The sequence below is a fragment of the Nonomuraea sp. NPDC049624 genome (assembly GCF_040675255.1).
Classification (GTDB): domain Bacteria; phylum Actinomycetota; class Actinomycetes; order Streptosporangiales; family Streptosporangiaceae; genus Nonomuraea.
Map to the genome: position 1 here is coordinate 1 of NZ_JBFAOR010000027.1, position 50406 is coordinate 50406.

Below are 50406 nucleotides of genomic sequence, written 5' to 3' on the forward strand. Positions count from 1 at the left end.
CCCGCCGTCGCGCTCGCGCGGAAGCTGGAGTCCGACGGCGTGCCCGTGCTGGGCGTGATCGCCGCCGCCAGCTTCCCGGCCGCACGGCTGCCCGGAATGGTCAGGCGGCTGTTCGGCGGCGACCGTCTGGTGTCCGACCGGCTGTTCCGCGACGCGCTGCGCGCCTCGGGCGGCCTGCTCGACGACATGGACGAGGCCGCCAAACGCACGGCCGTACGCGCCATGCGGCACGACGCCGACCAGGCGCAGGAGTGGTTCGGCCACGAGCTGGCCGGCGAGGGCACGCCGCTGCGCGCCCCGATCCTCAGCCTGGTCGGGGAACGCGACCGGGCCACCGAGCTGCACGAGGAGCGCTACACCGAGTGGGCGGCGTTCGCGCCGCGGGTGGAGCGGGCCGTGCTGCCCAGGGCCGGCCACTACTTCCTGCGCCACCAGGCCGAGCCGCTGGCCGCCGTCGTGCTGGCGCATCTGACCCGCTGGGCGGCCGGGACGCTGCCCGATCCGGTGCGCCCGCCCGAGCGCACCAGACTGGGGCCCTTCTACACCGTCGCCGGCGGGCAGATCGTCTCGGCGCTGGGCACGGCGCTGAGCTCGTTCGCGCTCGGCGTGTGGGCCTACCAGCGCAGCGGCGAGATCCTCGATCTCGCGCTGATCACGATGCTGGCGCAGATCCCCGCCGTGCTGCTCACCCCCTTGGGCGGCGCGCTGGCCGACCGGGTGGACCGGCGCAAGATCATGCTGGCCTGCGACGCCCTGTCCGGGATCGCCATGGTGGCGCTGGTGCTGCTGCTGACCACCGACCGGCTGGAGTTCTGGAACGTCTGCCTCATCGTGGGCGTGACCTCGGTCGTGTCGGCGTTCCAGCAGCCCGCCTGGCTGGCGGCGATCGCGCAGCTGGTGCCCAAGCCGTACCTGCCGCAGGCCAACGCGCTGGCCAACGTGGGCTTCGGCGCGGGCAACGTGGTCGCGCCGCTCGCGGGCGGCGCGCTGATCGGCCTGTTCGGGTTGTCGGCGGTGGTGGCCGTGGACGTGGCCACGTTCGCGGTCGGCGTGCTGACACTGCTGCTGGTGCGCTTCCCCGACCGGCTGTTCCACCGGCGCGAGGAGACGTTCACGGCGGCGCTCACCGGCGGGTGGCGGTTCCTGCGCCGGCGGCGTCCGCTGATGGTGATGGCGCTCTACTTCGCGGTGGTCAACTTCTGCACCGCGCTGATGTGGGTGCTGGTCACCCCGGTCGTGCTGGCCATCGGCGACTCGGCCGACCTCGGCGCGGTGACCGCCGTCGGCGGCGTCGGCGCGGCCGTGGGCACCGGCGTGGTGCTGGTGTGGGGCGGCACCCGGCGGCGGGCGACCGGCATGATCGGCTTCGTCGTCGGCTCCGGGCTCGGCGTGGTGCTCATGGGCGTGTGGCCGGTCGTGTGGCTGGTCGCGGCCGGGTTGTTCGTCCGGCTGGCGTGCATGAGCATCGGCAACGCGCACTGGCTGTCGATCATCCAGGTCAAGGTGGGGCCCGAGCTGCAGGGGCGGGTGCTCGCGGTGAACATCATGATCGCCACGGCCATGCAGCCGATCGGCTTCCTCTCCGCCGGCCCGCTGGCGGACTGGGCCGGACGGTTCTCCGACGGGCCCGGCGGCGGCGCCGGGGTGGTGCTGCTGGCCAGCGGCGTGTTCCTGGTGCTCTGGGGGCTGCTGGGGCTGCGGCACCGGCCGCTGCACCACCTGGAGGACCTCGTCCCGGACGCCGCCCCGCCCTCCGAGGCCGCGGCCGACCTGGACGCCATCCAGGAGAGGGTGCTGAGCGCATGAACGGCGGTGCTGAGCCCATAGAAACGGAGGGGGCGGCGGGGGTGCGGCTGGTCACCGCGGCCGACGTCCGGGCGGCCGGTGACCGCATCGCGCCGTACGTCCGGCGCACGCCGCTGCTGCGGCTGTCCGGCGAACGGCTCTGGGTCAAACCGGAGAACCGGCAGCCCACCCGCTCGTTCAAGGTACGCGGCGCGGTCAACGCCGTGGGCCGGCTGGCCGGGCGCGGCGTCCGGCACGTGGTGGCGCAGTCGTCGGGCAACCACGCCCAGGCCATCGCCTACGCCGCCGCCGAGCACGGGGTGCGGGCGACCGTCGTCCTGCCGGACACGGCGCCCGAGCTGAAGGTGGGCGCCGCGCGCCGGCTCGGCGCCGAGGTGGTGATCGTCCCGCCCGCGCTGCGGGAGGAGGCCTGCCTGGCGCTGGCCGACCGGTTCGGCGCGACGGTGATCGGCTCCGACGCGTTCGACGTCATCGCCGGGCACGGCAGCGCCGGGACCGAGATCTGCCTGGACCTGCCGGACGCCGGGACCGTCCTGGTGCCCGTCTGCAACGGCGGCCTGCTGGCCGGGATCGCGGTGGCCGTCAAGGCCGCCGACCCGGCGATCCGGGTGATCGGCGTCGAGCCCGAACTGGCCGCCGACGGGACGGCCAGCTTCCGGTCGGGCACGCGCACGGCGTGGCCGGTGGAGCTGACCTACCGCACGCGGGCCGACGGACTGCGCGCGCCGGTGCTGGGTCCCCTGGCCTGGGAGCACATCCACCGGTACGTGGACGACATGGTGACCGTGACCGAGGACGCCATCGACGACGCCGCCGGCCTGCTCCAGCGGGAGCTGGGCGAACGCGCCGAACCCAGCGGCGCGGTGGCCACCGCCGCCTACCTCGCCCACCAGGCGCACCTGCCGCCGGGACCGGTCGTCGCCGTCCTCTCCGGCGGCAACGTCGCGATCAACACGGAAACCAGACAGGAGCCCCTGGCACGAAGCACGTGATCGCCTTTCGTCGCGCGCGCCCGACTGGCGGGAATGATCCCGCTGGTCGGGAACGTGCGCGAACCGGGCCTAACCGAGACGCTCCCGACCCTTGTCGGTCAACGACGCCAGGTGCACCCCCACGCCGAAGGTGGTGAAGCCCGACCTGGCCGCCTTCGTGAACTCCGCGACCACCACGTCCGACGGAAAGTCCTTGACCAGGACGTCGTAGGCCGCGAATCCGTGATCCCGGACGGCGGCGAGAACCATGTCCGTGGTCAGCTCGGGGTGTTCCACGATCTCCTCCAGCAGGTCGCCCTGCCTTCACAGTCGCACCGTTGCCGCCACCTGTCATCCGCAACGACTCCTTCGGTCCCCGCTCCCGGCTCCCCGCAGCCGGGCGGGCGCTGGGGTCCGGAGCCGGCAGATACTACGATCAGCGGCACATGCCGCACGGCCGATCGTGAAGGTGTCCTGGTGATGGCGCGACGTACCTGGTTCAAGGGCCAAGACCCGGCCCACGTCGTGCTCGGCGTCGCCCTCTTCGTCACGATCATGTTCCTCGGGGACGCGGTCACCGAGTACGTCATGGACGGCCTTCTGACAGCGGCGTACATGGCCGCGCGCGCCGTTGCGCTCATCACCGTATGGCTCGTGGCCTCGCTGCTCGCCACCTGGCTCCATCGGTCGCGCCGATGAGCTTCAGCGCTGGATTGACGGACGTGTACAAGGAGTTCGACTGGCTGGCCACGTACGGCCCGTTCCATGACGTCTCGTACGTGTCCTTCGCCCGATCCCTCACCCCTCGCGAAGCGCTGACCCGCCTCGGCGCAGGGCCCGGCGACATCGAGCAGGTGACCTTCGACGGTCTTCAGGAACGAACGATGGAGTGCATCGACGCCGACCACCTGCGCGGTGGCTACGTGGGCGCACTGGAGACGGCGGGCTGGACGGTGCTCGTCCAACTCTGGACGCCACCAGCCCGCTGCAACCGCCTGCTGCCGGCTCTCTCCCACGGGACCGAGGTCGTGTCGATCGAGCGGAACCTCCACGCCGACGACCACTTCACCTACGCGACCGACGGCGAGCAGATCACTCGCTTCAACCACCTCTCCCCTCATGCGCGCATGGGCAGCGATCCCGACCGATTGCTCGTCGAGATGCGGGAGGTAGGGCTGGATCCCGACCACGACCGGCAGGGCCCGGGCATCCACGCCTCGTTCCAACGGTCGTTCGCGCTGGCGAAGCAGCTCACTGGTTTCGCCTTCTCCCGGAGCATGCTGGACTCGCGATTCCTGGCCATCGTGATCAGGAACGAATGATCAGCACCCCGTCGGTACGGGTCCCGATGTGTTCGCCCGGCGATCGCCGCTATGAACGCGACCGGCGCAGGCGGGCGTGCAAGGTGTCGATGCGCCGGTACAGCACTTGGTGGTCGGGCGGTTGAGTGCTCTTCCACAGCCGCACCTTCCTGTCGGCGCCCGCGGTGACGAGCAGATGGCCGTGCGGATGGAAGGCGATGGCCCGGACGGGACCGGTGTGGCCGTCGAGAGGCCGCCCCACCTGCTGCCCGGAATCGAGCTGCCACAACCGGACCAACCCGTCATCGCCGGCGCTGGCCACCAGGTCCGCCCCCGGGTGGAAGGCCACCGACCGGACCGGGCCGATGTGGCCGACGAAGGGGGGCGCCGTGGCGCGTCCCGACGCGGGATCCCACAACCGCACCGTTTCGTCGTCGCCGCCGCTGGCCAGGAGGTGCCCGTCCGGATGGAAGGCCACCGACCAGACGGCGCCGGAGTGACCTTCCGCCTCCGCCCCCTCCACCGGCCGGTACAGCTCATGCAGGGGATCGAGGACCGGCTCCGGGGGGTGTTCCGTCCGGACCGTGGACCCGGTCTCGGCGTCCGGCGGGCGACCGCGCTGCGAACGCAGGTCGTGGGCGGCGATCCACAGGGCCTTGAACTCCGTGACGTCGCCCTTCGACGCCTCCACCACGAGCTCCAGGTTGCCCCACCGAGGCAGGCTGACGCAGCGGATCACCCCGTGCGCGGTGGAGTGGCTCATCGCGCCCGTCTGCCTGGCCAGAGCCCGGCTGCTGGGCTCGCCCGCGTGGAGATGCAGGTCCCGCAGGCGTTCCCGCAGAACGGCCAGGGGATCCTCCGGCAGGGGGGCTTGCGGAGACATGGTGATGTCAGGATTCCAGAATCCCGGGGAACGCACACCCACCCGTGACGGATCGGTGCACGCCCTCGGCACCGGCCGAGGTGAACGCCGATCTCCGGAATCGAAGGGAAGCTCCATGATGCTGCCCCACCTGGCCGCACTGGTCGTGACGAGCGCCGCGCTGGTGACACTCCCCGCCATGATCTACATGTTCTCGACCGACTCGGGCCGCCGCTCCCGAGCACTACGCCTGCTGCGCCTGCTGCTGCGCCGTTGATGCCAGTGGCGCGAGAAGGCAGCCGACCCGGACCATGCCTCGGGCTCCCGCCCGTGACGGCGCCCCCGGATGGCCAGGGCTACCTGCCGCACAGGGCGGTGCCGAAGGCTTCGAAGATGTGTGCGTCGTTCTTCGGGGTGCCGGTCACGTAGAGGGTGACCGCGCGGCCCGAGCGGTCGCGGCCGCTGAGGACGCGGGTGCCGGGCAGGCCGCCGTCGTGCATCCAGGCCGGGCCGCAGGCGAACGGGTAGGAGTAGACGCCCAGGCCGTAGTCGGCCTTCGGCGGGTCGTCGGCCGGGACGGTCCGGGCGAGCATCGTCCTGATCGTGGAGGCGGGCAGGGACTGCCAGAAGCGGTTCAGGTCGTCGGGGGTGGAGATCAGGCCGCCCGAGGCGCCGAAGAGGTAGCCGGGCTCCAGGGTCGTGTCGACCACCTTGCCGTGGCCCTTCGGGTCGAACGGGTTCACGCCGTAGGTGTGGGCGTGCCTGCCGCGGATGTCCAGCTCGTTCTGACGCGGCCAGTAGGTGTGCCGCAGGTTCTTCAGGACGCCCTGGCGGGTGACCGTCCGGAAGTCCTTGCCTGTGACCTTCTGGATGAGCATGCCGGCCACCAGGTAGTTCGTGTTGGAGTAGGCCCACTTCTCGCCGGGTTCGCCGGTGGGCTCGGCGTCCAGGGCCAGACGCAGAAAGCCGGCGTCGCCGCCGATGTGGGCCGGGTCGATCAGCGGCAGGTACTCGGGCAGGCCGCTGGTGTGCGTCAGCAGTTGCCGCACGGTGATCGGCCTGCCGTCGAGCAGGCCGGGCGCGTACTGCTCCGCCTGGGCGTCCAGATCGATCTCACCCTGGTCCGCCAGGCGCACCACGGTGGCCGCGACGACCGACTTGGTCACACTGGCGATGCGGAAGTGCGCGTCCGCGCCGACCATGGGCCGGTCGGCGCCGCGTTCGGCGACGCCGGACGTCCACGTCCTGACCCGGCCGCCGGGCTCACGCACCGACACCAGCGCACCCGCCAAGCCGTCCTGCCGGGTCAACCGGTCAAGCTGCTGCTGCAGGGCGGGCGACGGCGGCTTGGCGGCGGCCGGCGCCGGCGACGCGGCGCCCAGCAGGACGACGGCGGCCGCAGCGACGGCAAGATACTCACGCATGTTCTCGGCAACTCCCTTGGACGAGGTGACGTGCCCATCCTTCGGCCGCCGGGCGCCGGAATCGATCATGCCGACCGGTGTCCCGATGGTGGGGACTGCCCTACCACGCCCGGAACTTCCCCGGCCGGGGGCGCGGTCAGGGCCGGGCCGCACGTGCACGATCGTCATGAGCCCGGCCTGCCGTGCCCCCGCAAGCTCGGGCGATCGACGCCACCATCAGCGAAGTTTCAGATAGTTTGCCCCCTGTTGTTTTGTTCGATCAAGGAGGAAGACAGATGCCTGACAGGCTGACCCGACGCGATTTCGGCCGGACGATGGGCCTGGCCGGGCTCGGATTGGCCGGCGCCGGGCTCCTCGCCGGTCAGCCGGGCCGGGCGGACGCCGCCGCCGGGACGTGGAAGACGACCGGAACCCTGGGAGCCGGGCTGGGCAGCTTCGACAGCACGATGAAGGCTTTCATGCAGGCCCGTAACCTGTCCTGCGGATCGCTCGCCGTCACCCGCAAGGGCAAGCTCGTCCTGGCCCGCGGCTACACGTGGACGACCAGCACCACCCTGAAGACCCAGCCGACCTCGCTGTTCCGGATCGCCAGCCTGAGCAAGCCCATCACCGGCGCGGCCGTACTCAAGCTGGTGCAGGACGGCAAGCTCAAGCTCACCGACCGGCTGCCCGACCTGCTCCCCCTGACGCCGCCGTCCGGCAGGACGGTGGATCCGCGGCTGAAGGACGTGACCGTCCTCAGGTTGCTGCAGCACCTGGGCGGCTGGGACTCCTCCGTCACGGCCGATCCGATGTTCAGCGACCTGGCGGTCTCCAGGGCGCTCGGCGCGGCGCTGCCCGTCCGTCAGGCCGACATCATGCGGTACGCCAGCGGCCTCCCCCTGGACCATGACCCAGGCAGCACCTACGCCTACGCCAATTACGACTACCTGCTGCTCGGCCGGATCATCGAGAAGGTCAGCGGCATGCCGTACGGCACGTACGTGCAGCAGAAGATCCTCGGGCCGCGCGGCATCACCCGGATGAGGCTCGGGCGCACGCTCAAGGCCAACGCCGTCACCGGCGAGGTGCCGTACGTCTCGAAGTACACCGGGAAGACGGTGTTCGACGCCTCCGGAACCTCCGTCCCGGCTCCGTACGGTTCGTTCAACCTGGAGAACATGGACGCGCACGGCGGCTGGCTGGCGACGGCGGTCGACCTGGTGCGCTTCGCCGGGATCTTCGACGCCGCCGGCTCGGTGCTCACCTCGACGTCGATCTCCCGGGCCTTCGCGCAGCCCGAGACCGGCGTCAACGGCGACGGCTGGTGGTACGGCTGCGGCTGGTCGGTCCGCAACGTCACCGGCGGCCGCAACACCTGGCACACCGGCAGCCTCCCCGGCACCTACACCCTGCTGGTGCGCCGGTATGACGGGCTGACCTGGGCCGCCCTGTTCAACCAGCGCGACGACGCCTCCGGCCTGAGCTACGCCGACATCGACCCGGCCCTCCACAAGGCCGCCAACGCGGTGACCACCTGGCCCACCGTGGACCTCTACGGCACCTACCTCTGACAAAACCCACCGCCGACCGGCTTCCGGCACGTGAGGCCGGTCAGGCGGGAAGCTCTCGCATGCCTGGACGGCGACTCTCCCGGTGTCCCACCGAGCCCGTCACTCCCGTGTCGAACAATCTACGGGCATGGATTCCGCAAGACGCCCTGTCACCACGGACGTCCCGACCAGGCCGACCTACGCTGCCCGCATGGCTTTTGTTATCCCAGAGATCAAGGTCGGCCTGGCCGAGCTCGGTGGCGGGCCTGACGCCTGGTGCTCGAAGTGCGGCAAGCGGGCGACCCTGTACGCCGTTGACCCGGCGAGCGGAAGGCCCACGTACGTCTGCACGGCCGATGCCGGTTCCGAGGTGGAGGCAATGCTCCTGCGCTCCCCCGACTAGCGGATCACCACCGCGATGCCGCCCCTTCAAGCCTTCGCGCTCGCGCCCGTACCCATGAGTGTCCGCCCCCGGGGAACGGGCGCCCCACGCCGTCCGAGCGTCACGCTCGCCGGGTGACGGCGTTCGTCGCGGACGAGACTTCAGCCCCCCGTCCGACCGGACGAGTTCTTGAGCCCCACAGTCCGGACGTCTACGCTCGCGCCATGCCCATGATCACCGTGTTCGCCGGATTCATCACTCTGCTGGTCGCGGTCGTGTACGGGGCCAGGCGCCGGCTGGCGGTGGTGACCGTGCGGGGGGAGAGCATGGTGCCGGCGTTGCGGCCCGGCGACCGGTTGCTGGTGCAGCGCGGGAAGGCGCTCCGGCGCGGGCAGATCGTGGTGCTCGAACCGATCGGGCCGGGGATGCGCTGGCGGGACGGGCCGCTGCCGCCGGTCGCGGCCGCCGACTGGGTGGTCAAGCGGGTCGCGGCGCTGCCGGGTGAGCCGGTGCCGCCGCAGTGCCCCGGTTCGCCCGCCACGGTGCCGCCCGGAAAGCTCGTGGTGCTGGGCGACGGGGAGGTCAGCGCGGACTCGCGGTTGTGGGGGCTCGTCCCGGCCGATCGGGTTCTGGGGGTCGTCCTCCGCACCCTTGTTAGCAGGTCCTAACAGCCGCATACTCCAGTATGTCCGGACATTTCCTGACAACGGGGCTGGGATATGCGTCTGGTCTTTTCTGCCGCAGGACTGGCCGCGACGACGTTCACCATCTCCCCACTGCATCACACCCTGTTCGCCGCCCTGTGCCTGCATCATCCCGGCTTCGCCGTGCCCGGATCGCCGTGGCGGGATCTGGCGCGCAGGACGCCTGCCAGAGCCATGCCGTTCGTACGTCGTGTCCACCACGCGCCGCACAGCGTGTCCGGCTTCCTCTGGGCCGATCTGCCGCTGCCGCCCGGAGCGGGCACGCTCAACGACGAGCTCGACGTCCAGCCCGGTCTCGGCGACGTCGCCGACGCGCTGCGCGCCTTCTACGTCAGCTGCGTGGCCCCCGAGTGGGACGCGATCCGCCTCCGCCTGAGCGCGCACGTGAACCGCTGCTCCGAGCTGATCTGCGTGCGGGGCTTCGGCCGTACGCTGCCCAGGCTCACCCCCAGGCTGAGCTGGTACGGCTGCGCCCTGCAGATCGACACCTCGGACCTGTGCCCGTCGCCGGTGGAGCTCGGTGACCGGGGCGTGACGCTCTCGCCGCTGATGTGCGCCAGCCGCCGCTTCCTCGCGTTGTCGCCGCCGCGCGGCGACAAACGGGCCGCCATCGCCTATCCGGTCAGCGACGAGGGCGCCCTCCGCCCCGCGACGCCGGACGCCCTGGCCCAGGTCGTCGGGCAGGCCCGTGCCAGGGTGCTGCGCTCGATCGGCGGCGGCTCGGCGACCGGCGAGCTGGCCAGGTCGCTGGCGGTGAGCGCCTCCACGGTGTCCGAGCACGTGACGGCGTTGCGGCTGGCGGGACTGGTGAACACCTACCGCGAGGGCCGGGCGGTGCGGCACGTGCTCACCTCGCTGGGGCACGAACTGCTCGAATACAGTGCCTGATTTGTCGCATTTCGGTGGCAGTCCGAAAGGATTGCCCCTCCCCTGACCCGATGGTGATGATCAGGCGAACACAGCCCCTCTCACCCAGGAGGTCGGATGACTCGCACACTCAAGGCGTTGGGCGACCGGATGCTCGGCGCCCTGCTGCCCGCCAGCACCGCGGACGCCAGGGGGTGCCCCTACGAGTGCTGGTGCTACCACTGGCTCGACCACACCGCGTGGACCTGCGTGCGGCCGGACTGCACGACCTACGTGTCCTGCTACGAGTGCTGCTGACCCTCCACACCCCGCCCACGACCCCACCGCAGCGGGCCGTGGGCGGCCCCACCCGTGAGTGCGAGGACCCGCCCGTGAAGGAGCGCCGTGCCGTACCCGAAGCCATGCCGTACATAGAGCCATGCCGTACGTAGAGCTGGGCTGCAGGGCCGTGCTCTGCCTCGTCTTCCTGGCCGCGCTGGCGGGCAAGGCCACCGGCTGGCGCGCCTTCGTGTCGTCCGTCCCCGGTCTGGTTCCCGGCGTGCCCGCCGCGCCGGTCGCGGTGGCCGCACTGGCCGGCGAGAGCACCGCCGTGGCGCTGCTCGTCCTGGGCGAGCGCGCCGGGTTCGTGCTGGCCGCCGTGCTGCTCGCGGCCTTCGCCGCCGCGATCCTGCGGGCCCTGCGCCGCGGCTCCGCCGCCGCCTGCCGGTGCTTCGGCGTCACCGCCGCTCCGCTGAGCCGCGCCCAGATCGTCCGCAACCTGGTGCTGATCGTGGTCGCGGTCACCGGCTGGGCGACGCCGGGCGGGCCCGTCGAACTCGCCGGGGTGGCGCTGGCGCTGGCCGCCGCCGCGGTGCTCGCCGCCGTGCTGGTGCTCTTCGACGACCTCGCCGACCTTCTCCTGGAGAGGAACCTCTGATGCCGTACGTCATCGCAGCCCTGGTCATCGTGGGCGTCATGAGCGCGCTCAACCTGGTGCTGACGTTCGCGGTGATCCGCAGGGTGCGCCACGCCGAGCAGCACGCCGCTCCCTCGGGGCCGCCGTTGCTGCCGGTGGGCTCGACCGTCCCCGACGTGCGCGGGATCGGACGGCCCTCGGTGATCGGCTTCTTCGACACCGAGTGCCAGGCCTGTCCCGGGCAGCTGCCGCCGTTCCTCCAGCTCGTCGCCGACGCGGGCTACTCCCCCGCGCAGGTGCTCGCCGTCGTGTCCGGCCCCGGCGGGGAGAGCTACGCGGACGCGCTGCGCGGCAGCGCCACCGTGATCGCCGAGCCCGCCAACGGGCCGGTCTGCCTGGCCTTCCCCAACTCCGCCTTCCCCGCCTTCTACCTGCTCGACGACTCCGGCCGGGTCAGGTCGCGCGCGGTCACCGTGGCCGGGCTCGGCGCTCCCGTCACCGCATGACCCCCGACGTCCCGCCCGGCGTGGTGCGGCTGGCCGGGCGGGCCGTGACGGTGTGGGGGCTGGCCTGGCGGGCCGCCCCGCTCGCCGCCGTCTGCTCGGTGCTCGCCGTCCTCGCCGGCGGCACGACGCCGGTGGCCGCCGCCTGGTGCACCAAGCTGATCCTGGACGGCCTGGCGGGCGGCCGTGCCGTCCTGATGCCGACGATCATGCTCGGCGCGGTGGGGCTGGTCGCCGCGCTGCTGCCGCACCTGACCGAACACACCGACGGACGGCTGCGCCGCGGCATGGCCCTGCTGACCCGCGAACGCCTGTTCACCTCGGTCAACACCTTCGTCGGCCTCGGCCCGTTCGAGAACCCCCGCTTCCGCGACCGGCTCAGGCTGGCCGAGCAGGCCGGGACCGGCGCGGCCAACCAGATCCTGGCCCCCAGCCTGTCGCTGGTGCGCGGGCTGGTCACGCTGGCCGGGTTCGTCGCCGCGCTCATGGCGCTGAGCCCGGTCATGACGGCGATCGTCCTGCTGTCCGCGCTGCCGTCGCTGGGCGTGCAGCTGTCGCTGAGCAGGCGCAAGGTGGGTCTCGAGTGGCGGATCAGCCCGGCGATGCGCCGCCAGATCTTCTACGCCGACCTGCTCACCTCGGTCGAGCCGGCCAAGGAGGTGCGGCTGTTCGGGCTGGGCGCGTACCTGCGCGACCGTCTCCTCGGCGAGATCCGCGCGGTCAACCACCAGGAGCAGGCCCTGGAACGGCGCGCGCTGGCCGGACACGGGCTGCTCGCCCTGCTCGGCGCCGCGATCGGCGGCGCGGGACTGATCTGGGCGGTCGCCGGCGGCCGTCTCGGCGTGGGCGACGTGGCCGTCTTCGCCGCCGCCGTCGCCGGGGTGCAGGGCGCGCTGTCGGGCGGGGTCACCCAGCTGGCCCGGCTGCACCAGGCGCTGCTGGTCTTCGGACACTACCGCGCCGTCGTCTCCGCCGCCCCCGACCTTCCCGTACGCCTGCCCCCCCGCCCGCTGCCCGCCCTCCGCTCCGGGATCGAGATGCGAGACGTCTGGTTCCGCTACGGCGAGGGGCAACCGTGGGTGTTGCGCGGGGTGGATCTCACCATCCCGCACGGCGCCTGCGTCGCGCTCGTGGGGCTCAACGGCGCCGGCAAGTCGACGCTGGTCAAACTGCTGTGCCGGTTCTACGACCCGTCGCGCGGCGCGATCCGCTGGGACGGGACGGACCTGCGCGACGCCGACCCGGCCGAGCTGCGCTCCCGGCTGACCGCGGTCTTCCAGGACTACGTGGCCTACGACTTCACGGCGGCGGAGAACATCTCGCTCGGCTCGCTCGGCGCCTCACCCGAGCAGGTCAGGGCAGCGGCCCGGCTGGCCGGGGTGGACACGGCGCTGGACGCCCTGCCGCACGGCTACGACACGATGCTCAGCAACCGTTTCCTCGACGCCGCCGAGACCTCCGGCGTCGTGCTGTCCGGCGGCCAGTGGCAGCGGCTGGCCCTGGCCAGAGCGTTGATCAGGGGCGAACGCGACCTGCTCGTGCTGGACGAGCCGAGCGCCGGGCTCGACGCGGAGGCCGAGCACGCCGTCCACCACAGGTTGCGCGAGCATCGAACCGGCCGCACCAGCCTGCTGATCTCCCACCGGCTGAGCGCCATCAGGGACGCCGACCTCATCGTGGTGCTGGCGGAGGGCAGAATCGCCGAACAGGGCACCCACACCACCCTGATGGCCGCGGCCGGCGAATACGCCCGCCTGTTCACCCTCCAGGCCAGCGGCTACACCGCCGACCTCGCCTCAAGACGCGGGCGGCGTTGAGCCTGCGCTCACCCAGGCGTGCAGCGGGACGTGATCAGACCAGGTGCTCCGGGCGTGATCGACGAAGCACTTCCGTACGCGGCCCGCGCCGGCGAACACGTAATCGATCTTCCGCCTGCCGGTCACGTAGGTCCAGCGCCGGCGCGGGTCGCATTCGTCGCGGCCCTTGTAGGCCGCGGCGGCGTCGCGCGGCACGAGGTTGAGGTCGCCGCCGATCACCCCCCGGCCGAGCTCGAACAGCTCGCGCAACTGGATGTGCCGGTAGGGCCTGCCCTTCTGCCTGTCGTCGTAGCTCGACCCCGACGAGAAGTGCGCGGTGCAGAACGCCCGGTCGGCCGTGCAGACGGCGTACCTGCGGGCTCCCCACGGCGGCGAGGTCAGCGGGTGGACGACGAGGCCGGTGTCCGCCCCGGCCACGGCCAGGGTGACGCTCAGCACCCCTCGCGGCCTGCCGTTCCTGTCGGGCAGGCACTGGTACGGGGAACCGTCCGAGTACTTCAGCCCGGCCGACCGGACGCTCCAGTTCCGGCCGGTACGGCGTTCGAGCTCGTGTTCCAGGTCGGCGTCGGCGCCCGTGCAGAACTCCTGGAGGAACACCACGTCCGCCTCGGTCGCCAGCACCGCCACGTGCCAGGCCAGTTCGGCGGTCGAGCGGCGATAGAGCGCGCACCCGGCGTTGGTGCCCGCGCAGACGTTCCACGTCATCACGTGGCGGACAGGGGGCTGCGCCTGTACGGACAGGTTCGGTAACAACAGCCCGGCGATCATGAGCTGCCTGATCATCGGCCTCCTTCGGTCAGCGACAGCCCTCGTCGATACGCAGGATCTGGTGGAGACAGAGGTGTATCAGATTATGCGATAGGCGGATCTTCCCTCCTGAAACGTACTCCGGCAGGGGGTGCTCGTGTCCGAACAGCGCACCACGTACGAACTCGTCGAGGCAGTGGTCGTCAGGCTCAGGCCCGACGAAGTGGAGCTCGTGCCCGACCTCTGGGCCGCCTACGTCAACCATCCCGATCCTGAGCGCGCCGGGGAGCGGCTTCTTGGCTCGGGCGTTCTGGCCGACGTCGCCGGCTGGGCGCCGATCGTTGTCTCCTTCGTCGGCGGAGCCGTATTGGAGGCGCTCAAAGAGGAGATCACCGAGCGTACCCGCGGCGTGTTCGGGTGGAGAGCCAGGCGCAAGGCCAGGCGGCAAGCCCTCACTGAGCCGCTGGCGCTGAACGGGGAGCAGCGCCGCAGGATCTGCGCGGCCGTACTGTCCCGCGCCCGCGCGCTCGGCATGTCGCCTGAGCGGGCACAACTCCTCAGCGACGCGGTCGCCGGTGAGCTCCAGCGCGAAAGCGAGCCTCAGGAACCGTGAGCGCGCCCCCCGACCCGTTCGCCCTGCCCCCGCCCAGCACCTCCCGTCTGCGGTTGCTGTTCCTCACCGTGGGGGCGGGCGCGTTCTTCGCCGGCTACTGGTTCCTGGTGCTCGCGCGGGACGGCTGGGGCGCACGGAACCGGGCGTGCGCCCAGCTCACCGACGTGGCCGGCTTCCTCGACTGCTCGACCAGGGTCCTCGTCCTGCAGGCGCTGGTCCCACTCGCCGGGCCCGCTCTTGTGGCGCTGCTGGTGCTGCTGGCCCACGTGGCCGCGCCGTACGTGATCACCCTCCGGTACGGCGCGGCGCGGCTCGAACCGTGGCCCGCCGTCGTTCAGCAGACTGTCCAGGCCGCGGACCTGCGCAGCCCGCCCGTGCTGATGCTCAGCGATCGGGGCATGCTGCCCTGGATGTTCACGTACGGCAGACGCCCGCACCATCGCATCATGCTCGCCCGCTCCGTCGGCGCCTACGCCAGGACCGACCCTTCCACGGTCACCGCGACGCTCGCCCACGAACTCGGTCACCTGCGTAACCGGGACGTGGACCGTACCTACCTCGGCGTGTTCGCGGTCACCGGCTTCGCGCTGCTGGTGGCCCTGCCGATGGCACTGTCCGCCACCACCACGCTCGGGCCGGCCCCCGCGCTGGCCGTCGCCTGGCGTACGGCGGTGGTCTGCCTGCTGGTCACCACGACCTTCACGGCCGTGATCAGGGCCCGCGAGCACGACGCCGACCTGCGCGCAGGCCAGTTCAGGCGGGCGGACATGCTCGGCCTGCTGTCCAGGGGCCGCCAGGAACAGCGCCGGCTCCTGCGGCTCCACCCGCGGCTCGACGAGCGGCTCAAGGCGCTGCGCGATCCCGGGAGGCTGCTGCGCCCCTCGATCGCCGAGGCTGTGACGGCGGGGATCGCCGCCGGTGTCGTCGTCACCGAATCGGGCGTGATCCTGCACACCGTCCTCCCCGCGCCTCCCTTGGTCGCGTACTGGGTCGCCGGCTTCGTGGTCGCCGTGCCGGTGACGGGGGTCGCCGGGCTCGGCGTGTGGCGGGGCGCCCTGGTCCGGCCGTTCGCCGTAGGGCGGGCGCTGGCGGCGGGCTTCGCGTTCGGGGCCGGGCTCCTGGCGGGGGCGATCCTGGTGCCCAGGACGAGCGTGCAGTGGAGCCGGTGGCTGGCCGGCGCGCCCGACCAGGCGTCCGTCATCGGCCCTGAGCAGATCCCGCCCGGTACGGCGATCTGGATGGCGGCCGCGATCCTCCTCCTGACCACGGCGGTCTTCGGCTGGCTGGCGCTGGCCGCCGGCGCCTGGCTGCCGCGGTCGGGGCCCCGCGCGTGGCGGTACGCGGCCCCCTTCGCCGCGGTGCTCTTCGGGGTGGTCATGGGCACGTGGTTCGCCGCGGCGCGGCTGGCGGCGTCCGAACGATGGAGCCCGCGGAGCGTCGCCGCCCTGGTGATCACTCCTCAGGTCGCGATCGTGCTCTCGGCGCTCACCTTGATCGCCCTGTCGGCGCTGTGGCCACTCGTGCGCGGGGCGCCCGTGCACGCGGTGGCGGCGGTGGTGATCGCCATGGCTCTGCTGCCGTCGTACCTGGCGCTGTCCTCCAGTCCCGTCCAGGTGACGGCCACCGTCCGGCAGCCGGCCCTGCCTGATTCCACCCAGGCCGGAGCGATCTGCCTCGGGCTGTACATCGCCGGCATCGGCGTCTACGGGGACCCCGGCGATCATGCCGCGAGGCAACGGCTCGGCCGGCTGCTCCGCGCCGCTGACGACAGCCTGCTGAACGAGATCGGCGAGATGTTCCTGCGCAGCGCGAGCACCAGGTCGACGGACCTGGCGGCCCTGGCCTGGACCGCCTTCGTCAGGCGCTGCGACCACCTGAACCGCTACCACGACAAGGCCGTGTCCGATCCCCCGCCCCCGTTTCCCACTGAAGGTTGGTGAACCAGATGCCACTCGGCCGGCTGCTCCTCGTCGTCAGCATGGCTCTCGGCCTCCTTACCGGCACCGCCCGGGCCGGCGCGCTCCCGCCGCTGAGCCGCGGCCTCCTCACCGCCGCCGACCTGCCGAAGGGCTATCACGCCTGGACCGCCGAACACCAGGCGTACAGCGCCAGCAGCAAGCCCGCCTGCTCGAAGACCATGGACGAGCTGGAGTTCAGCACCCCCAGGTTCCGCGGCGTCGAATACGCCCGAGCCGGCTTCGCCAAGGGCGATCTCGGGCCTTGGATCATGGAGAACCTGCGCCGGTATCCCGACGCGAGCACGGCCGACCACGACTTCACCCGCATTCTCGACGTCCTGAGCGGCTGCTCCGCCTTCAGCCAGACCTACACGGGCCAGGATCCCGCGGTCATCACGGTGACACTCACGCCCATTCGCATGGCCAAGGTCGGCTCGCGCAGCAAGGCTCTCTGGGTCACCGCCAAGACCAACGGCACGTGGACGTACGGCGAGATCCTCGTGCTGTCCAGAGTCCGGGGAACCTTCATGATCCTTTCCCAGCTCGGCTTCAGGAGACCCTCTCCGAACACCGCCCAGGCGATCGCGGACCGGGCCGCAGCCAGGATGCGCAAGGTGGCCGGCTGACAGCGAGAGCCGGCCGGGTGGCGGACCGCGCGCCGGCCGGCTCCGGTCCGTCCGGGCTCGACGCGTCACCGACGCCGTCCCAGGGCCGTGGGTGTGCCCGGGAGGCGGGCGGAGGGCCGTTAGACTACACCGGTGTTCGCGCGCGTTCCCCTGGCCGTCCGCTCATGGCCGGCCTGGTGGAGAGCCCGGCCGCCCTCGGTCAAGGACGGCGCGCTCGCGGCGACGCTCACCGCGCTGGCATTCGTCCCCACCCTGTCGGTCATCGGAGCGCAGCTCGGCGACCTGCCGCGGCGACCTGCCGATGCCCTGGCGGTCGTGCTGACCGTGGCGCAGTCGGCGCCGCTGGCGCTCCGCAGCCGCCACCCGGCGGCGTGCCTGGCCGTCATCGGCGCCGCCTTCGCCGTCCATCAGGCGCTCGGCTGTCCGCCGACGTTCGCCAGCATCGGCTTCTACCTGGCCCTGTTCACGGCCGGCGCCCATCAGGCCCGGCACCGTCGCACGCTCGCGGCGGCGGTGAGCGCCGGCTACGCCGCGCTGGCGGTCGTCCTGAGCTGGTGGGGGTCTGCCAACCGGATCTCGGACTTCCTCGCCTTCTATCTGGTTCTGGCGGTGATCTGGATGGCCGGTGCGGTGTTGCGCCGGTGGCGGGCCGAGGAGGCCGAACGGCGGCGGCTCGGCGCGCTGGCGGCCGGCGCCGAGGAACGCGCCCGCATCGCCCGTGAGCTGCACGACGTGGTCACCCATCACGTGACCGCCATCGTGGTGCAGGCCGACGCGGCACAGTTCCTGGTCGGCACCGCGCCGGAACGCGCCGGGCAAGGGCTGGCCGCCATCGGCGACACCGGCCGGCGGGCGCTGACGGAGCTCCGGCATCTGCTCGGCGTGCTGGAGGCGACCGGCGACGACGCGCTCACGCAGCGGACGCCGGGCCTCGACAATCTCGCCGACCTGGTCGAGCAGGCCCGCTTCTCCGGCCAGCCCGTCGAACTGACCGAGCACGGCGAGCGCCTGCCTCAGCCCGTCGACGTCGAGCTGGCCGCGTACCGGGTGGTTCAGGAAGCGCTCACGAACGCCATCAAGCACGCGACGGGCCGGCCCACCAGGGTCACGGTCCACCACCGCGCCGGCCACCTCGACATCGAGGTGACCACCGACGGGTCCGCTCCGCTGGAAGGCCCCGTCGTGCCGTCCGGAGGACGGGGGCTGGAGGGGCTGCGCCGGCGCCTCCAGATGCTGAACGGCGAGCTGTCCGCCGGCGCCCGGCCCGGGGGCGGGTTCAGCGTCCGGGCTCTGATCCCCCTCAGGAGCACCGCATGACCAGTACGCCGATCCGGGTGCTCATCTGCGAGGACCATGAGCTGGTGCGTACCGGCTACACCACGATCTTCTCCGCCCAGCCCGACATGGAGGTCGTCGGGGATGCCGCGGACGGCCGCGCGGCGCTCGAGGCCGCCCGGCGGCTGCTGCCGGACGTCGTCGTGATGGACATCCGGATGCCCGTCCTGGACGGCATCGAGGTCACCAGGCGACTGGCCGGGCCAGGCGTCGTCGCTCCGGTGAAGGTGCTGGTGGTGACCACGTTCAACGTCGACGAGTACGCCTACGAAGCGCTCAGGGCGGGCGCCAGCGGCTTCCTGCTCAAGGACGCGCGGCCGGCGGAACTGGTGGACGCCGTACGCACCGTCGCGCGCGGCGACTCCCTGCTCGCGCCCGCCGTCACCCGGGCCCTCATCGGCCACTTCGCCGAGCGCCTGCGCCCCACCGACTCCGCCCGGCCGGCCCTGCAGGAGGTCGTGCGGTCACTGACCCAGCGGGAGCTGGAGGTTCTCGAACAGCTCGCTCAGGGCCTGTCCAACGCGGAGATCGCCACCCGGCTGTCCATCAGCACCGAGACCGTCAAGACGTACGTGTCGCGGATCCTGACGAAACTCGACCTGCGCGACCGTGTGCAGGCGGTCGTGCTCGCCTACCGGGTGGGATTGGTGTCCGCCGATCAGGGTTGACGCGGCGGCCGGCCGCCTTGCGATCAGGCGGAGAGCTCGGCGCGGTGCGGCCGAGGCCGGATCCGGCCGGCGCGGGCCGCCCGCCGCAGCAGGAGAATCGTGGGCACCATGCAGACCAGCAGCGCGAACAGGCTGGCCTCCGGGCCGAAGACGCCGCCGGTCAGCACGGTCGGGCCGGACAGCGTGACGTTCAGCAGGCCCTCGGGCGGCGCGGCCGCTCCGGAGACCGTGACACCGAAGATCCCTGCCTGGGTGAAGTTCCAGGCGAAGTGCAGGCCGATGGGCAGCCACAACGATCGGGTGGCGACGTAGGCGGCGGCCAGCATGGCTCCGCCCGTCAAGGCGATCGCGAACGCGCCCCACAGGGTGGCGTGGGGGTTGACCAGGTGCATCGCGCCGAACAGCAGCATGGACACGACCAGGGCGATCACAGTGCCGGTGCGCTCCTCCATGATGCGGAACACCACCCCGCGAAACAGCAGTTCCTCGGTGACGGCGACGCCCGCCATCAACCCCGCGCTGCCGAGGAAGCCGCCGAAGGATCCCCACGACAGCTCCTGCCAGCCACCGAACACCGCGATCAGCGCCATCAACCCGATGAACAGGCCCGCCCCGAGCAACGTTCCGCGCAGCAGCTGGGACCATCGCCGCGTCTTCCCGACCTCGGGGATGTCCGGACGGAGCTCGACGGCCCGGCACAACCAGCGGTAGCAGGCGACGGCGAGGACGGCCAGGCCGACCCCCACCGGCAGGGCGAGGATCGGTACGGGCGAGACGAGTTGGTTGATCCCCGTCGTCACCGACATCACACCGAACAGCGCGACCAGCAGGACGGGGAACCGGAACCTGCGCAACCGGCCACGCGCCGTGGCCGGACCGGTGTGCGGAGGGGTGGTCTTCGGATGCTCCGGGGACGCCACGATCTCGATCCTTTCGATCAAGTGGGCCGCGGTGTCTTCCGCGGCTCAACCGAGGCTAGGGATCGGAGCCGGGCATGCCATCCCCCTGGAACGGACAGAGCGGTAGCTCTCAGGAGGGATCAGGAACCGTCCCGGTCTCTGCCCCTGCGCGCCGCCGCCCCTTCGCACCGGTGCCCGCCGCGCGCTACGCCACGTCGAACTCGTTGCCCTCCGGGTCCGCCATCGCCACCGCATAGTGATCGACTCCGGGCTGCGACAACACCCGCACCACGGACGCCCCTGCCTGGACCAGCCGCTCCACCTCGGCGTCCACCCGCGCCCGCCGGACCTCCAACGGCACGTCCGTCCGCTTGCCGCCCACCTTCACATCCAGGTGCAGCCGATTCTTGACCGTCTTGGCCTCGGGCACCTGCGGGAACCAGATCCTCGGGCCGTGCCCCTCGGGATCGACGATGCTGTCGTTGCAGTCGCCCTCGCCCAGCTCGTCCTCGGGCACGCCGATGCTGAGCCAGTACTCCCGCCATGTGCCGAACTCGTCCGGCGGCGGCTCCACCGTGTACCTCAGCGCGCTCGCCCAGAACCGGGCCATGCGGTCGGGCGAGGCGCAGTCGATGACCAGCTGGAAGGAAACCATGGCAGCCATCCTGCCCGGCTGCCATGGCCTCGACGGACCCGCGGGCACCGACGCCTCCGGACCGGCCCTCCCTCTCCTGGGACCTGTCCACCGCTGCGACCGAGTCCGCGTACCGGCGTCAGGGGACGGCCTTGAGCAGCCAGAGCTCGTTCGTGTCATGACCGGGTTCGAACTGCACCACGCGTGCGCCCGGGTCGGTGGAGGCGTTCGCGACCGCCAGAACCTTGCCCGAGTGCTTGGCGATGAGCCGGTAGACGCCCGCCTCGTGCTCCTTGAGGTACCAGATCTGGCTGGGACTGCCGTTGATCCCCCACTGCATCGCGAAGTCGGCGTTCTGGTTCGCCAGGGTGACGTCGAGGGCCTTGCCGGAGTGTTCGGCGATGAACTTGTAGCCGCCCTCGGCGGGTTCCAGGCGGAAGATCTGGTTGGCCCGGCCGTGGGGGGTCCACTGGATCACCCAGCCCCCGTCGGACATGTCGCATTCCATGATGTCGAGGGCGAGCCCGGACTTCTTGTTGATCAGGGTGGCTCGGGCCGGGATGTCCATGGAGGTCCTCTCGGGCTGGGGCAGGAGGTGGCGGGACGCCGCCTTGCCTCCATAAGAGACGATCGTGCATGGGAAATCACCCTTCAACCGTGACCGCTTGCGGACAGGGTCTCCGACCGCACCTGGTCGTCACAGCGGGTCACCCGAGCTTGAGCAGCAGTTCGGTGAGCTCGGCCGGCATGGTGATCATGCAGTCGTGGCCCGTCGGCAACTCCCACACCTGCGCCGGGCTGCCGTTGGGCTGCGTCGCCGGGACGGGCCGCCGCTCGATGCCCTCCGGTACGCCCGCCACGCAGTGGATGTGCGTCCGCGGGATCGCGTGCGTGGCGGGGTTGTCCAGCCGGACCGGCTGCTGGAGGCAGAGCGCCGGCTGGTCGGACAACATCGTCCGCAGCCAGGCCACGTCCGCCGGGTCGGTGACCCCGAACAGGCCCAGGGGCGGCGGCAGCTCGGGCATCGGCGGGATGCGCCAGCCGGTCCCGGACCGCGCGGCGCGGTCGATGAGGGCCTGGGTGACGGGGTGCACGTCCACCGCGCTCTCGCCGTCCTCCGGGACCATCGCGTCGAGGTAGACCAGGTGGGCGATGCGTTCCGGGATGCGGTTGGCGGCGGAGGAGATGACCAGCCCGGCGTAGCTGTGGCCGACCAGGATCACGTCGGTGAGGTCGTTCGCGGTGATCAGCTCGACGATGTCGCCGGCGTGGGTGTCCAGCCCCACCTCGGGGCCGAGCAGATGGGCCTTGTCGCCGTGGCCGGTCAGCGACGGCGCGGCCACCCGGTGCCCGGCCGAGGTCAGGAGCGGGACCACCCGGTCCCAGCATCGTCCGCTGTGCCAGGCCCCGTGTACCAGCACGTACGTCGACATGTGCGGCTCCTTGCTCATCGAAAGAGGTGTTCGGTCCCGAGTGAGGTTTCCGCTCGTCCGCCGGCGCAGCCAGAGCCCTCGCGATCCTGGGGGTGAGGGGGCCAGGCACGCGCCGAGGTGCGCCATTACCGTGGGACGCATGAGCGGCGAATCCAACCTTCTGGGCGAATACGTACGCGCCCGCCGGGAGCTCGTCACTCCTGAGCAGGCCGGCATCCCCTCCGTGGGCGTACGGCGGGTGCCGGGCCTGCGCCGGGAGGAGGTCGCGATGCTCGCCGGCATCAGCGCCGACTACTACCTGCGCCTGGAGCAGGGCCGCGACCGCAACCCGTCCGCGCAGGTGCTGGTGTCCCTCGCGCGCGTGCTGCGGCTCGACGACGACGCGACGGCCTACCTGCTGCGCCTCGGGGCGGGCGATCCCCGGCGGCGACGGCGGCGGCGCAGGGAGAGCGTTCCCCCGGGCATCGCCAAGCTCGTCGCCGCGCTCGCGCTGCCCGCGTACGTGGAGGGCCGCTCCTTCGACGTCCTGGCCGCCAACGCGCCGGCGACCGCCCTGTCACCGCGGCTGGCGGCGGGGCGCAACCGCCTGCGGGACGTGTTCCTCGACCCCGCCGAGCAGGCTCTCTACCCGGACTGGGAGAACGCCGCGCAGGGCATGGTCGCCGGCTTCCGCAAGTCCGTCGGCGCCGACGTCGACGATCCCCGGTTCGTCGAACTCGTCGGCGAGCTCTCCCTCGCCAGCCCGCTGTTCAGCAGGCTCTGGGCCCGCCACGACGTGAACACGTGCGAAGGCGCGCCCAAGCGCCTCGACCATCCGCAGGTCGGTGAGCTGTGGCTGAACCGGGAGAGGCTGGGCGTGAGCGGCGCGGCGGGCCAGACGCTCGTCGTCCTGCATCCGGACCCCGGCACCGGCAGCGCCGAGAAGCTGGCGCTCCTCGCCTCCGCCATGGCTTCGCCGCCGCCGGCCCGCGAGGGCCGGTGGAAGGCGTGACTCAGGCGGAGGGGCGCAGGCGGCGCTCGGCCGGTGGGATCAGCAGCACCTCCAGCGCTCGGGCGCAGGCCCGCGCGTGCGCGGCGAACCAGTCGATCCGCGCGTCGCTGATCACCAGCGGCGTGGAGCGCACGGCCAGCGCGTAGCGGACGTGGTTGTGCCGGTCGAGCACCGGCACCGCGACGGTGCGGATGCCGTCGCCCGACTCCCCGTCGTTGAGCGCGTACCCGGACTCGCGCACGCGGGCCAGTTCCTCGCGCAGTTCGGCGTGGTCCACGATGGTGCGGCCGGTCAGCGCCGGCAGCGGGCCGAGCGCCTCCAGGTCGGCGCTGCCCTCCGGGTCCCAGGCCAGCAGCACCTTGCCCAGCGCCGTGGAGTGCAGGGGGCGGCGCAGCCCGGCGCCGCTGTCGGGGTTGAGCGAGCCGCCGCTCAGGATGACCGCGTGCCGGTCGTTGCGGACGGCCAGGTCCACGGTGGCGGAGGTGACGCGGGCCAGCTCGGCCAGCTCGGGGGCGATGCGGTGCAGGCCGCGCCGGTGGAAGGAGAGCTGCCCCAGCTCCGTGATGGAGGGCCCCAGCCGGTAGCGGCCGGTGCGCGCCTCCTGCTCCAGGAAGCCCGTGGCGGCCAGCGTCCTGGCCAGGCGGTGGGTGGTCGAGGTGGACAGCCCCATCCTGCGCGCCAGGTCGGACAGGCCGAGCGAGGCGTCACCGCCGCCGAAGCAGCCGAGCAGGCCGATCGCCCTGCGCACCGACTGGACGCTGTCGTCTGCTGCCATGCGGGAAACTCCGTCTTCCGAGTAGGGAGATCGGGGACCAGGTGAGAGCCGGTCCGGCCGGGAACGCTTCCCGCATCGCGGGACAATCTTTGCATTCCCTACCAATTTACAAGCAAACTCTGCCCATGACCACAGCCGCACTCGACGCCATCTGGTTCACCCGCTGTCCCGTCCCCACCGCCACAGGCATCGCGGCCGACCAGGGCTGGCTGGCGGAAGAGTTCGCCGGCGACGGGATCGAGGTCCGCTCGCTGCAGGACGACGACCCCGGCGTGCCCCGCGAGACCCACTACACCCACGCCCTGACCGGCCTGTTCCGCGAGGGAGGCAACGTGCCGGCGTTGTGGGCGCGCTCGCGCGGCGAGGCGACCAGGCTCATCGGGCTCACCTGGATCGAGGAGCGGCAGGTCGTGCTGGTGCGCGGCGGCACCGCCCTGGAGAGCCCCGAGCAGCTCAAGGGCCTGCGGCTGGCGGCGCCCCGGCATCGCATCGCCATCGACTTCTGGCGGGCCATGGCCCTGCGCGGCTTCCACGGCGCGCTCTCCCTGGCCGGGCTCGGGCTCGGTGACGCCGAGCTGGTGGACGTCGAGGCCGAGCCGGGCGGCGGCCAGTGGGAGGCCGAGCTGGCCGCGCTGGCCGCCGGCCGGGTGGACGCGGTCTACGTCAAGGGCGCGCTCGCCGTCGAGGCCGCCCTGCGCCACGGCGCGGAGGTGGGCATCGACCTGGACGCCGTGCCGGACCGGCGCGCGCGGATCAACAACGGCACCCCCCGCCCGATCACCGTCCACCAGCGCCTGCTGGACGAGCATCCGCAGGTGGTCACCCGCTTCCTGGCCGTCCTGCTGCGCGCCGCGGACTGGGCCGCCGCGCACCCGTCCGAGGTGGCCAGGATCCTGGGCGCGGAGACCGGCGCCGGCGCGACCGGCGTGGCCGCGGCCTACCGCCCCGGCGCCTCCCTCCACCTCGACCTGTCCGCCGAACGCCTCGACCTGCTGGCCGAGCAGGAGCGCTTCCTGCGCGGCCACGGCTTCCTCGAATCACCCGTGGACGTCGCCGCCTGGGCCGACCACACCCCGCTCCAAGGAGTCACCCATGCGTAAGCTGCTGCTCGCCCTTCCGCTCGCCCTCCTGGCCACGGCCTGCGGCGGCCAGGACACCACCACCGCCGCCGGCCAGGAGCAGGTCGTCGTGCGCATCTCCGACCCCGGCAACAGCGGCTTCCTGGCCGTCGCGAAGAAGGACGGCAGCCTGGACGCGGCCCTGGCCAAGGTCAACGCCAAGGTCAAGTGGGCCGGCGACTTCTCCGTGTTCGCCCCGGCCGCCCAGGCCATCAACGCGGGCTCGCTCGACATCGCCACCGGCTCGATCACCTCCGGCGTCACCGCGCTGGCCGTCAAGCCCAGCTTCAAGATCTTCGCCACCGTCCCGCCCGACCTGGCCGGGGAGGGCATCGTGGTGAAGAAGGACTCGCCGATCAGGTCCGTGGCCGATCTGGCCGGGCGCAGCGTGGCCGTCGGGCACGGCGGCACCAGCGAGTACCTGCTGCTCAAGGCGTTGCAGACGTTCGACGTGCCGGTCGAGAAGGTCAAGCGGGTCTACCTGCCGCCGCCGCAGACCGCGCCGGTCTTCGGCTCGGGCAAGGTGGACGCCTGGTCCACCTTCTCCACCTTCCTCATCCCCGCCGTCACCGATCTGGACGCGCGCGTCCTGGCCGACGGCGAGGCGATCAAGTCGGACAACTACGTGATCTACGTGGCCGCCAACAAGCTGCTGCAGGAGCATCCCGAGGTGGTCAAGGCGCTGTTCGCGTTCATCAAGGAGGGCAGCGCCAAGGAGATCGCCGATCCGGCGGCGTACCTGAACGTCTTCACCCAGACCGGCCCGCAGGCCGTGCAGGGCGAGCAGAAGGAGCTCGTGGTCGGCATCCAGAAGAAGGGCAGGCCCGCCCAGGCGGTCACCGCCGCCGAAATCACGAAATATCAGGACGTGGCGAGGTTCTTTCTCGACCAGAAGGTGCTCACCGCGCCGCTGGACGTCTCCCAGCACGTCGTGGACGTGACCACGCTCGGGAGCGCCCGGTCATGAGCCTGGCCACGCACACGGAGGCCGGCGTCGAAGGGCTCGTCGCCCCCCAGCCGCCGCGCTCGTCCGGCCGCCACCCGGCCGTCACGCTCGCGCTGCGCGCCACCGGCCCCGTCCTGCTGCTCGCCGCCTGGTACGCGGCCACCGCCACCGGCGCCCTCACCCAGGACGTGCTCGCCGGCCCTCAGGACGTCGTCGACACCTTCGGCGAGCTGTGGGCCGACGGCCAGCTCCCCGAGGCGCTGCGCGTGTCGGTCACCAGGGCCGGGCTCGGCCTGCTGCTGGGCGCCTCCACGGGGCTGGCGCTGGGCGTCGTCTCCGGCTTCACCCGGCTCGGCGAGGAGCTCGTCGACTCCTCGATGCAGGCCCTGCGCGCCATCCCGTTCCTGGCGCTGACCTCGCTGTTCATCGTGTGGTTCGGGATCGAGGAAGCGTCCAAGATCCTGCTGATCGGGGTGGCCTGCACGTTCCCCATGTACATCAACGTCTCCAGCGGGGTGCGCAACGTGGACCGCAAGGTCGTCGAGGCGGCCCGCTCGTTCGGGCTCGGCCGGCTGGCCATCGCCCGCGAGGTCGTGCTGCCGGGCGCGCTGCCGTCGATCTTCGCCGGGCTGCGGTTGTCCACCACGCTCAGCGTGATCGCGCTCATCGCCGCCGAGGAGATCAACGTGACGGCCGGGCTCGGCTACCTCATGGCCCGGGCCACCGACTACCTGCGCACCGACATCCTCGCTCTGTGCGTGCTGCTGTACGCGGTGATCGGGCTCGCCGCCGACCTGGCCCTGCGGCTGGCCGAGCGGGTCACGATGCCCTGGCGCAGGGCGGTGACGATCCGATGAGCCTCGCCGTACGCACCCGGGGGCTGCGCAAGGTCTTCGGCGAACGCGCCGTGCTCGACGGGGTGGATCTGGACGTGCGGCGCGGCGAGTTCCTGGCGCTGCTCGGCGCGAGCGGCACCGGCAAGACCACGCTCCTGCGCATCCTGGCCGGGCTGGACGCGGCCGGCGGCGGCAGCGTGCTGGTGCCGCCGGTGCGCACCGTCGTCTTCCAGGAGCCGCGGCTCGTCCCGTCCAAGCGCGCCCTCGCCAACGTGATCATCGGGCAGGGCCGCGCCGCCCGTGCCAAGGGCCTGGCGGCCCTGGCCGAGGTGGGGCTGAGCGGCCACGCCGACGCCTGGCCCGCGACGCTGTCCGGCGGCGAGGCCCAGCGGGTCGCGCTGGCCAGGGCCCTGGTACGCGAGCCGGAGCTGCTGCTGCTCGACGAGCCGTTCGCCGCGCTGGACGCCCTGACCCGGCTGCACATGCAGGACCTGATCGCCGAGCTGTGCGCCCGGCACCGCCCGGCCGTGGTGCTGGTCACGCATGACGTGGAGGAGGCGATCCTGCTCGCCGACCGGATCGCGGTGCTGCGCTCGGGCACGTTCGTCACCGATGTGCCGGTCGAGCTCGACCGGCCGCGCGACCGCACCGACCCCGACTTCGTCGAGCTGCGCCGCCGGCTGCTCGCCGACCTCGGCGTGGACACCCACGCGGGAGCGGCGCCATGACGGCGCCCGGGAGAAGTGCCGTGAGCAGGGCCATGAGCAGGACCACGACGGCGGCGGGCTGGATCGCCGGGAACGCCGCCGCGCTGACCGGGCTCGCCGACCGGATCTGGGCCTACGCCGAGCCGTCGCTGCGCGAATGGCGCTCGGCCCTGGCCACCGCCGCGCTCCTGCGCGCGCACGGCTTCACGATCGCGTGGGGCACGGCCGGCCTTCCTGCCGCGTTCGTCGCCACCCACGGCGACCGCGGGCCGGTGCTGGGCTTCAACGTCGAGTACGACGCCCTGCCCGGCCTGTCCCAGCGCGCCGGCGCGGCCCGGCACGAGCCGGTCACGGTCGAGGGCGACGAGTACGCCCCCGCCTACGGCCCCGGCCACGGCTGCGGCCACAACGCCCTGGCGGCGGCGTCGGCAGGCGCGGCCATCGCCGCCGCCACGGCACTGGGGAACCGGGCCACGATCAAGGTGTTCGCCTCCACCGGCGAGGAGCACCTGGTCGGGAAGGCGTACGCGGTGCGCGACGGCGCCTACGACGGGCTGGACGCCTTCCTCGACTGGCACCCCGCCCCCGTCACCGGCACCGGCTGGGACGTCACCAGCGCCCTGTACTCGGCCACGTTCTCCTTCCTCGGCTCGCCCGGCCACGGCTCGAACCCGCTGGGCACCCGCAGCGGCCTGGACGGCGCGCTGCTGCTGACGGAGATGGTCGAGCGCCTGCGCGCCGGCCACGTCTCCCCCTCCGGCCGGGTCAGCTACATGATCAGCGGCGGCGGCGCCCCCAACGTCACCCCCGACCTCCAGACGGTGTGGGTCTACGTCCGCGAGTCCACGGCCGCCGCCGCCAGGACCCTCTACGACCAGGTCGTGACCTGCGCCCACGCCGCCGCCGCCGGCAGCGGGACCCGGCTGGAGCACCGCCTGGTCACCGCCATCAGGCAGGGGCTCGGCAACCGGGCGGGCGCCGAGCTGCTGCACCACACGATGAGCGAGCTGGGGCCGCCGGCGTTCACCGACGCCGACGACGCGTTCGCGCGGCGGCTGCAGGCGGCGATCGGCCGGCCGGCCGCCGGCCTGGCCGGCGAGGTGCTGCCGCTGCGCCCGCCCGCCGGTCCCGACCTCGGCGGCCCGTCCAGCGACACCTCCGAGGTGAGCTGGACGGCGCCGCACCTCAGCCTGGTCGCGGCCGTGGTGCCGCTCGGGGTGCCCCTGCACTCGTGGGCGGCCACCGCGGCGACCGGCACCCCGATCGCGCACGCCGGGCTGCTGGCCGCCGCCCGCTACCTGGCCACGGCGGCGGTCACGCTGGTCGAGCAGCCCGAGACGCTGGCGGCGGTCGGCGCGGAGTTCGACTCCCGCGACCGCGAGCCCGCGCTCCTGCCGGTCGGCGCCGAGCCGCCGTACCACCTGCCGCCGCCCGGCTTCCTCGACGAGACGGGCCAGTCGCCGCGGCCGACCCGGACGCCGCCCGTTTCCGCTGAACCCCTAGGAAAGATCTGACATGTCCGTCCTGCTCATCTCCGGCAGCCCATCGGCCGCCTCGCGCACCGTACGCCTGCTCGACCACCTGGCCGGGCGGCTGGGCCGGCCCGCCACCGTCCTGCGCCTTCGCGACCTGCCCGCCGAGGCCCTGCTGCGCGGCGACACCGCCCATACCGAACTGGCCCACGCCACCGCGCAGGTGGCCGCGGCCGACACGATCGTCGTCGCCACCCCGATCTACAAGGCGTCCTACACCGGCCTGCTGAAGGCGTTCCTGGACGTCCTGCCGCAGGGCGCGTTCGCCGGCAAGACGGTGGTGCCGATCGCCACCGGCGGCACCCCGGCCCACCTGCTGGCCGTGGACTACGCCCTGCGCCCGGTGCTGAGCGTGCTCGGCGCGCGGCACGTCACGCGCGGCCTGTTCGTGCTGGACACCCAGATCGAGCCGCTGGCCGGGGAGCTGCTCCCGCGCATCGACGCCCTGCTGGAAGAGGTCCCGCTGGGGGCGGCGGCATGACGACGCACCGCACCGCGCGCTTCCACCTGGTCCTGCCCACCGCGAGCCCCGCCCCCGCCGAGCTGCCGGCCTTCGTCACCGACGTGCGGCCGGCGCTCACCGACCCCGCTGGACGGGCCGCCGTGGCCGCGGACCTGTCCGGGTGGGCGGGCGCGCTCTCGCCCTTCGACGCCGCCGGCCAGGAATCTCTCGTCGTCGCCGCCAACGCCCTGCGCCGCACCCGCCACCTGCGGGTCGTCGCCGAGTTCCACCCCGCCGTGGCCACGCCGGTCTACGCGGCCAAGCTGTCGGCGTCCCTGCAGCGTTTCTCCGCCGGACGGCTCGGCTGGCGGCTCGCGGTGGACCTGGACCCGGCCGTGGCCAGGGCGCAGGGCGACTTCCTGACCGGCGCCGCCCGGTTCGCCCGCGCCGACGAGTTCCTCACCGTGGCCAAGGGCGTCTGGGGCGGCGGCCCGTTCGACTTCGCCGGGGACTTCTACGAAGTGGTCAAGGGCGGCTTCGGCGCGCCGCTGTCGTCCCCGCCCTTCCCCGAGGTGCACCTGTCGGGCGCCTCGCCCGAGGCCCTGGAGCTGTCGCGCCGCCACGCCGACGTGCACGTCTTCGCGGCCGCTGACGACGTGGCGGCCCTCGTCCCCGAGCTGCCCGGCCTGCGCTACGGCGTGCGCCTGCCCTCGGTCGAGGCCGCCGACGAGTACGCCGCGCTCGGCGTCACCGAGTTCTTCCTCCAGACCGAGGACGTCTACCGCCTTGGCGAGCACGTGAAGGAGCGGTCTGTTGACCGTTGACATCTACTGGCGCATCCACATGGAGGGCGACCAGCCCTCGCTGCGCCGCCGCGTCCGCAGCCGAGGCGGTTTCGCCCCCGGCGGCACCGCCCCCGGCACCAGGGACGGCCGCGACGACGGCTACACCCACGCCGACTACATGGCCGAGGTCGCCAGGGCCGCCGAGGACAGCGGCTTCACCGGCGGGCTGCTGCCGAACTTCCCGCACACCGACGACCCGTGGGCCGCCGCCGCGACGCTGGCCCGCGAGACCACGTCGTACCGCTTCATGGTGGCCTTCCAGCCCGGCTTCCTGCACCCCGTCCAGGCCGCCCGGATGACGGCCACGCTGCAACGGGCCACCGGCGGCCGGATCGTCTACAACGTCATCTCCGGCGGCGGCGGCCCGGCGCAGCTCTGGTGGGGCGACAAGGTCGACCACGACGACCGCTACGCGCGCACCTCGGAGTTCCTGGACGTGCTCAAGGGCGTCTGGCAGGGCGGGCACACCCACCGGGGCCGCTTCTACCAGGTGGAGAACGCCGGGCTGCCGGAGGAGCTGGCCGGGCAGCCGTTCCCCGAGATCTTCTTCTCCGGCTCCTCCCCCGCCGCCATCGACGCCGCCGGCCGGCACGCCGACTACTACCTGTCCTGGCTGGAGCCGTTCGAGGCGCTGAAGGAGAAGTTCGACGCGGTGCGCGCGCACAGTGCCACGCCGCCCCGGTTCGCCGTGCGGGTGGACCTGCTGGCCCGGGAGAGCGAGGAGGAGGCGTGGGCGGAGATCGAGGCCGGCTGGCGGGCCCGGCCGCGCGAGCGCGACGCCGGCGAGGGCGACTCCGTCGGCGTGCGGCGCAGCCGCGCCTTCCTCGCCGGAGCCGGTGGGGACCCCCGCGCCCTGGAGGTCGCCCCCCACGTGTGGGGCGGGTTCAGCCAGCTGCGCGACGGCCCGGCCTTCGGCCTGGTCGGCGACTACCACCAGGTCGCCGACCAGCTCGACCGGCTGCTTGACCTCGGGGTGGACGCCCTCATCCTGGCCGGGATCCCCCATCTCGAAGAGGCCCGCCGCGTGGGCCGCCACGTTTTGCCGCTACTGAAAGGACGCTCCTGATGACCGCCAAGGTCGGCTTCTTCCCGCAGAACAACACGCTCTGGATGGCCCGCCACCGCGACCTGCTGCCCGACGTCGAATGGGTGGACCTGAACGCCCTCGGCCGGGGCGAGCGCGTCGATCCCACCCGGGCCCTGCCGTCCGCCCACGGCGACCACCTGTTCGACGGCGGATACGACTTCATCGGCACCGGCTCCACGCCCCCGGTCACCGCCCAGGCCAAGGGGCACGACATCGTGTACGTGGCGATCTCGGGGCCGCGGGTCGAGAACGGCCGCCTGGTGGTGCGGGACGACTCCCCGATCGGCTCGGTGGCGGAGCTGAAGGGCAGGCGGGTGGCGCTCGGGCACGGCTCCTGGCAGACCACCCTGCTGCTGCTGGCGCTGGAGCGGGCCGGGCTCGGGTGGGGCGACATCGTCCCGGTGGACGCCTACGGCAACGCCGCCGAGCTGCTCGTGAACGGCGACGTGGACGCCTGGGTGGGCTCCTACCCGGACCTGACGCCGGTCGAGTCGCGCACCCGGACGCTGGTGGAGACCGAGGGCCTGTTCAGCCACCGCTCGCTCTGGTTCACCCGCCGCGACTTCGCCCAGGAACAGCCGGAGGAGCTGGCCAGGATCGTCACCGCGCTGCAGCGGGCGGACCGCTGGACGGAGGAGCACCCGCGCGAGGCCGCGGCCCTGTTCGACGGCGACCTGGACGCGTGGGAGCACGCGCTGCGCACCCGCCCGTGGGGGCTGCACCCGGTCAGCGCGGAGTTCGTCGCCGAGCAGCAGCACGCCGCCGACCTGTTCCACGCCAACGGGCTCATCCAGCGGAAGATCACGGTCGCGGACGCCGTCCTCCCCGAGATCGGCGAGCTGGTGACGCGAACCCGGTGACTCCTGCCCGCACCGCCGCCCACGCGGCAGCGGAGAGACCGGCCTTCGACGATCATCCGTCACTCGGCTCCGTCTCCGCTGTTCGCGCTGCCCAGTAGGCGAGGTTGTGCCGGGTGGCCAGGGTGTGGGGGTGATCCGCGCCCTGGACGCGTTCGTGGATGGGGAGCAGCGCGGCGTACTGGTCGCGGGCGGCGGCCGCGTCCCCTGCCAGCCCGGTCCAGTAGGCGAGGTTGTGCCGGGTGGTCAGGGTGTGGGGGTGTTCGGGGCCCTGGACCCGTTCGTGGATGGGGAGCAGGGCGGCGTACTGGTCGCGGGCGGCGGCCGCGTCGGCCCCCGCCTCCCCGGTCCAGTGGGCCAGGTTGGCTCGGGTGGTCAGGGTGTGGGGGTGTTCCGGGCCCCGGACGCGTTCTTCGATCGGGAGCAGCGCGGCGTACTGGTCGCGGGCGGCGGCCGCGTCAGCCTCCGCCTCGCCCGTCCAGCGGGCGAGGTTCGCCCGGGTGGTCAGGGTGGCGGGGTGCTCTACGCCCTGGACGCGTTCCCGGACGGGCAGCAGCGCGGCGATCTGGTCGCGGGCGGCGGCCGCGTCCCCGGCCTCCCCCGTCCAGCGCGCCAGGTTGGCGCGGGTGGCCAGTGTGTCAGGGTGTTCGGCGCCCTGGACCCGTTCGTGGACGGGGAGCAGCGCGGCGTACTGGTCACGGGCGCCGGCCGCGTCCCCCGCCCGCCCGGTCCAGCGGGCCAGGTTGGCCCGGGTGATCAGGGTGGCCGGGTGTTCCGCCCCTCGGACGCGTTCTTCGACGGGGAGCAGCGCCGCGTACTGGTCGCGGGCGGCGGCCGCGTCCCCCGTCTCCCCCGTCCAGCGGGCCAGGTTGGCCCGGGTGGCCAGAGTGTCAGGGTGTTCCGCGCCCTGGACGCGTTCCCTGATGGGCAGCAGCGCGGCGATCTGGTCGCGGGCGGCGGCCGCGTCCCCTGCCTCCCCCGTCCAGCGGGCCAGGTTGTTCCGGGTGGTCAGGGTGTCAGGGTGTTCCGCGCCCTGGACGCGTTCGTGGACGGGGAGCAGGGCGGCGAACTGGTCGCGGGCCGCGGCCGCGTCCCCGGCCCGCCCGGTCCAGTAGGCGAGGTTGTGCCGGGCGGTCAGGGTGTCGGGGTGTTCCGCGCCTTTGACGCGTTCGTGGATGAGGAGCAGGGCGGGGTACTGGTCGCGGGCCGTGATCGCGTCCCCGGCCTCCCCCGTCCAGCGGGCCAGGTTGTGCCGGGTGGTCAGGGTGTCGGGATGGTCCGCCCCCAGGACGCGTTCTTCGACGGGGAGCAGCGCGGCGAATTGGTCGCGGGCGGCGGCCGCGTCCCCCGCCTGCCCCGTGTAGTAAGCGAGGTTGTGCCGGATGGACAGGATGACGGGGTGTTCGGCGCTCAGCGTTGCCGCCGCATGGGTGTAGATGTCCTGCTGGAGCCGGACGGCGTTGGCGTAGTCACCGCTGGCGCTGAGGTAGGTGACGAGCCGGTTCAGGCCGGGTGAGCCCCCCGGCAGCACGGCGCGGGCGTGCGGGAGGAGTGCCTGGTAGGCGGGCCAGGCACCGATCGTGTCCGGATCGTCGGGGAGCGCGGACAGGATCAGATCCGACGCGATGCGGTGCGTTCGATCGCGCTGGGCGGGGGTGAGCTGGTGCAGAGTGACGGCCTGGACGAGCCGGTGCACGCTGACGAGGTCCTCGGGCTCACCGGGCACGAGCTCGACGGGGCCGCGGGCGATGGTGATCAGGCTGTAGGACTCCAGCAGTGCCAGTGCGTCGCCGACCTCGATCTGGTCGGTCTCCGGCAGGCCGTCCAGAACGGAGCCGGGCAGGTTGTCGGGGGCGAAACAGGCAAGCAGGTTCAGCACGTCGATGGCCAGGGGGTTGACGGCCTGGATGCGAAGGTGGCTGAGCGTCAGCACCTTGGCCACCACGCGCTCGGCGTCGCCCCCGGCGGTCGCGGTGGTGGCGTACATCCTGGCGGGGATGTCGCTCAGCAGCCGCAGGTACGCGGCCAGGTTCATGCGAGGGGTGCGGGCGATGTAGGCGCCGGCCTGGGTCAGCGCGAGCGGCAGATCCCCCAGCTGTTCGGCCAGCTCCGCCAGCCTGCCCGTGTCGGCGGAGTCCGGCGGGCCGACCAGGCCGGCCAGCAGGCCGATCGCCGCCTCGCGGGTCAGCAGCTCCAGCCGGAGCGGGGTGACGTTCAGGTGCTGCCAGCCGACGTCGCGGCGGGTGGTGATCAGCACGTGGCCGTGCACGAGGCGGGCCAGGTACGGCTCGACGTCGGCGACCTCCTCGACGTTGTCGAGCACGACCAGCCAGCCAGGGTGGGTGGCCAGCCAGCTCAACGCCCAGGCGGCGGCTTCCTCGACGGTCGTCTGCCCGGCGGCGATCGAGTCGACGCCACAGGTCAGCGCCCTGGCCAGGGCGGCCAGGCCGGCCCGGATCCGGTCGGGGCCGTCGGCGTCGATCCACCACACCAGCTGATACTCGTCGTGGTGGTGGCAGGCGTACTGCAGGGCCAGTTCGCTCTTGCCGACGCCCCCCAGCCCGAGCACGGCCTGGCTCATCAGGCCCGCGGCCGTCGTGTCCCGCAGCGTCCGGCGCAGAGCCGTCATGGCCGGGGCCCGGCCGACGAAGGCGGCCGCGGGGCGGCGCGGCAGGCCCGACAACCCCGCCGGAACCCGCACAGCGCCGACGGGAGGCAGCGGCCGCCGCGGGCCCTGGTGGGTGATCTCGTTGATGATCTGGTCGTGGGCCGCCTGGTACGTTCGGCCGTGCTCGCGAGCGCTGCCATCCATCTGGACGTCCGGCCGCTCCCGAGGTTCGTCCAGCGGGGTGGTGGTCATCGCTCGTTGATGGTCTGGTCGCCGCCTGCCTGGTACACCCGGCCCTCCCCGGATGCCTCGGCCCGCATCTGCACGTTCCGCGCGCCGTCACCGGTCGAGGCGATGCCGGAATCGTCTCCGCCGATGGCGACCGTCCGCTCGCTGGAGTCCGGCACCCCAGGCGGTGCACCCTGCCCGGCCGCTGCCGGGCTCTGCCCGGCCGCTGCCGGGCTCTGCTCGGCGCGCAACTGCGCACGCAACGCCAGCACCGCCACCAGCAGGGCCGCCGCGCCCAGCGCCATGCCGGTGAACATGCCGACCACGCTTGCCCGCTGATCCAGCACCTGCAGCACCTGGTCGGGCAGGTGCAAGGGATCGGCGAAGAACCACAGCACCCCAGCCACCAGACAGAGCCCCAGCACGACGGCCGCGGCGATCGCCACAACCCGCCACAGCTGCGATTTCGTCGCGCGTCCTGCCCCGGACGACGTCTTCGACATGTCTCCAGGGTGCCCCGGAGCCGGCGGCGGCGGACCTGAAGTAGCGAAGGCGTTACCAGCCTGCGCGTGCTGGAGGCAGGCCGTGGCGGCCGGCAGCCGGATACGTCTCCGGCGTCGCCTATGAGCTGAGCAGGTCGAAGTGGAAGCCGACCACGAGCGCCACCAGCGACAGGACACGAAAGTGCACAGCTTGTGGATGCTCCAGCCACTTGGCCAGGTTCGCCAGTGTCCAGCCCATCAGCAAGCGCGTGCCCAGCCATGCCCACCAGGCCGCGAAGCCACCGACAACGGTGCCGATCAGCCCGATGGCCATGTTCGTGAGTATCCCAACAGCCGCGTTCGGAGGTCGCCAGTCGGGAGTGAGCGCCGCCAGGGCGAACCACCAGACGGTCATCAGGAGTCCGAAGAGCAGGAGGTCGGCTCGATCGCGTTCACGGCAAGCCATGTGGCGACGGCTGTGAGACGTTGCTGTCCCGCGATGTCGAGGATGATCGTCAAGCCGGCGGCGAAGGTGACCAGCTTGCCCGCACGCCCCAAGGCCAGGATCGACCATCCATGGAGCGTGTGTTGATTCACCTGCACGTTGTCGAACCACATCTGCCACGCCTGGACGAGACCGAGGTCAGCCACAGCGCGGCGTAGAGCCGTCGTAGCGGGCTGCCTAGCGAGTTGAGGGAAGAGAGCCGGGCGGCCGGCGGCGCGCGACAACCGGCCGCCCGGACCGTTCGGAGGTGACGCCGCGAGCCAGGGGCGGGCGTCGGTCACGCTGAGGCCGGCGAGCGAGGTCGAGGTGCCGCGCCCACGGGCTCCGCGCCCACGGTGTTCGCGCCCACGGTGTTCGCGCCCACGGTGTTCGCGCCCACGGTTTCTGCCTCGCCGCCGGGTGTGGTCAGGAGAGCAGGACCGGGCCGCCGTCGTCGCGCAGGCGGCGCAGGAACGTCAGGACGCCCGTGAGCCCCTGCGCCCACGACGGCCCGCCCTCGCCCGGCAGCCCCGTGACGAAGACGGGACGGTCGTGCGTGCCGCCGCTGCGCAGCAGGAGCTGGGTCACGGCGTCGCGGGCCGCGTCGCGGTAGCGCGGTTCGCCGGTGGCCACGGCCAGGTCCACGAGCAGGTGGCCCACCCCGGACACGCCGCAGCACGGCCCGACCACGACCAGCCGGGGCAGCCAGCCCAGGCACACCTCGGCGCACCGGACCGCCAACTCGGTGTGGCGCGGCTCCCCGAGCACGGTCCCGGCCCGCAGCAGCACCCGCCCGACCCCGGCGTGCCCCTGGCACCAGGAGATCGCGAGCGGCATCGCCGCCCGTCCCGCCGCCTTGGCCAGCAGCGGTTCGGTGCGCCCGGCCAGCTCGCGCAGCTTGACGGCGGCCAGCTCCGCCGCCCTGTCCTCGCCGGTGCGTTCGGCGTACTCCAGCAGGAAGTCGATCTCGCCGGCCAGGCCGTGCGCGTAGCCCACGGCGGTCTCGAACCCGGCCGTCTCCGGATACCGCTCGCTCGTGTACGGCGACGGCGCCGTGCCGGTCGCGATCAGCTCCACGCAGCGCTCGGCCACCCGCAGATGGTCGTCGCCGAGCCCCCGGCCGTGCAGGATCAGGTGGCCGAGCCCGACCCCGGCGGCCCCGATGATGACGTCGGGGCCCTCGGGGGTCCAGTCCTCGCCCGGCACCGGAGGGTGCGGGCAGACCCCGGCCTCCTGGAGCACGAGGTCCACGCCCGTACGGCCGGCGTACAGGCCGTGCGGGAGCGCGGTGCGGGCGGCGGTGGTCCTGGCATGCTCCAGCAGCCGGGGCAGGAGCGCGGCCACGTCGGGGTCGGCGCGGTGCCGCAGCAGCTCGGCCGCCACTCCGGCCGAGCCGCTGTAGAGGCTGGCGTCGTGCTCGGCCGAGGAGTCGGAGTGGCCGTCGATCACCGTCGCCGTCTGCGCCACCAGGTCGGCCCGGACGCTGCGGACCAGGTCGGCGATCAGGGCGCGGTCCACGTGCGGCGGCGCGGGCAGCTCCGGCACGCCCTCGGTCTCCGCCCGGCCGCCGGCCCCGTCACCACCGCCTTCCGCGCCGGAGGAGCCGGAGAAGCCGGAGAAGCCGGAAGAGTTGGAAGAGCCAGAAGAGGGGCGGTAGAGGACGCGGAAGGTGGCGCCGCCGTCGTGGGCGAGGGCACGGGCCGCCGCTCGGGCGCGGTCGGGGTCGCCGCTCAACAGCTCGGCGATCGCGCCGATCACGCCCTGCGGGGCCGGCCCGAAGGCGCGGTGGATCTGCTGCAGGGCCCGCCGCCGCGGCAGGTCGAAGTCGTCGTCGGACTCGACCGGCTGCTGGAAGCCGGCCGCGTACCACAGAGTCATGCCGAGCCCGTGCCAGTCGTCGTGGTCCAGCGGCTCCATCCGGCGGCGTTGCCGTTCGGGCATGTAGCCGAAGGTGCCGCCCTTCATGTGCAGGCCGCCGGCCGCGGCGAACCCGAAGTCGACGAGGAAGGGCCGCGCGCCGGTGACGACGTTCTTGGGGGCCAGGTCGTACATGACGACGCCGCGCTCGTGAACCTGCGAGAGCGTGCGGGCCAGAGAGCAGGCCAGGTCCTCCAGGGCACGGCCGGGCGGCGGGTCCTCGGCGGCGAGCGGATAACGCCCGGCGGCCAGCAGGTCCTGTTCCAGGTTGCGCTCGCCGGCGTCGGTGATCACCAGGAACTCGTCGTCGCCGTGCCGGAAGTGGTCGAGGAAACGCGGCACGCCCTCGACGTCGCCGAGCATCGACAACACCCGCCGCTCGTTGCGCAGCCGCAGGCGGGTGTCCAGCCCGTCCTCGGACTCCAGGACGTACGCCCTGGCCTGCTTGACGACGACGGCCGAGCCGTTCCGCTCGTCGAGCGCGCGGAAGACGCTGCCCCGGGCGGACTCGTACACGCCGGCGGTGATCCGGTACCGGCCGCCGATCACCGCCTGGCCGGTCGGGCCGGCGGCGGCGCCGGTGAACGGGTCCTCGGCCCACGGGGGCTGGCGGTAGGTCAGGGACGCCTCGCCGTCGAAGACCTCGCCGGCGGGGCCGTACAGGCGGGTGGCGACCTGGCCTCCCGCGTTGGCGTGCCAGGAGGCGATGAAGGGGCCGTACCGGTAGTAGACGGGCGCGTCGTCGGCCACCCGCCGGTCGCTCACCACGCGCGGCCCCTTGCGGCCCCGCAGCAGCCCGGCGAGCGACAGCCCGATCTCGCGGACGCGGTCCTGCGGCGGGTAGACCGTGCACGCCTTGCCGACGGCGGCCGGGTTGCGAAGCCCGTCATTGAGCGCGCCCAGCAGGACGGGGGTGCGCGCGAGCTTGAAGGGGCAGCCCAGGTCCAGCAGCGCGGGGACGACGAACTCGGCGAACTCCGCGTACCCGGACTCCCGCGAGGACAGGTGCAGCTTCCACCCGTGGTCGGGCAGATCGAACGCCGGGACGTCCACCATCAGCCACAGCGAGCTCCTACGGACGGTGTGTGGACGCCCCTCGGCGAGGCGCCGCACAAGGCGTTCGATCTGCTCGTGATCAGTGTCGGTCATCATCGGTGCGAGTGATCGACTGGTCCGGCCGAGGCTCCGTCACACCACCGTCGAGCGCTGGCAGTTGCTCGATCCGCTGCGGCAGATGCAGGTGGGCACGCAGCCCAGCCGCAGGTGCAGGCTGCCGTACTCGTCGTCGAACAGGGCGGCGGGCTCGATCGTCGTCTCGCCGGCGAGCCGCGGTTCCAGTTCCAGAAGCGCCGTCATCGGTTTGCCTCTCCCCTCGTGGGCGGGTGCCGATCACCCGCCTTCGTCATGGTCACCCACGCCGACGAGCCAGTCTTGGACAAACCCGAAATGTTCGACATGTTGCCGAACGGCACGATCAGCCCGCGCGAACCAGGACGGACGGCGTCCGGTCAGCGCCTTGCAGTCGCGGGCCAGGTGGGCCTGGTCGTAGAAGCCGCACTCGATCGCCACCCGAGCGCCCGGCCGGCGACGGGCCAGCAGGCGCAGGGCCCGCCACAGGCGCAGCAGGCGCGCCGACGCCTTGGGCGGCAGGCCCACCTGCTCGCGGAAGCGCAGCTCCAGCAGGCGTTCGCTCATGCCGGTCCGCCGGCACAGCTCGGCCACCGGCAACCGGCCCCCGCGGCCGGCGAGCAGCCGCCACGCCCGGGTGACCACGTCGGTCTCCGGGACGTACCCGCCGAGCCGGTCGCGCAGGAAACGGTCGGCCAGCACGAACACCTCCGGCCAGGACGACGCCGCGCGCAACGCCCCGACCAGCCGCTCCCCTGCGCGACCGGTCGCCTCCCGCAGCTCCACGGGCGCGTCCACCAGCCGGTTCATCGGCAGCCCGAACACGGCGTGGGCGACGCGCGGCGTCATGCAGACGTCCAGGCTGCGCGCCCCGACCGGCACGCCGACCTCGACGGGCCGGGTGCGCAGCCCGAAGACCGCCGGCTCGCACGGCCCGCCGTCCAGCACGATGACGAGGTGTGCCAGCCCGTGCGGATAGAGCACGTGCCCGCCGGGCAGGCCCGGCTCGTGTCCGAGCTGGTACCAGTGCCGGGCGCGGTGCGCCACGCTCCCGGACGTAGGCGGCCAGGGCGATTCCAGAGGGTCCTGCACCGGCCGATCATGATCATCGTCGTGTTGAGCATCTGTGGAGTTCTTGTTGATCACCGTCGCTCTCGCGACGCACACTCGGCCTATGCCGGACGAACCCCTCGAACTCCACGACGTCTCCGTCGCCGACTGGTACCCCCACTCCGACACCATGGCCGAGGTCGGCTTCCTGACGGTCGCCCGCCGCCTGCCCTCCCTGGTCGCCCGGGCCATGCGGATCGCCTGGACGGCCAGCCGCCGCGACACCGCCGCCGCGATCGGGCTCCACCTGCTCGGCGGGGTGTTCACCGCGTTCGGGCTGCTGGCCACCACCGGCGTGCTGACCGCCCTGTTCAGCCAGGGGCCCACCCCCGACCGGGTGATGGCCGCGCTGCCCAGCCTCGTCCTCGTCGGGGTGTCGGCGGCGCTCGGCGCCGCCGTGCAGGGCGGCGCGGGCTGGGCGCAGGCCCGGCTGACCCCACAGATCTCCCGCGCCACCGAGCAGCGCCTGTACGGCCTGACCAGCCACGTCGAGCTCGTCGCCTACGACGACCCCGGCTTCCACGACGCGCTGGAACGGGCGAACAACCGCGGCGCGGTCGTGGCCGACTCGGTCGTCTCCGAGGCCGTGGACGTGATGACCGCCCTGATCGGGATCGCCGCCACGGCCGGGGTGCTCGGCGTGCTGCACCCCGCGCTGCTGCCGCTGCTCCTGCTGGCCGTGCTGCCCGACACCTGGGCCGCCGTGCGCAGCGCCCGCATGCGCTACACCACCATGCACGGGCTCATCCCCGCCCGCCGCCGCAAGTGGATCGTCGCCGAGCTGCTGGCCGAACGGGAGCCGGCCGCGGAGCTCCGCTCGTTCACCATGCGCCCGTTCCTGCTGCGCCTGTACGACGCCGTCGCCCGCGCCGAGCAGGACGTGATGCTCCGGCTGGCCCGCCGCCAGACCGTCGCCAGGCTGGTGGGCCAGGCGCTCGGCGGGCTCGGCGCCGGGCTGGTCTACGCCGCGCTCGGCGTGCTCCTCGCGGTGGGGGCGATCCCGCTGGCCGTGGCGGGCACCGCGGTCCTGGCCATCAGGTCGGGGCAGCAGTCGCTGAGCAACCTGATGTTCGCCACCAACAGCCTCTACGAGCAGGGCCTGTACTTCACCGACTTCCTGCAGTTCTGCGCGGACGCCGAGCGCCGCCTGCCCAGGCCCGGCGGCGGTCCCGCCCCGGCGGGGTTCGACCGCCTCACCGCCCGCGAGGTGACCTTCACCTACCCCGGCGCCGCCGCCCCCGCCCTGCGCGGGGTGTCCGTCGAGATCGAGCGCGGCGAGGTCGTGGCGCTCGTCGGCGAGAACGGCTCGGGCAAGACCACGCTGGCCAAGATCCTCGCCGGCCTGTACGCCCCGGAGTCGGGCGTGGTCCGCTGGGACGACACCGACCTGGCCGAAGTGGACCCCGACGACCTGCGCCGCCGTACCGCGGTGATCGCCCAGGACCACACCCGGTGGCCGCTGACCGTACGGGACAACATCACGATGGGCACCGGCCGAGGCGAGCCCGCCCTGCACGCGGCGGCGTCGGTGGCCGGGGCGGACGAGGTCGTCGCCGCGCTGCCGCACGGCTACCGCACCCTGCTCGACCGGCGGTTCAAGGACGGCCAGGAGCTGTCCGGCGGCCAGTGGCAGCGCATCGCGGTCGCCCGCGGCTTCCACCGGGACGCCGAACTGCTGATCTGCGACGAGCCCACCGCCGCCCTGGACGCCCGCGCCGAGCACGCCCTGTTCGAGCGCATCCGCGACCACGCCGAGGGCCGGACGGTCATCCTCATCACCCACCGCCTGGCCAGCGTGCGCTACGCCGACCGCATCTACGTGCTGGAACGCGGCCGGGTCGTCGAGCACGGCACCCACGAGACCCTGATGGACGGCGACGGCCTCTACGCCGACCTGTACACGCTGCAGGCCAGCGCGTACCGGTAGGACCCCCGCCCCGGGCGCAGGGCGCACAGGTTGTGCACGGACCGCAGCCCGCACAGTCGACCTGCGCCGACCCCGTCAGCCCGACAACGACTGCAGTGACCCGGCGATCCAGTGCCCGGCCCGGCGCTTGATCTTGCGCAGCGCCTCCATCCGGCTCGCCGCCCGGTCGAGCCGGTAGTACAGCCGCGGCGGCATGTACGACAGCAGCGGCGAGTGCCGCTGGCCGAGCAGCGCGAACATCTGCGCGGGCTCCAGGCGCAGGTAGCGCGGCAGGTCCTCGTAGAACCGCGCGCTGTAGCGGGCGGCGCTCTGGACCGGCAACAGCGCGGCCTTGCGCTCCCGCGCGTAGGCCGCGAGCGCGGGCGCCAGGGCGGGGTGACGCTCGATCGCGCCGGCCAGCGCGATGGCGTCCTCGATCGCGAGCGTGGTCCCGGCGCCGATGGAGTAGTGCGTGGTGTGCGCGGCGTCGCCGAGCAGGACGAGGTTGCCGCGGTGCCAGGTGCGGTTCGTCACGGTCCGGAAGCGCAGCCACTGCGCGACGCCCTGCCCGCGCCCGATGAGCCGGTGCCCGTCGAGCAGGTCGACGAACAGCTTCTCCAGCAGTTGCAGGTTGCCCGCCTCGTCGGCGCGGTCGAGCCCGAGCCCGCGCCACGTGGCGGGCGCGCACTCGATCACGCAGGTGCTGCGCTCGTCGTCGAAGGGGTAGCCGTAGCACCAGATCCAGCCGTGCTCGGTCTCCACGAAGGCGAAGGTGAAGGCGTCGAAGACCTTGGTGGTCCCGAGCCAGATGTAGGTGTTGCCCCCAGTGACGATCTCGGTGCCGAAGTCGTGGCAGCCGCGCAGCGGGCTGTTCACCCCGTCGGCGGCCACCACCAGGTCGGCGTCCGGGACCTCGCCGAGGATCTCGCGCTCGAACTCCACCCGCACGCCGAGTGCGATCGCCCGGTCGGCCAGGATGCCGAGCAGCCGGTGGCGGCCGATGCCGAAGCCCTCGTCGCCGCGGTGCGTGGTGGTGCGGCCGCCGATCAGGGCCATCCCGTCATGCCACCGCACGGACGCCTCTCCGATGGCGCGGGCCGACTCGCGATCGTTCTCGTACAGCCGGTCGAGCAGGCTGCCCCAGTACGTCACGCCCCAGCCGTACGTCGAACCCGCCGGATCGCGCTCGAAAACGGATATGTCACACGAAGGATCGCGCAGCTTCATCAGGATCGCGAAATACAGGCCGGCGGGCCCGCCACCGACACAAATCACCTTCCGCACTTCACTTGACACAGAGTAGTTATATGCGCGCAGCACGCTACCTTGCGCGCTACACCACGCCGGACCCGGCCGACTGTTCGCACGTATCCACGACCATCAATCGGGATGGTGGCGCTCCACGCCTGCCGAAAATCACATCCATGCAGCTCAAGCGCATGTGAGTACTCACAGATGACGCCACCGAGCCCGTCTCGTCGGCGTACCCGCGCCCGGCAGGCACGGGCCACGGAGTCCGACGAGTGATCCGGCGATTCACTGTCAGCCGCAGTTGGAGTGGTAAGGGAGCGCGGGCAGGTAGCGCTGCCACTGCGGGCGGGTCGGGGTGTCGGTGTTGGTGCAGATCCGGCGGACGCTCACGTCCACTGCCAGCGGCCACAATCGCACCGTGTTGTCCCGTCCGCCGGTGGCGAGAATCTGGCTGTTGGGGACGTATGCCAGTGAGGTGAGTTCGGCAGTGCTGATGGCGAGGGGCCGGCCGATCGCCACAGGGTGGGCCGGGTCCCTGACGTTCCATAGGCGCACCCCGTCTCCGCTGGTGGCGAGAGTGTGCCCGTCGGGGCTGAAGGCCAGGGCGGTGACATCGCCGGTGTAGCCGCTCAGCGGCGGCCCGAGGAGCGTGGGGTGGTTGCGGTCGGAGATGTCCCACAGCTTGACGTCACCGTCTCCCGGGCCGTCCTTGACCGGGGCTGAGCTGACCGTGGCCAGGGTGGCCCCGTCCGGGCTGAGTGCCATCGACCCTGCGCCGCCGGCGATGGGGGGCCCCGAGCGGATCGGGTGGTCCGGATCGTTCACATCCCACAACTGCACCGTGTTGGACGTGTAGCGCCCGGCGATGACCAGAGTGCGGCCGTCGGGGCTGAAGCGGATCTGCATCGGACCGTAGGCGCCGTCACCGTCAGTGTTGATCGATTTGCCGCGTTGCCGGGGGTGGACGGGATCCGACACGTCCCAGAGTCGCACGCTGTGTTCGCCGCCGACGACGGAGGTGCTGATGGCAATGGCCATGGTCTGCCCGTCGGGACTGAACTCCACCCACGAGACGCCGGTCCCAGCTCCCAAGGGGAAGTGGATCTGTGAGAGCACAGCGGGCTTGGTCGGTTCCTCAAGGCTCCAGAGGATCACGCGTCTCTCGCCGTTGGGGAGGGTGGCGAGGATGCGGCTGTCGCGGCTGAACGCCAAGGAAATGACGGCGTCGCTGAAGCCGTTGATCATGCTGAGGGGGGTGGGGTGCGCCGGGTCCGAGGTGTTCCACAGTCGCACGGTGTTGTCGGCGGAGGCAGTGGCGAGGATGCGGGCGTCCGGAGAGGGCACGGTCGAGATGACGACTTTCGTGTGGCCGGTCAGCAGGGCGGTGGGCAGGTGCCACAGACGCACCACGCGGTCACCGTCAATGGTGGCGACTGTGCGGCCATCGGGGGCGAATGACATGTTGCCCATGCCCCGGCTGGGCATGGGCGGAGCGATGGACGACGGATGAGCGGGGTCGGCGATGTTCCACAGCCGGAACGTCCGCTCTTCGCCGGGGGTGGCGAGCGTGCGGCCGTCCGCGCTCAACGCCATCGCATGGATATCACCGAGGAAACTCGTCACAGGACCGCCCAAGGCGACCACCCGCGCCGGGTCGGTCACGTTCAGCAATTGGACGGTGCCGCCGTCGCCGACGGCGAGGGTGTGGCCGTCCGGTGTGAAGAGCGCGACGCCGAGAGCGTCCCAGATCTTGCCCAGCAGGACAGGGTGCGCGGGGTCCGTGACGTTCCACAGCCGTGCACCGTCCTCCACGGAGGAGGTGACGAGGGACCGGCTGTCAGGGCTGAACGTGACGACGTTGACTGCGGACGCGTGCTTGAGGGGGTGGCCCAGCGGGACCGGGCGGGCGGGGTCGCGCACGTCCCAGAGTTGTTCCTCCGTGTAGCTGCGGGTGCCGGTGGCCAGCGTGTGCCCGTCAGGGCTGAACGCCAGCGGGCTGCCACCGACGGTGTCCGGGAGGGCATCGCCGAGCGCGCGGGGACGGGTGGGATCCGTGATGTCCCACAGTCGTACTCCGGCGTTGCCGAGCGGGCCGGCGGATGTGGCGAGTACGTCTCCAGCCGGGCTGAACACCATCCAGGCAGTCCCAGGAACCTTGAGGGGCTTGCCGAGCGGGATGGGATGTGCCGGGTTCGTCATGTCCCAGAGCCGCACGACGCCTGTGTCCTTTGCGTGGTCCCGGCCGGCGGCGGCGAGCGTATGGCCATCAGGGCTGAAGGCCACCTTGTGGACGCTAAGGGAGAAACCTTCAAGGACAGTGGACAGGGGCTTGTTCGCGTCTTCGATCAGGCGCGTGTAACCATCGCCGGCGGGGTTCAGTCGATAGGCCTCGATGTCGACCCTGGCCGCGAGCGAAGGATCGGTGGCGCGTAGCTGGTCCGCTCGCGCCGTAACCTGGCTGAACAGCGCGTTCTGTTGCTGGGTCCAGGCGAGATCGCGCTGGTGGAGGCCGAATGCTCCCGCCGTCACGGCGGCGAGGACGAGCGCTGTGACGGCGATGCGACCAGCGCGCAACTGCCGGGCGTACCGGTCGGCCTCGCGCAGTGTGGCGGCGAACCTCACGTCACCGGGACGGGGAGCAGTCGCCGAGACTTCGAGCCGGTTAGGCTCGGGCACCACCAGCCGAAAGCCCTTGCGGCGCGCGGCGAGCAGCTTCGCGTCCAAATCCGCGACCCTGAGCAAGCGACCGTCCGCGTCGAGGGCGCCCGTCACCACAGTGCGCGGGCGCAGTCCGAAGAAGACGTCCCGGAGCCAGCCCGCACCGGACCGGCTCCGCAGCAGGGCACGAAGCCCGAGCGCGAAGGCAACGCCGAGAGAGGGCCCCTCGATCCGTTCCGGGAGCAGGGACTCGTCGGACAGGATGATCCGCCACACCACGCAGTGTCCTTCTGCCTGCGTACCGGCCAGGTGCCAGGCCGTGGCCAGCGCGGAGGCGAACTGGGGGTTCGGGCTGCACACCCCGTCCATCGTTCGCGGGTCGGGATACAGCCCTGCCGGTCCCGGCGTGAACTCGCGCAGTTCCAGGATGCCGGTGACGCCCTCCACGTCCGAGATCTCCCCGTTCCGCCCGCGTGAGCGGCCGAAGACCACCGGGACCCGTACGACAGGGCGCCCGCGCGGTGCGACGCCCGCCATCATGAGCGCGGCGATCACCAGCAGTCTCTCGGCGACCGGCGACGGCCCGCCCAGAGCCGCGGCACGGCGCAGTTGCCGGCTTCGTTGGAGGAGCGTGTCGATCCCGCCGGCGAGACGGGGCGAGAGCTCGGCGAGTCCCTTGCCGGAGGGCTCTGCGGGCCCAGGAGCGGCTTCGGAGCACAGCAGCCCGCTGTCCTCCCACGCTTCGAGCAGTCGCACGAGTTCGTCGTCGTACTCCTCGGCACCGTCCTTCGGCGCGACGAGCGCCCTGGCCAGGAGGAGGGCGTGATCGGCTCGTACCACGGCCGCGCGCTCCTGGTCCGGCGCGGTCGCCCTGAGCCAGGCGTGCAGCTCCTCGCAGCCGCGACCGGCGAGCCACGCCGGATCGTCGCGAACCGCCTCGCTGCAGCAGCTCCACCACAGCGCCGACTCGCCCAGCATCTCCCGAACTGCAGCCTGCGGGCCGGAGGCCCGCTCCAGCACGTTCTCGACCACTGCCCGAGCCGCAGGGCCGCCGCGGATCGTGGGCCAGCGCCGGCCCGTCCGGCGCGTCGCCACGGCCTTTGAGGGGGCTGCCTCCCGAGTACTCGCGGGATGCCCAGGCCCCGTTGGCCCGGTCATCGCAGTTCCTGGTCAATGGCGCGACGAAGACCGGCGTCCGAGATCAGCTCCCGCACCTCGCGCCAGGCATCACGGGTCGCGTCATTGAGCGAGGCGTCGACCGACAGCGTGACCGTCGCGACGTCCCACGTACTGTCCGGCGTCACCGGTACCAGGGAAGCCGTCCACTCCTCCCCGACGTACCCCGGGAGCCGGACGTACGAGGCAGCTTGGCCAAAACGCCTCCGCACCACAGGCACGAGCAGCACTCGCCCAGAACCGGCCCCGTCGGCGTACCTGACCGCCGTCATGAGGGGCGCGGTGCCCTCGATGCCGTGCACCACAAGTTCCAAGCTGTACCCAGGGACGGAGTCCCTGTTCCCCCGCACGATGAACCGTGCGGCACCGTCCGGGGACGATGCCTCCAGCAGCACGGTGTCGCCTCCTGCGGCGGCCAAGCCACCGGCCCGCGGGAGCTGTGGGAGATGAAACCAACCCGGACCCAGCGGCTGAGAACGTGACCGATCACGCGCAGCCTTGGAAGGCGCATGCGGGTTCCCGGCTGGCTCCTCCCGGAGGCAAGGCTCGCTGGCGGACGGTGCGGAGGGCAGGTCGGCGCCGATGAACGAGGCCCATAGCCGCTGCCGCAGCCTGTACCCCGTGCGGGCGCGAGCCCCCGTCAGCGGGCGGTGGGCGACCGCGCCACCAGTGAACGAGCGCCAGGAGCGCCGGACGACCGAGCTCATGCTCATGACGACGCCTCTCTGGGGACGGGAGGCGCTCCCCCTTGATCCGCTGGCGTCGGAGGTGTCTCCAGCGGAGCTTCGCCGGGTGCGCGGAGAGCCTCGACTGGTGTGGCCGCACGGCCGATCTGGGCCAGTAGTGCCGGGGCGGCGGCTCCCACGGTCACCGCTGCGTAGATACCGGTGACCTCGGTGTGGAGCAGCCACCCGGCCGCGCCTCCCATCGCCACGCGCATGAGTGCGGCGAGTGAGTCCGCAAGCGGATCGATGAACCTGCCGAGCGGTGGGAGCGGTGTCTCTGCAGCCAGCGCCGCATGTCGCGCATCTTGCCAGTTTCGTAGACGTCCGTAGGTGACGACTGCTTCGGCGATCAGTCCACCGGCTGCCCCGGATGCCACAGCCTCGATCCACGTCAGCATCAATCTGCCCTCAGTCGACCTCATGTCGCGGTACCTGACGGGAAGTCAGCGTATGCCTTCGTGTCGGCGTAGGGCTGGCATTCAAGGCCACTACCGAAACCGAACTGCCTCATCCCCGTCGACCTCATCCGGTGATCGGGACAGCCGGACGGGCAGCTGGCTGGCAACAGTCAGGAGAACGTCCGGCAACAGCGGTGTGGACAGAACAACAGCTCGCGACGTTCCTGACCGACCTGACACAGGACGGCCTGTACGCCGCCCAAGGCTGGCCGCGCTGTGCGGCCTGCGGCGGGGCGAGCTGGCCGGTCTACGCTGGACGGACGTCGACCTGCAACGTGCGGAGCTGACGGTGGCGCCGCAGCGAGTGCACGCCGACAGCCAGGTCATGGTCGACCCGCCGAAGAGCGCCGCCAGATGCCGGATAGTGGCCCTGGATCGAGAGACCGTGCAAGTGCTGATGCGGCACCGCGAGCGGCAGGAGGAACTGAGCGCGACGGCGGGTGCAGGCTGGCAGGATCGAAGCCCATTACGTGGAGATCCGGCGCTACATCGGTCGCAGGCTCGACCCCGATGTGGCCGAGGATCTCGCCGCGGAGACGTTCCTCATCGCCTTCAGGCAACGCGAACACTTCGACTCGGCCATGGGCGGGGTCAGGCCGTGGCTGTACGGCATCGCGACCAACCTCATCGGCCGCCACCGGCGCGCCGAGGTGCGCAGGTACCGCGCCATGGCCAGGACAGGGCCGCCACCTGACGACGAGGGACATGACCAGCGGATCGTGGACAGGCTCAGTGCGGGCGTGACGGTTGATCGGCTGGCCGGGGCGCTGGCGCGGCTGTCGAAGGGGGAACGCGACGTGGTGCTCCTCATCGCGTACGGCGGGTTGAGATACGACGAGGTGGCGGCGGCGCTCAGCATCGCCTCGGGGACGGTCGCGTCCCGGTTGAGCAGGGCCAGGACCAAGCTGCGTGAGGTGTTGGGATGAACGAGTTCCAGGTCATCGACTCGGTGATGCCCGATGTGCCACCCCCGTCGGCCGACCAGCTGACGGCGGCGCGGGAGCGGGTGCTCGCAGCTGCACAGGCACCCTCCGTGTCCGTGGTACGGGCGGGCAGGAGGTCGTGGACAGGGATGGCGCTCGTCGCGGCGGCCGTCGCGCTCATCGTCGGCGCGGTGGTGATCCTCGTACCCCGACCTGCATCGGACCCGGTCGCGGTCACGCCCATGCAGAGACTGGAAGCTGCGGCAGCCAGGCTGGCGGCGACACCGGAGGCGAAGGGCCGCTTCTGGCGACGCGACACCGAGCATGTCATGAGGACGGTGAACGGCAATGACTACAAGGTTGAGGAACGGGCCATGGAGGTCCTCGCCTTCGGCCCCAACCGCGAGGTCTACGGCTGGCACGAGCCGATCTCGTCGAAGCCGTACACGGCCGAGGGCCTGGAAGCGTGGCGGCAGGACGGCTCCCCCAGGCTGTGCCCCGCGCGGGGGTGCGACAAGAACATGCCCGCATACGGCTCGGCGGACCTGGACTTGGGGCTGGAGCTCGCCGATGGACTGAAGCCGACGTTGACAGAGCTGCGGAGCCTCCCCAAGGAGCCGGCGGCGCTCAGGGCACGGCTGCTGGAAAGCTACGACCCTCAGGTGGCCGCCGAGCGCGAGCCATGGCTGGAGGGGGCCGTCTCTCGGCTCATCAACTCGCCGGCGACGCCTGGCACCAGGGCTGCCGCCTACCTTCTCCTGGCGAAGGCGCCGGGCATCAAGGTGGTCGACGACATTCCCGGGACGTTCGGGCTCGACGGGCTGGCCCTCCAATTCCCGTGGGGGCAGATCGTGATCGACCGCATGACTGGCCGATTGCTCGGGAGGCAACGGCTCACTCCCGAGGGCGTCGCCTGGGGCGCCGAGATCGTCAGGAAGGCGGGCTGGAGCGATGTGCGGCCCGTGCCGCCTTCCAGATGCGTCCGCTGTACGGCCCGGCTCTAGAACACGCGTACTGGATTGCGGTGCGGTGAGCACGGAGAGCGCGTCCGGGCCGTACTTCCAGAGGCCGCCCCGCAGGTGATCGAGCACGATGGAAGGTGTTCAGGGCCTGACCTGGTCGGCCAAGACAGCCGGAAGATCGTTTCCGTGTGTCACGAATGCAGGAGGAATGTTATGTAGGCAGACATCTCTGATTGCAATGCTGCGTGGGAGATGAAGGTCATGGCCCTTCGGAGTC

At 72.3% G+C, this 50406-nt stretch carries 50 protein-coding genes; 31 read left to right on the forward strand and 19 right to left on the reverse strand.

Annotation, left to right across the window (positions count from 1 at the left end; translation table 11 throughout):
• Together AB0J76_RS48910 and AB0J76_RS48915 are read left to right on the forward strand one after the other, a co-directional pair.
• On the forward strand, window positions 1–1806 hold a 1806-nt coding region (locus AB0J76_RS48910), incomplete at its 5' end, for an MFS transporter (protein ID WP_364394253.1).
• Window positions 1803–2798, forward strand: coding sequence for a pyridoxal-phosphate dependent enzyme (locus AB0J76_RS48915; protein WP_352327995.1), 996 nt, complete (start codon window positions 1803–1805; stop codon window positions 2796–2798). The genes AB0J76_RS48910 and AB0J76_RS48915, both read left to right, overlap by 4 nt.
• A gap of 69 nt (window positions 2799–2867) precedes the next feature.
• Here AB0J76_RS48915 and AB0J76_RS48920 read toward each other — a convergent pair whose 3' ends face one another.
• The gene (locus AB0J76_RS48920; protein ID WP_352327996.1) at window positions 2868–3074 is read right to left on the reverse strand and encodes a hypothetical protein; all 207 of its coding nucleotides are present in this window, start codon (window positions 3072–3074) and stop codon (window positions 2868–2870) included.
• 183 nt (window positions 3075–3257) lie between these two features.
• On the opposite strand from AB0J76_RS48920, the gene AB0J76_RS48925 reads away from it, so the two are divergent.
• A complete protein-coding gene (locus AB0J76_RS48925) occupies window positions 3258–3476 on the forward strand; it encodes a hypothetical protein (RefSeq protein ID WP_352327997.1) in 219 nt (72 codons plus the stop codon).
• On the forward strand, window positions 3473–4099 hold the full coding sequence (locus AB0J76_RS48930) for a DUF6461 domain-containing protein (RefSeq protein WP_352327998.1): 627 nt from the start codon (window positions 3473–3475) through the stop codon (window positions 4097–4099). The genes AB0J76_RS48925 and AB0J76_RS48930 overlap by 4 nt, the downstream gene beginning before the upstream one ends.
• Window positions 4100–4148: 49 nt before the next feature.
• Here the strand turns inward: AB0J76_RS48930 and AB0J76_RS48935 are convergent, their stop codons facing one another.
• Entirely contained in the window at window positions 4149–4961 is an 813-nt protein-coding gene (locus AB0J76_RS48935; RefSeq protein ID WP_352327999.1) for a hypothetical protein, read from the reverse strand.
• A 115-nt stretch (window positions 4962–5076) separates the two neighbouring features.
• Here AB0J76_RS48935 and AB0J76_RS48940 point away from each other — a divergent pair, with 115 nt between their 5' ends.
• Window positions 5077–5217 (forward strand): hypothetical protein, encoded by a 141-nt coding sequence (locus AB0J76_RS48940; protein ID WP_352328000.1) that lies wholly within the window; start codon window positions 5077–5079, stop codon window positions 5215–5217.
• Between the two features lie 79 nt (window positions 5218–5296).
• On the opposite strand, the gene AB0J76_RS48945 is transcribed toward AB0J76_RS48940, so the two are convergent.
• A complete protein-coding gene (locus AB0J76_RS48945; RefSeq protein WP_352328001.1) occupies window positions 5297–6364 on the reverse strand; it encodes a serine hydrolase domain-containing protein in 1068 nt (355 codons plus the stop codon).
• 275 nt (window positions 6365–6639) lie between these two features.
• On the opposite strand from AB0J76_RS48945, the gene AB0J76_RS48950 reads away from it, so the two are divergent.
• The 8 genes from AB0J76_RS48950 to AB0J76_RS48985 all read left to right on the forward strand — a co-directional run bounded on the left by AB0J76_RS48950 (window position 6640) and on the right by AB0J76_RS48985 (window position 13064).
• Window positions 6640–7917 (forward strand): serine hydrolase domain-containing protein, encoded by a 1278-nt coding sequence (locus tag AB0J76_RS48950; RefSeq protein ID WP_352328002.1) that lies wholly within the window; start codon window positions 6640–6642, stop codon window positions 7915–7917.
• A 190-nt stretch (window positions 7918–8107) separates the two neighbouring features.
• Window positions 8108–8299, forward strand: a complete 192-nt coding sequence (locus AB0J76_RS48955) for a hypothetical protein (RefSeq protein WP_352328003.1) — start codon at window positions 8108–8110, stop codon at window positions 8297–8299.
• Between the two features lie 203 nt (window positions 8300–8502).
• On the forward strand, window positions 8503–8946 hold the full coding sequence (locus AB0J76_RS48960; RefSeq protein WP_352328004.1) for a S26 family signal peptidase: 444 nt from the start codon (window positions 8503–8505) through the stop codon (window positions 8944–8946).
• Window positions 8947–8997: 51 nt separating this feature from the next.
• Window positions 8998–9870 carry a winged helix-turn-helix domain-containing protein gene (locus AB0J76_RS48965; RefSeq protein ID WP_352328005.1) on the forward strand — a complete coding sequence of 291 codons (873 nt, stop codon included), beginning with the start codon at window positions 8998–9000 and terminating at the stop codon, window positions 9868–9870.
• Window positions 9871–9966: 96 nt separating this feature from the next.
• Window positions 9967–10146, forward strand: coding sequence for a hypothetical protein (locus AB0J76_RS48970; RefSeq protein ID WP_125645566.1), 180 nt, complete (start codon window positions 9967–9969; stop codon window positions 10144–10146).
• A 121-nt stretch (window positions 10147–10267) separates the two neighbouring features.
• Window positions 10268–10765: a MauE/DoxX family redox-associated membrane protein gene (locus AB0J76_RS48975; protein WP_364394262.1), complete on the forward strand. Its 498-nt coding sequence runs from the start codon at window positions 10268–10270 to the stop codon at window positions 10763–10765.
• A complete protein-coding gene (locus AB0J76_RS48980) occupies window positions 10765–11250 on the forward strand; it encodes a hypothetical protein (protein WP_352322651.1) in 486 nt (161 codons plus the stop codon). Before AB0J76_RS48975 ends, AB0J76_RS48980 begins: the two co-directional genes overlap by 1 nt.
• Complete coding sequence (locus AB0J76_RS48985; RefSeq protein WP_352322652.1) at window positions 11247–13064, forward strand: ABC transporter ATP-binding protein; 1818 nt, start codon at window positions 11247–11249, stop codon at window positions 13062–13064. Before AB0J76_RS48980 ends, AB0J76_RS48985 begins: the two co-directional genes overlap by 4 nt.
• On the opposite strand, the gene AB0J76_RS48990 is transcribed toward AB0J76_RS48985, so the two are convergent.
• On the reverse strand, window positions 13044–13847 hold the full coding sequence (locus tag AB0J76_RS48990) for an endonuclease/exonuclease/phosphatase family protein (RefSeq protein ID WP_352322653.1): 804 nt from the start codon (window positions 13845–13847) through the stop codon (window positions 13044–13046). The two genes, AB0J76_RS48985 and AB0J76_RS48990, sit on opposite strands and share 21 nt — an antisense overlap.
• Window positions 13848–13968: 121 nt before the next feature.
• On the opposite strand from AB0J76_RS48990, the gene AB0J76_RS48995 reads away from it, so the two are divergent.
• The 5 genes from AB0J76_RS48995 to AB0J76_RS49015 all read left to right on the forward strand — a co-directional run bounded on the left by AB0J76_RS48995 (window position 13969) and on the right by AB0J76_RS49015 (window position 19011).
• On the forward strand, window positions 13969–14424 hold the full coding sequence (locus AB0J76_RS48995; RefSeq protein ID WP_352322654.1) for a hypothetical protein: 456 nt from the start codon (window positions 13969–13971) through the stop codon (window positions 14422–14424).
• The gene (locus AB0J76_RS49000; RefSeq protein ID WP_352322655.1) at window positions 14421–16364 is read left to right on the forward strand and encodes a M48 family metalloprotease; all 1944 of its coding nucleotides are present in this window, start codon (window positions 14421–14423) and stop codon (window positions 16362–16364) included. The genes AB0J76_RS48995 and AB0J76_RS49000 overlap by 4 nt, the downstream gene beginning before the upstream one ends.
• Entirely contained in the window at window positions 16361–17008 is a 648-nt protein-coding gene (locus AB0J76_RS49005; protein ID WP_352322656.1) for a hypothetical protein, read from the forward strand. Before AB0J76_RS49000 ends, AB0J76_RS49005 begins: the two co-directional genes overlap by 4 nt.
• A gap of 132 nt (window positions 17009–17140) precedes the next feature.
• Window positions 17141–18325 (forward strand): histidine kinase, encoded by a 1185-nt coding sequence (locus tag AB0J76_RS49010; protein WP_352322657.1) that lies wholly within the window; start codon window positions 17141–17143, stop codon window positions 18323–18325.
• A complete protein-coding gene (locus AB0J76_RS49015; RefSeq protein ID WP_352322658.1) occupies window positions 18322–19011 on the forward strand; it encodes a response regulator transcription factor in 690 nt (229 codons plus the stop codon). The genes AB0J76_RS49010 and AB0J76_RS49015 overlap by 4 nt, the downstream gene beginning before the upstream one ends.
• 23 nt (window positions 19012–19034) lie before the next feature.
• Here the strand turns inward: AB0J76_RS49015 and AB0J76_RS49020 are convergent, their stop codons facing one another.
• From AB0J76_RS49020 to AB0J76_RS49035, 4 genes are all read right to left on the reverse strand, one after another.
• The gene (locus AB0J76_RS49020; RefSeq protein ID WP_352322659.1) at window positions 19035–19931 is read right to left on the reverse strand and encodes a type II CAAX endopeptidase family protein; all 897 of its coding nucleotides are present in this window, start codon (window positions 19929–19931) and stop codon (window positions 19035–19037) included.
• A 184-nt stretch (window positions 19932–20115) separates the two neighbouring features.
• A complete protein-coding gene (locus AB0J76_RS49025) occupies window positions 20116–20565 on the reverse strand; it encodes a VOC family protein (protein WP_352322660.1) in 450 nt (149 codons plus the stop codon).
• Window positions 20566–20683: 118 nt separating this feature from the next.
• Window positions 20684–21112, reverse strand: a complete 429-nt coding sequence (locus tag AB0J76_RS49030) for an RICIN domain-containing protein (RefSeq protein ID WP_352322661.1) — start codon at window positions 21110–21112, stop codon at window positions 20684–20686.
• Window positions 21113–21251: 139 nt separating this feature from the next.
• Window positions 21252–21977 carry an alpha/beta hydrolase gene (locus AB0J76_RS49035; protein WP_352322662.1) on the reverse strand — a complete coding sequence of 242 codons (726 nt, stop codon included), beginning with the start codon at window positions 21975–21977 and terminating at the stop codon, window positions 21252–21254.
• A 139-nt stretch (window positions 21978–22116) separates the two neighbouring features.
• Between AB0J76_RS49035 and AB0J76_RS49040 the strand changes: the two genes are divergently transcribed.
• A complete protein-coding gene (locus AB0J76_RS49040; protein WP_352322663.1) occupies window positions 22117–22968 on the forward strand; it encodes a helix-turn-helix transcriptional regulator in 852 nt (283 codons plus the stop codon).
• Window position 22969: 1 nt separating this feature from the next.
• On the opposite strand, the gene AB0J76_RS49045 is transcribed toward AB0J76_RS49040, so the two are convergent.
• Window positions 22970–23743 carry an IclR family transcriptional regulator gene (locus AB0J76_RS49045; RefSeq protein WP_352322664.1) on the reverse strand — a complete coding sequence of 258 codons (774 nt, stop codon included), beginning with the start codon at window positions 23741–23743 and terminating at the stop codon, window positions 22970–22972.
• A gap of 125 nt (window positions 23744–23868) precedes the next feature.
• Here AB0J76_RS49045 and AB0J76_RS49050 point away from each other — a divergent pair, with 125 nt between their 5' ends.
• The 9 genes from AB0J76_RS49050 to AB0J76_RS49090 are packed head-to-tail and all read left to right on the forward strand — an operon-like array spanning window position 23869 to window position 32116.
• A complete protein-coding gene (locus AB0J76_RS49050) occupies window positions 23869–24843 on the forward strand; it encodes an ABC transporter substrate-binding protein (RefSeq protein WP_352322665.1) in 975 nt (324 codons plus the stop codon).
• A complete protein-coding gene (locus AB0J76_RS49055) occupies window positions 24836–25828 on the forward strand; it encodes an ABC transporter substrate-binding protein (protein ID WP_352322666.1) in 993 nt (330 codons plus the stop codon). Before AB0J76_RS49050 ends, AB0J76_RS49055 begins: the two co-directional genes overlap by 8 nt.
• Window positions 25825–26664 carry an ABC transporter permease subunit gene (locus AB0J76_RS49060; protein ID WP_352322667.1) on the forward strand — a complete coding sequence of 280 codons (840 nt, stop codon included), beginning with the start codon at window positions 25825–25827 and terminating at the stop codon, window positions 26662–26664. The genes AB0J76_RS49055 and AB0J76_RS49060 overlap by 4 nt, the downstream gene beginning before the upstream one ends.
• On the forward strand, window positions 26661–27371 hold the full coding sequence (locus tag AB0J76_RS49065; RefSeq protein WP_352322668.1) for an ABC transporter ATP-binding protein: 711 nt from the start codon (window positions 26661–26663) through the stop codon (window positions 27369–27371). Before AB0J76_RS49060 ends, AB0J76_RS49065 begins: the two co-directional genes overlap by 4 nt.
• Before the next feature lie 32 nt (window positions 27372–27403).
• Window positions 27404–28864 carry a hypothetical protein gene (locus tag AB0J76_RS49070; RefSeq protein ID WP_364394274.1) on the forward strand — a complete coding sequence of 487 codons (1461 nt, stop codon included), beginning with the start codon at window positions 27404–27406 and terminating at the stop codon, window positions 28862–28864.
• 1 nt (window position 28865) lies between these two features.
• Window positions 28866–29363: an NADPH-dependent FMN reductase gene (gene ssuE, locus AB0J76_RS49075; RefSeq protein WP_352322670.1), complete on the forward strand. Its 498-nt coding sequence runs from the start codon at window positions 28866–28868 to the stop codon at window positions 29361–29363.
• Entirely contained in the window at window positions 29360–30148 is a 789-nt protein-coding gene (locus tag AB0J76_RS49080) for an LLM class flavin-dependent oxidoreductase (RefSeq protein WP_352322671.1), read from the forward strand. Before ssuE ends, AB0J76_RS49080 begins: the two co-directional genes overlap by 4 nt.
• Complete coding sequence (locus tag AB0J76_RS49085; protein ID WP_364394278.1) at window positions 30138–31235, forward strand: LLM class flavin-dependent oxidoreductase; 1098 nt, start codon at window positions 30138–30140, stop codon at window positions 31233–31235. Before AB0J76_RS49080 ends, AB0J76_RS49085 begins: the two co-directional genes overlap by 11 nt.
• Window positions 31235–32116, forward strand: coding sequence for an ABC transporter substrate-binding protein (locus tag AB0J76_RS49090; protein ID WP_352322673.1), 882 nt, complete (start codon window positions 31235–31237; stop codon window positions 32114–32116). The genes AB0J76_RS49085 and AB0J76_RS49090 overlap by 1 nt, the downstream gene beginning before the upstream one ends.
• Before the next feature lie 52 nt (window positions 32117–32168).
• On the opposite strand, the gene AB0J76_RS49095 is transcribed toward AB0J76_RS49090, so the two are convergent.
• The 7 genes from AB0J76_RS49095 to AB0J76_RS49125 all read right to left on the reverse strand — a co-directional run bounded on the left by AB0J76_RS49095 (window position 32169) and on the right by AB0J76_RS49125 (window position 40052).
• The gene (locus AB0J76_RS49095) at window positions 32169–34973 is read right to left on the reverse strand and encodes a tetratricopeptide repeat protein (RefSeq protein ID WP_352322674.1); all 2805 of its coding nucleotides are present in this window, start codon (window positions 34971–34973) and stop codon (window positions 32169–32171) included.
• A complete protein-coding gene (locus AB0J76_RS49100) occupies window positions 34970–35452 on the reverse strand; it encodes a hypothetical protein (protein ID WP_352322675.1) in 483 nt (160 codons plus the stop codon). The genes AB0J76_RS49095 and AB0J76_RS49100 overlap by 4 nt, the downstream gene beginning before the upstream one ends.
• A gap of 118 nt (window positions 35453–35570) precedes the next feature.
• On the reverse strand, window positions 35571–35765 hold the full coding sequence (locus AB0J76_RS49105) for a hypothetical protein (RefSeq protein WP_352322676.1): 195 nt from the start codon (window positions 35763–35765) through the stop codon (window positions 35571–35573).
• A gap of 80 nt (window positions 35766–35845) precedes the next feature.
• Window positions 35846–36049, reverse strand: a complete 204-nt coding sequence (locus AB0J76_RS49110) for a hypothetical protein (protein ID WP_352322677.1) — start codon at window positions 36047–36049, stop codon at window positions 35846–35848.
• 292 nt (window positions 36050–36341) lie between these two features.
• Window positions 36342–38984, reverse strand: coding sequence for a lanthionine synthetase LanC family protein (locus AB0J76_RS49115; protein WP_352322678.1), 2643 nt, complete (start codon window positions 38982–38984; stop codon window positions 36342–36344).
• Window positions 38985–39020: 36 nt separating this feature from the next.
• The gene (locus AB0J76_RS49120; protein ID WP_352322679.1) at window positions 39021–39188 is read right to left on the reverse strand and encodes a hypothetical protein; all 168 of its coding nucleotides are present in this window, start codon (window positions 39186–39188) and stop codon (window positions 39021–39023) included.
• 33 nt (window positions 39189–39221) lie between these two features.
• Entirely contained in the window at window positions 39222–40052 is an 831-nt protein-coding gene (locus tag AB0J76_RS49125; protein WP_352322680.1) for a helix-turn-helix domain-containing protein, read from the reverse strand.
• 82 nt (window positions 40053–40134) lie between these two features.
• Between AB0J76_RS49125 and AB0J76_RS49130 the strand changes: the two genes are divergently transcribed.
• Window positions 40135–41997 (forward strand): ABC transporter ATP-binding protein, encoded by a 1863-nt coding sequence (locus AB0J76_RS49130; protein WP_352322681.1) that lies wholly within the window; start codon window positions 40135–40137, stop codon window positions 41995–41997.
• Between the two features lie 75 nt (window positions 41998–42072).
• Here AB0J76_RS49130 and AB0J76_RS49135 read toward each other — a convergent pair whose 3' ends face one another.
• From AB0J76_RS49135 to AB0J76_RS49145, 3 genes are all read right to left on the reverse strand, one after another.
• Window positions 42073–43128 carry an FAD-dependent monooxygenase gene (locus tag AB0J76_RS49135; protein ID WP_352322682.1) on the reverse strand — a complete coding sequence of 352 codons (1056 nt, stop codon included), beginning with the start codon at window positions 43126–43128 and terminating at the stop codon, window positions 42073–42075.
• A 390-nt stretch (window positions 43129–43518) separates the two neighbouring features.
• Entirely contained in the window at window positions 43519–46917 is a 3399-nt protein-coding gene (locus tag AB0J76_RS49140) for a WD40 repeat domain-containing protein (RefSeq protein ID WP_352322683.1), read from the reverse strand.
• A 122-nt stretch (window positions 46918–47039) separates the two neighbouring features.
• Window positions 47040–47456, reverse strand: coding sequence for a hypothetical protein (locus AB0J76_RS49145; protein ID WP_352322684.1), 417 nt, complete (start codon window positions 47454–47456; stop codon window positions 47040–47042).
• Window positions 47457–48714: 1258 nt separating this feature from the next.
• Between AB0J76_RS49145 and AB0J76_RS49150 the strand changes: the two genes are divergently transcribed.
• Both AB0J76_RS49150 and AB0J76_RS49155 read left to right on the forward strand, forming a co-directional pair.
• Window positions 48715–49170: an RNA polymerase sigma factor gene (locus AB0J76_RS49150; RefSeq protein ID WP_352322685.1), complete on the forward strand. Its 456-nt coding sequence runs from the start codon at window positions 48715–48717 to the stop codon at window positions 49168–49170.
• Window positions 49167–50171 carry a hypothetical protein gene (locus AB0J76_RS49155; protein WP_352322686.1) on the forward strand — a complete coding sequence of 335 codons (1005 nt, stop codon included), beginning with the start codon at window positions 49167–49169 and terminating at the stop codon, window positions 50169–50171. The genes AB0J76_RS49150 and AB0J76_RS49155 overlap by 4 nt, the downstream gene beginning before the upstream one ends.
• Window positions 50172–50406 lie beyond the last annotated feature (235 nt).

Coding starts and splice junctions, on each gene's coding strand:
- AB0J76_RS48915 (WP_352327995.1), top strand. CDS start 1,803: ATGAACGGCGGTGCTGAGCCCATAGAAACGGAGGGGGCGGCGGGGGTG.
- AB0J76_RS48925 (WP_352327997.1), top strand. CDS start 3,258: ATGGCGCGACGTACCTGGTTCAAGGGCCAAGACCCGGCCCACGTCGTG.
- AB0J76_RS48930 (WP_352327998.1), top strand. CDS start 3,473: ATGAGCTTCAGCGCTGGATTGACGGACGTGTACAAGGAGTTCGACTGG.
- AB0J76_RS48935 (WP_352327999.1), bottom strand. CDS start 4,961: ATGTCTCCGCAAGCCCCCCTGCCGGAGGATCCCCTGGCCGTTCTGCGG.
- AB0J76_RS48940 (WP_352328000.1), top strand. CDS start 5,077: ATGATGCTGCCCCACCTGGCCGCACTGGTCGTGACGAGCGCCGCGCTG.
- AB0J76_RS48945 (WP_352328001.1), bottom strand. CDS start 6,364: ATGCGTGAGTATCTTGCCGTCGCTGCGGCCGCCGTCGTCCTGCTGGGC.
- AB0J76_RS48950 (WP_352328002.1), top strand. CDS start 6,640: ATGCCTGACAGGCTGACCCGACGCGATTTCGGCCGGACGATGGGCCTG.
- AB0J76_RS48955 (WP_352328003.1), top strand. CDS start 8,108: ATGGCTTTTGTTATCCCAGAGATCAAGGTCGGCCTGGCCGAGCTCGGT.
- AB0J76_RS48960 (WP_352328004.1), top strand. CDS start 8,503: ATGCCCATGATCACCGTGTTCGCCGGATTCATCACTCTGCTGGTCGCG.
- AB0J76_RS48965 (WP_352328005.1), top strand. CDS start 8,998: ATGCGTCTGGTCTTTTCTGCCGCAGGACTGGCCGCGACGACGTTCACC.
- AB0J76_RS48970 (WP_125645566.1), top strand. CDS start 9,967: ATGACTCGCACACTCAAGGCGTTGGGCGACCGGATGCTCGGCGCCCTG.
- AB0J76_RS48975 (WP_364394262.1), top strand. CDS start 10,268: ATGCCGTACGTAGAGCTGGGCTGCAGGGCCGTGCTCTGCCTCGTCTTC.
- AB0J76_RS48980 (WP_352322651.1), top strand. CDS start 10,765: ATGCCGTACGTCATCGCAGCCCTGGTCATCGTGGGCGTCATGAGCGCG.
- AB0J76_RS48985 (WP_352322652.1), top strand. CDS start 11,247: ATGACCCCCGACGTCCCGCCCGGCGTGGTGCGGCTGGCCGGGCGGGCC.
- AB0J76_RS48990 (WP_352322653.1), bottom strand. CDS start 13,847: ATGATCAGGCAGCTCATGATCGCCGGGCTGTTGTTACCGAACCTGTCC.
- AB0J76_RS49015 (WP_352322658.1), top strand. CDS start 18,322: ATGACCAGTACGCCGATCCGGGTGCTCATCTGCGAGGACCATGAGCTG.
- AB0J76_RS49025 (WP_352322660.1), bottom strand. CDS start 20,565: ATGGTTTCCTTCCAGCTGGTCATCGACTGCGCCTCGCCCGACCGCATG.
- AB0J76_RS49030 (WP_352322661.1), bottom strand. CDS start 21,112: ATGGACATCCCGGCCCGAGCCACCCTGATCAACAAGAAGTCCGGGCTC.
- AB0J76_RS49035 (WP_352322662.1), bottom strand. CDS start 21,977: ATGTCGACGTACGTGCTGGTACACGGGGCCTGGCACAGCGGACGATGC.
- AB0J76_RS49040 (WP_352322663.1), top strand. CDS start 22,117: ATGAGCGGCGAATCCAACCTTCTGGGCGAATACGTACGCGCCCGCCGG.
- AB0J76_RS49045 (WP_352322664.1), bottom strand. CDS start 23,743: ATGGCAGCAGACGACAGCGTCCAGTCGGTGCGCAGGGCGATCGGCCTG.
- AB0J76_RS49050 (WP_352322665.1), top strand. CDS start 23,869: ATGACCACAGCCGCACTCGACGCCATCTGGTTCACCCGCTGTCCCGTC.
- AB0J76_RS49055 (WP_352322666.1), top strand. CDS start 24,836: ATGCGTAAGCTGCTGCTCGCCCTTCCGCTCGCCCTCCTGGCCACGGCC.
- AB0J76_RS49060 (WP_352322667.1), top strand. CDS start 25,825: ATGAGCCTGGCCACGCACACGGAGGCCGGCGTCGAAGGGCTCGTCGCC.
- AB0J76_RS49065 (WP_352322668.1), top strand. CDS start 26,661: ATGAGCCTCGCCGTACGCACCCGGGGGCTGCGCAAGGTCTTCGGCGAA.
- AB0J76_RS49070 (WP_364394274.1), top strand. CDS start 27,404: ATGAGCAGGACCACGACGGCGGCGGGCTGGATCGCCGGGAACGCCGCC.
- ssuE (WP_352322670.1), top strand. CDS start 28,866: ATGTCCGTCCTGCTCATCTCCGGCAGCCCATCGGCCGCCTCGCGCACC.
- AB0J76_RS49080 (WP_352322671.1), top strand. CDS start 29,360: ATGACGACGCACCGCACCGCGCGCTTCCACCTGGTCCTGCCCACCGCG.
- AB0J76_RS49090 (WP_352322673.1), top strand. CDS start 31,235: ATGACCGCCAAGGTCGGCTTCTTCCCGCAGAACAACACGCTCTGGATG.
- AB0J76_RS49095 (WP_352322674.1), bottom strand. CDS start 34,973: ATGACCACCACCCCGCTGGACGAACCTCGGGAGCGGCCGGACGTCCAG.
- AB0J76_RS49100 (WP_352322675.1), bottom strand. CDS start 35,452: ATGTCGAAGACGTCGTCCGGGGCAGGACGCGCGACGAAATCGCAGCTG.
- AB0J76_RS49105 (WP_352322676.1), bottom strand. CDS start 35,765: ATGGCCATCGGGCTGATCGGCACCGTTGTCGGTGGCTTCGCGGCCTGG.
- AB0J76_RS49110 (WP_352322677.1), bottom strand. CDS start 36,049: ATGTGGTTCGACAACGTGCAGGTGAATCAACACACGCTCCATGGATGG.
- AB0J76_RS49115 (WP_352322678.1), bottom strand. CDS start 38,984: ATGATGACCGACACTGATCACGAGCAGATCGAACGCCTTGTGCGGCGC.
- AB0J76_RS49120 (WP_352322679.1), bottom strand. CDS start 39,188: ATGACGGCGCTTCTGGAACTGGAACCGCGGCTCGCCGGCGAGACGACG.
- AB0J76_RS49130 (WP_352322681.1), top strand. CDS start 40,135: ATGCCGGACGAACCCCTCGAACTCCACGACGTCTCCGTCGCCGACTGG.
- AB0J76_RS49155 (WP_352322686.1), top strand. CDS start 49,167: ATGAACGAGTTCCAGGTCATCGACTCGGTGATGCCCGATGTGCCACCC.